53 protein-coding genes (1 of these 53 only partly in view) are annotated in these 56,445 nt (G+C 72.6%); 30 read left to right on the forward strand and 23 right to left on the reverse strand.

Features of this window, described 5'->3' with window-relative positions; all coding sequences use genetic code 11:
* Positions 1-286: 286 nt before the first annotated feature.
* On the reverse strand, positions 287-1,519 hold the full coding sequence (locus AC29IT_RS25240) for a D-alanyl-D-alanine carboxypeptidase family protein (RefSeq protein ID WP_488220334.1): 1,233 nt from the start codon (positions 1,517-1,519) through the stop codon (positions 287-289).
* A gap of 631 nt (positions 1,520-2,150) precedes the next feature.
* On the opposite strand from AC29IT_RS25240, the gene AC29IT_RS25245 reads away from it, so the two are divergent.
* The gene (locus tag AC29IT_RS25245; RefSeq protein ID WP_358439263.1) at positions 2,151-2,378 is read left to right on the forward strand and encodes an SCO4848 family membrane protein; all 228 of its coding nucleotides are present in this window, start codon (positions 2,151-2,153) and stop codon (positions 2,376-2,378) included.
* Between the two features lie 14 nt (positions 2,379-2,392).
* On the opposite strand, the gene AC29IT_RS25250 is transcribed toward AC29IT_RS25245, so the two are convergent.
* Together AC29IT_RS25250 and AC29IT_RS25255 are read right to left on the reverse strand one after the other, a co-directional pair.
* Entirely contained in the window at positions 2,393-2,617 is a 225-nt protein-coding gene (locus AC29IT_RS25250; RefSeq protein ID WP_488220335.1) for a tautomerase family protein, read from the reverse strand.
* Positions 2,618-2,650: 33 nt separating this feature from the next.
* Positions 2,651-3,421 carry an SDR family oxidoreductase gene (locus tag AC29IT_RS25255; protein ID WP_488220336.1) on the reverse strand — a complete coding sequence of 257 codons (771 nt, stop codon included), beginning with the start codon at positions 3,419-3,421 and terminating at the stop codon, positions 2,651-2,653.
* Positions 3,422-3,521: 100 nt separating this feature from the next.
* Between AC29IT_RS25255 and AC29IT_RS25260 the strand changes: the two genes are divergently transcribed.
* Positions 3,522-4,373 carry a helix-turn-helix transcriptional regulator gene (locus AC29IT_RS25260; RefSeq protein ID WP_488220337.1) on the forward strand — a complete coding sequence of 284 codons (852 nt, stop codon included), beginning with the start codon at positions 3,522-3,524 and terminating at the stop codon, positions 4,371-4,373.
* 24 nt (positions 4,374-4,397) lie between these two features.
* Here the strand turns inward: AC29IT_RS25260 and AC29IT_RS25265 are convergent, their stop codons facing one another.
* The 7 genes from AC29IT_RS25265 to sdhC form a co-directional block, all read right to left on the reverse strand.
* Complete coding sequence (locus AC29IT_RS25265; protein WP_488220338.1) at positions 4,398-5,864, reverse strand: hypothetical protein; 1,467 nt, start codon at positions 5,862-5,864, stop codon at positions 4,398-4,400.
* On the reverse strand, positions 5,861-7,171 hold the full coding sequence (locus AC29IT_RS25270; RefSeq protein WP_488220339.1) for a KGGVGR-motif variant AAA ATPase: 1,311 nt from the start codon (positions 7,169-7,171) through the stop codon (positions 5,861-5,863). Before AC29IT_RS25270 ends, AC29IT_RS25265 begins: the two co-directional genes overlap by 4 nt.
* Positions 7,168-7,614: a hypothetical protein gene (locus AC29IT_RS25275; protein WP_358439246.1), complete on the reverse strand. Its 447-nt coding sequence runs from the start codon at positions 7,612-7,614 to the stop codon at positions 7,168-7,170. Before AC29IT_RS25275 ends, AC29IT_RS25270 begins: the two co-directional genes overlap by 4 nt.
* A gap of 129 nt (positions 7,615-7,743) precedes the next feature.
* On the reverse strand, positions 7,744-8,532 hold the full coding sequence (locus AC29IT_RS25280; protein WP_224955938.1) for a succinate dehydrogenase iron-sulfur subunit: 789 nt from the start codon (positions 8,530-8,532) through the stop codon (positions 7,744-7,746).
* Positions 8,532-10,322: a succinate dehydrogenase flavoprotein subunit gene (gene sdhA / locus AC29IT_RS25285; RefSeq protein WP_358439243.1), complete on the reverse strand. Its 1,791-nt coding sequence runs from the start codon at positions 10,320-10,322 to the stop codon at positions 8,532-8,534. Before sdhA ends, AC29IT_RS25280 begins: the two co-directional genes overlap by 1 nt.
* A gap of 68 nt (positions 10,323-10,390) precedes the next feature.
* The gene (locus tag AC29IT_RS25290) at positions 10,391-10,810 is read right to left on the reverse strand and encodes a succinate dehydrogenase hydrophobic membrane anchor subunit (protein WP_224955936.1); all 420 of its coding nucleotides are present in this window, start codon (positions 10,808-10,810) and stop codon (positions 10,391-10,393) included.
* A gap of 3 nt (positions 10,811-10,813) precedes the next feature.
* Positions 10,814-11,251, reverse strand: coding sequence for a succinate dehydrogenase, cytochrome b556 subunit (sdhC, locus tag AC29IT_RS25295; protein WP_224955935.1), 438 nt, complete (start codon positions 11,249-11,251; stop codon positions 10,814-10,816).
* 417 nt (positions 11,252-11,668) lie between these two features.
* On the opposite strand from sdhC, the gene AC29IT_RS25300 reads away from it, so the two are divergent.
* From AC29IT_RS25300 to AC29IT_RS25325, 6 genes are all read left to right on the forward strand, one after another.
* Positions 11,669-12,835, forward strand: coding sequence for a BMP family lipoprotein (locus AC29IT_RS25300; protein WP_488220340.1), 1,167 nt, complete (start codon positions 11,669-11,671; stop codon positions 12,833-12,835).
* 225 nt (positions 12,836-13,060) lie between these two features.
* Positions 13,061-14,632: an ABC transporter ATP-binding protein gene (locus AC29IT_RS25305; RefSeq protein WP_488220341.1), complete on the forward strand. Its 1,572-nt coding sequence runs from the start codon at positions 13,061-13,063 to the stop codon at positions 14,630-14,632.
* On the forward strand, positions 14,632-15,693 hold the full coding sequence (locus tag AC29IT_RS25310) for an ABC transporter permease (RefSeq protein WP_488220342.1): 1,062 nt from the start codon (positions 14,632-14,634) through the stop codon (positions 15,691-15,693). The genes AC29IT_RS25305 and AC29IT_RS25310 overlap by 1 nt, the downstream gene beginning before the upstream one ends.
* Positions 15,690-16,946, forward strand: coding sequence for an ABC transporter permease (locus tag AC29IT_RS25315; RefSeq protein ID WP_358439230.1), 1,257 nt, complete (start codon positions 15,690-15,692; stop codon positions 16,944-16,946). The genes AC29IT_RS25310 and AC29IT_RS25315 overlap by 4 nt, the downstream gene beginning before the upstream one ends.
* 174 nt (positions 16,947-17,120) lie before the next feature.
* Positions 17,121-17,498, forward strand: a complete 378-nt coding sequence (locus AC29IT_RS25320; protein WP_358439227.1) for a cytidine deaminase — start codon at positions 17,121-17,123, stop codon at positions 17,496-17,498.
* 302 nt (positions 17,499-17,800) lie between these two features.
* Complete coding sequence (locus tag AC29IT_RS25325; protein WP_488220343.1) at positions 17,801-19,078, forward strand: thymidine phosphorylase; 1,278 nt, start codon at positions 17,801-17,803, stop codon at positions 19,076-19,078.
* Positions 19,079-19,214: 136 nt separating this feature from the next.
* Here the strand turns inward: AC29IT_RS25325 and AC29IT_RS25330 are convergent, their stop codons facing one another.
* On the reverse strand, positions 19,215-20,420 hold the full coding sequence (locus tag AC29IT_RS25330) for a hypothetical protein (RefSeq protein WP_358439221.1): 1,206 nt from the start codon (positions 20,418-20,420) through the stop codon (positions 19,215-19,217).
* A gap of 289 nt (positions 20,421-20,709) precedes the next feature.
* On the opposite strand from AC29IT_RS25330, the gene AC29IT_RS25335 reads away from it, so the two are divergent.
* Positions 20,710-21,798: an adenosine deaminase gene (locus tag AC29IT_RS25335; protein WP_358439219.1), complete on the forward strand. Its 1,089-nt coding sequence runs from the start codon at positions 20,710-20,712 to the stop codon at positions 21,796-21,798.
* Positions 21,799-21,980: 182 nt separating this feature from the next.
* Here AC29IT_RS25335 and AC29IT_RS25340 read toward each other — a convergent pair whose 3' ends face one another.
* Positions 21,981-23,213 carry a primosomal protein gene (locus AC29IT_RS25340; RefSeq protein ID WP_488220344.1) on the reverse strand — a complete coding sequence of 411 codons (1,233 nt, stop codon included), beginning with the start codon at positions 23,211-23,213 and terminating at the stop codon, positions 21,981-21,983.
* A 265-nt stretch (positions 23,214-23,478) separates the two neighbouring features.
* Here AC29IT_RS25340 and AC29IT_RS25345 point away from each other — a divergent pair, with 265 nt between their 5' ends.
* From AC29IT_RS25345 to AC29IT_RS25355, 3 genes are all read left to right on the forward strand, one after another.
* Positions 23,479-24,003 (forward strand): SMI1/KNR4 family protein, encoded by a 525-nt coding sequence (locus tag AC29IT_RS25345; protein ID WP_358439213.1) that lies wholly within the window; start codon positions 23,479-23,481, stop codon positions 24,001-24,003.
* 153 nt (positions 24,004-24,156) lie between these two features.
* On the forward strand, positions 24,157-24,510 hold the full coding sequence (locus tag AC29IT_RS25350; RefSeq protein WP_488220345.1) for a PadR family transcriptional regulator: 354 nt from the start codon (positions 24,157-24,159) through the stop codon (positions 24,508-24,510).
* Complete coding sequence (locus AC29IT_RS25355; protein WP_488220346.1) at positions 24,507-25,112, forward strand: HAAS signaling domain-containing protein; 606 nt, start codon at positions 24,507-24,509, stop codon at positions 25,110-25,112. Before AC29IT_RS25350 ends, AC29IT_RS25355 begins: the two co-directional genes overlap by 4 nt.
* 179 nt (positions 25,113-25,291) lie before the next feature.
* Here AC29IT_RS25355 and AC29IT_RS25360 read toward each other — a convergent pair whose 3' ends face one another.
* The 5 genes from AC29IT_RS25360 to AC29IT_RS25380 all read right to left on the reverse strand — a co-directional run bounded on the left by AC29IT_RS25360 (position 25,292) and on the right by AC29IT_RS25380 (position 32,981).
* Positions 25,292-26,176, reverse strand: a complete 885-nt coding sequence (locus tag AC29IT_RS25360; protein WP_358439205.1) for an aldehyde dehydrogenase family protein — start codon at positions 26,174-26,176, stop codon at positions 25,292-25,294.
* On the reverse strand, positions 26,166-27,599 hold the full coding sequence (locus AC29IT_RS25365) for an aldehyde dehydrogenase family protein (protein ID WP_488220347.1): 1,434 nt from the start codon (positions 27,597-27,599) through the stop codon (positions 26,166-26,168). Before AC29IT_RS25365 ends, AC29IT_RS25360 begins: the two co-directional genes overlap by 11 nt.
* Positions 27,596-28,573: a deoxyribose-phosphate aldolase gene (gene deoC / locus AC29IT_RS25370; protein ID WP_358439200.1), complete on the reverse strand. Its 978-nt coding sequence runs from the start codon at positions 28,571-28,573 to the stop codon at positions 27,596-27,598. Before deoC ends, AC29IT_RS25365 begins: the two co-directional genes overlap by 4 nt.
* A gap of 72 nt (positions 28,574-28,645) precedes the next feature.
* A complete protein-coding gene (locus AC29IT_RS25375; RefSeq protein WP_488220348.1) occupies positions 28,646-28,966 on the reverse strand; it encodes a CU044_2847 family protein in 321 nt (106 codons plus the stop codon).
* A gap of 79 nt (positions 28,967-29,045) precedes the next feature.
* Entirely contained in the window at positions 29,046-32,981 is a 3,936-nt protein-coding gene (locus AC29IT_RS25380; RefSeq protein ID WP_488220349.1) for an nSTAND1 domain-containing NTPase, read from the reverse strand.
* A 212-nt stretch (positions 32,982-33,193) separates the two neighbouring features.
* Between AC29IT_RS25380 and AC29IT_RS25385 the strand changes: the two genes are divergently transcribed.
* The 5 genes from AC29IT_RS25385 to AC29IT_RS25405 all read left to right on the forward strand — a co-directional run bounded on the left by AC29IT_RS25385 (position 33,194) and on the right by AC29IT_RS25405 (position 36,957).
* Positions 33,194-34,327 carry a glutathione-independent formaldehyde dehydrogenase gene (locus tag AC29IT_RS25385; protein WP_358439192.1) on the forward strand — a complete coding sequence of 378 codons (1,134 nt, stop codon included), beginning with the start codon at positions 33,194-33,196 and terminating at the stop codon, positions 34,325-34,327.
* Between the two features lie 107 nt (positions 34,328-34,434).
* The gene (gene upp / locus AC29IT_RS25390) at positions 34,435-35,058 is read left to right on the forward strand and encodes a uracil phosphoribosyltransferase (protein ID WP_358439190.1); all 624 of its coding nucleotides are present in this window, start codon (positions 34,435-34,437) and stop codon (positions 35,056-35,058) included.
* Positions 35,059-35,107: 49 nt separating this feature from the next.
* A complete protein-coding gene (locus AC29IT_RS25395) occupies positions 35,108-35,314 on the forward strand; it encodes a type II toxin-antitoxin system VapB family antitoxin (protein ID WP_488220350.1) in 207 nt (68 codons plus the stop codon).
* A gap of 14 nt (positions 35,315-35,328) precedes the next feature.
* The gene (locus AC29IT_RS25400) at positions 35,329-35,709 is read left to right on the forward strand and encodes a type II toxin-antitoxin system death-on-curing family toxin (protein WP_358439184.1); all 381 of its coding nucleotides are present in this window, start codon (positions 35,329-35,331) and stop codon (positions 35,707-35,709) included.
* Between the two features lie 78 nt (positions 35,710-35,787).
* Positions 35,788-36,957 carry a glycosyltransferase family 2 protein gene (locus tag AC29IT_RS25405; protein WP_488220351.1) on the forward strand — a complete coding sequence of 390 codons (1,170 nt, stop codon included), beginning with the start codon at positions 35,788-35,790 and terminating at the stop codon, positions 36,955-36,957.
* Between the two features lie 58 nt (positions 36,958-37,015).
* Here the strand turns inward: AC29IT_RS25405 and AC29IT_RS25410 are convergent, their stop codons facing one another.
* The 5 genes from AC29IT_RS25410 to AC29IT_RS25430 form a co-directional block, all read right to left on the reverse strand.
* The gene (locus AC29IT_RS25410) at positions 37,016-37,354 is read right to left on the reverse strand and encodes a hypothetical protein (RefSeq protein WP_358439178.1); all 339 of its coding nucleotides are present in this window, start codon (positions 37,352-37,354) and stop codon (positions 37,016-37,018) included.
* Between the two features lie 599 nt (positions 37,355-37,953).
* Positions 37,954-38,409: a flavodoxin family protein gene (locus AC29IT_RS25415; protein ID WP_488220352.1), complete on the reverse strand. Its 456-nt coding sequence runs from the start codon at positions 38,407-38,409 to the stop codon at positions 37,954-37,956.
* A 19-nt stretch (positions 38,410-38,428) separates the two neighbouring features.
* The gene (locus AC29IT_RS25420) at positions 38,429-40,099 is read right to left on the reverse strand and encodes a phospho-sugar mutase (protein WP_358439172.1); all 1,671 of its coding nucleotides are present in this window, start codon (positions 40,097-40,099) and stop codon (positions 38,429-38,431) included.
* Positions 40,100-40,400: 301 nt separating this feature from the next.
* Positions 40,401-41,210, reverse strand: a complete 810-nt coding sequence (locus tag AC29IT_RS25425) for a purine-nucleoside phosphorylase (RefSeq protein WP_358439169.1) — start codon at positions 41,208-41,210, stop codon at positions 40,401-40,403.
* A gap of 124 nt (positions 41,211-41,334) precedes the next feature.
* Positions 41,335-43,026, reverse strand: a complete 1,692-nt coding sequence (locus AC29IT_RS25430) for a serine/threonine-protein kinase (RefSeq protein WP_358439166.1) — start codon at positions 43,024-43,026, stop codon at positions 41,335-41,337.
* A 492-nt stretch (positions 43,027-43,518) separates the two neighbouring features.
* Between AC29IT_RS25430 and mbhE the strand changes: the two genes are divergently transcribed.
* The 13 genes from mbhE to AC29IT_RS25495 all read left to right on the forward strand — a co-directional run bounded on the left by mbhE (position 43,519) and on the right by AC29IT_RS25495 (position 55,715).
* Positions 43,519-45,924 carry a hydrogen gas-evolving membrane-bound hydrogenase subunit E gene (gene mbhE / locus AC29IT_RS25435; protein WP_358439163.1) on the forward strand — a complete coding sequence of 802 codons (2,406 nt, stop codon included), beginning with the start codon at positions 43,519-43,521 and terminating at the stop codon, positions 45,922-45,924.
* Positions 45,921-46,490 carry an MnhB domain-containing protein gene (locus AC29IT_RS25440; protein ID WP_358439160.1) on the forward strand — a complete coding sequence of 190 codons (570 nt, stop codon included), beginning with the start codon at positions 45,921-45,923 and terminating at the stop codon, positions 46,488-46,490. The genes mbhE and AC29IT_RS25440 overlap by 4 nt, the downstream gene beginning before the upstream one ends.
* Positions 46,487-46,921: a Na(+)/H(+) antiporter subunit C gene (locus AC29IT_RS25445; RefSeq protein WP_358439158.1), complete on the forward strand. Its 435-nt coding sequence runs from the start codon at positions 46,487-46,489 to the stop codon at positions 46,919-46,921. The genes AC29IT_RS25440 and AC29IT_RS25445 overlap by 4 nt, the downstream gene beginning before the upstream one ends.
* Positions 46,918-48,447: a Na+/H+ antiporter subunit D gene (locus tag AC29IT_RS25450; RefSeq protein WP_358439155.1), complete on the forward strand. Its 1,530-nt coding sequence runs from the start codon at positions 46,918-46,920 to the stop codon at positions 48,445-48,447. Before AC29IT_RS25445 ends, AC29IT_RS25450 begins: the two co-directional genes overlap by 4 nt.
* Complete coding sequence (locus AC29IT_RS25455) at positions 48,444-49,013, forward strand: Na+/H+ antiporter subunit E (protein ID WP_358439152.1); 570 nt, start codon at positions 48,444-48,446, stop codon at positions 49,011-49,013. The genes AC29IT_RS25450 and AC29IT_RS25455 overlap by 4 nt, the downstream gene beginning before the upstream one ends.
* Entirely contained in the window at positions 49,013-49,279 is a 267-nt protein-coding gene (locus AC29IT_RS25460; protein WP_358439149.1) for an MrpF/PhaF family protein, read from the forward strand. Before AC29IT_RS25455 ends, AC29IT_RS25460 begins: the two co-directional genes overlap by 1 nt.
* Complete coding sequence (gene mnhG, locus AC29IT_RS25465) at positions 49,276-49,623, forward strand: monovalent cation/H(+) antiporter subunit G (protein ID WP_358439146.1); 348 nt, start codon at positions 49,276-49,278, stop codon at positions 49,621-49,623. Before AC29IT_RS25460 ends, mnhG begins: the two co-directional genes overlap by 4 nt.
* A gap of 142 nt (positions 49,624-49,765) precedes the next feature.
* A complete protein-coding gene (locus AC29IT_RS25470) occupies positions 49,766-50,305 on the forward strand; it encodes a hypothetical protein (RefSeq protein WP_488220353.1) in 540 nt (179 codons plus the stop codon).
* A gap of 120 nt (positions 50,306-50,425) precedes the next feature.
* The gene (locus tag AC29IT_RS25475; protein ID WP_488220354.1) at positions 50,426-50,716 is read left to right on the forward strand and encodes a hypothetical protein; all 291 of its coding nucleotides are present in this window, start codon (positions 50,426-50,428) and stop codon (positions 50,714-50,716) included.
* A gap of 536 nt (positions 50,717-51,252) precedes the next feature.
* Positions 51,253-52,542: an amidohydrolase gene (locus tag AC29IT_RS25480; protein WP_488220355.1), complete on the forward strand. Its 1,290-nt coding sequence runs from the start codon at positions 51,253-51,255 to the stop codon at positions 52,540-52,542.
* Entirely contained in the window at positions 52,539-53,888 is a 1,350-nt protein-coding gene (locus AC29IT_RS25485; protein WP_488220356.1) for an amidohydrolase, read from the forward strand. Before AC29IT_RS25480 ends, AC29IT_RS25485 begins: the two co-directional genes overlap by 4 nt.
* A 78-nt stretch (positions 53,889-53,966) precedes the next feature.
* A complete protein-coding gene (locus AC29IT_RS25490; RefSeq protein ID WP_488220357.1) occupies positions 53,967-54,773 on the forward strand; it encodes a hypothetical protein in 807 nt (268 codons plus the stop codon).
* Positions 54,774-54,926: 153 nt separating this feature from the next.
* Positions 54,927-55,715: an HAD family hydrolase gene (locus AC29IT_RS25495; protein ID WP_488220358.1), complete on the forward strand. Its 789-nt coding sequence runs from the start codon at positions 54,927-54,929 to the stop codon at positions 55,713-55,715.
* 5 nt (positions 55,716-55,720) lie between these two features.
* Here AC29IT_RS25495 and AC29IT_RS25500 read toward each other — a convergent pair whose 3' ends face one another.
* A protein-coding gene (locus AC29IT_RS25500; protein WP_488220359.1) for a DeoR/GlpR family DNA-binding transcription regulator crosses the window boundary here: on the reverse strand, positions 55,721-56,445 show its 3' portion. Its footprint extends 61 nt past the window's final position; the window shows 725 of its 786 coding nt (coding positions 62-786); its start codon lies off the right edge, out of view; the stop codon is at positions 55,721-55,723.

The raw sequence follows: 56,445 nt of genomic DNA on the forward strand, positions 1-56,445 counted from the left end.
GCGGCCGCGCCGGCGGCCCCCGCGCCCCCCCGCCCACGGGGGGGGGGGGGGGCCCCCCCGGGCGGGGGGGGGGGGGGGGCGGGGGGCCCCGCGCCCCGTGCGGGGGCCACCGCACGGGGCCGGAGTCGGCGACCGGCTCGGGGCAGCACCGTCCGGGCGGTCCGAGCTGCGTCTTCCGGGACCACCCGCCGCTCGACTCCTACCAACGAGAATGCCGGGTTCCGCTTCTCGGCGAACCGGTGCGATTACCCGAGTACTACCTAGCCCATCCGAGTGATCAACTCGGTCAGGGGTGGTCCGGTCCGCGGTTCGCCGCGCGGCGGGCCGCGGCGCGGCGCCTGCGCAGCACCGCGAACACCCCGGCGGCGATGATCACCAGCACCGCCAGCGCCGTCAGCGGTACCCCGACGGTGCCGAACATCGGCGAGTTCGGCAGCTCCCCGTCGGTGGCGGCCTGCGCGGCGGGTGCCGAGTCCTCTTCGGACGGTTCCGGTTCGGTGACCAGCTCGCCGACGGACGTGCCCGGCGGCAGCGAGAAGCCGTGGTCGAGCAGCTGCATGGTGAACTTCGACTGCCGCACCGGCTTGTTCTCGCCGCGCATCAGCACCGCCACCAGCCGCCTGCCGTCGCGTTCGGCGGCGGCGATGAAGGTGTGCCGGGCGTCGTCGGTGAAACCGGTCTTGCCGCCGAGCGCGCCCGGGTAGTTCCACAGCACCGCGTTGTCGCTCTCCACCGGCAGCGGCGGGCCGCCGGGCTTGCCGGGCAGCGTGGTCTCGCGGACCGATTCGGCGTGCGAGAACTCGGGGTGCCGCATGGCCTCCCGGAAGATCAGCGCCAGGTCGTAGGCGGACGTCGCCATCCCGGGCCCGTCCAGGCCGGACGGGGTGGCGGCGCGGGTGTCGTGCGCGCCGAGCTCGTCGGCGAGCGCGTTCATCTTCCGCACCGTCTCGTCGATGCCGCCGAGCTTCCGGGCGAGCGCGTGCGCCGCGTCGTTGCCGGACTGCATGATCAGCCCGGCCAGCACCTGCTCGACGCGGTAGGTGGCACCGGGTTCGAGCCCGACCCGGCTGCCCTCCTGGTCGGCGTCGTCCTGGGTGACCACGATCGTGTCGGCCATGTCGAGCTCGCGGATCGCGACCAGCGCGGTCAGCACCTTGATGGTGGACGCGGGCCGGTGCCGGGCGTGCGGATCGCGGGCCGCGAGCACCTCCCCGGTGTCCAGGTCCGCCAGCACCCACGACTGGGAGGCGATCGGGTCCAGCGCGGCCGGCGGTGCGCCGGGCGCGTTGATCTCGCCGCACTCGCCGAGCCGTTCGCCGCCGACCGGCTCGTCCGGGACCGGCAGCGGTTCCGGAACGGGATCGCCCGGAGCGGGGACCTCGGAGGTGTCGACGGCGGGTGGTGGTGCGGCTCCGGCACACCCCGCCGGTTCCTGCGCGGCCGCGCTCAGCGGCGCCAGCCCGAGCAGCACGAGCGCCGCGCACCCGGCGGCGGCGAGCCTGCCCGCGGTGCGCCGCACGCCCGCGGCATTCGGTGCGAATGCCGGATTTCTCGGGGGAAACGGGTGGATCGTGCGGACCGGGGCGACCGGGTGGTGAGCTCTCGCGGGCACGGGCTCAGGCTAGCGAACCCGCTGCCGACCCCACCCCCGGTCCACCGGAAGTCCCGCGACGAGTGCCGCGCGCCGAGGTGGGGCGCGCCCGCATCGGCTCCACCGCCGACGGGCATCCACCTCACCCCGCCGCCCGAGATCGGTAATTCCCGCCGGGTGAATGGCCCCTTCGCCCCGTGGGAGTGGGCGAGCGGGCCGTTCACCTGGAGCCGCGGGGCCCGGAGCGGCGCGGAGCATCCGGGAGTCGGGTGCCCGGGACGGATGTTCAGCACCCGGGTGCCCGAGCGCCGGATCATCCGAGCGCCCGAGTCATCCGAGCGCCGGATCACGCGAGTGCCGGGTCATTCGAGCCCGGGTCATTCGAGCCCGGGTCATCCGAGCGCCGGGACATTCGAGCGCCGGGACATTCGAGCGCCGGGACATTCGAGCGCCGGACCACCCGAGCGCCAGCACACCCGAGCTCGGGCCGGCCGAGAGCTGGGCCACTTGCGAGGTGGGCGTCGGACCGGGCCGCCGGGCGCGGGGTGATACTGCCCCCGTGACGTTCTCCCGCCGTACCGCCCTGTTCCTGCTCGCCTTCGGCGTGTGGTCGTGGCTGCTGTGGCCCACGTTCTTCCGCAACATCTGGGTGAGCGAGAACTCCTGGCAGGCCGGTTCCCCGACGCCGTTCCTCTACGTGCACTTCGTGATCGCCGCGGTGTCGCTGGTGCTGGGCACCGCGATCGGCGTGCTCGGCTGGCGCGCGTTCCGCGCGACCCGCGGCTGAGCCTCCGGCGCGCCCTACCCGGCGTCCGGCGCGGTCCCGCCCTGCAGCGCGGCCAGCGTCAGCACGTTCCCGCCGATGCCCCAGCCGCCGTCGGCGACGTCCTCCACGAGCACGAGCGTGGTGGCTCGGGCCCCTTCGCCGAAGACTTCGGCGTACAGGTCGGTGACGCGGTGCACGAGCCGTTCCTTCTGCTCGGCGTCGAGGGTTCCGGCGGGCACTTTCAGGTTCGCGAACGGCATGTCTTCTCCTCCAGCAGGTCGTTCCGGTTCCGGTCAGGCCGCGTCGCCGTGCGGGTCGGCGGCGTCGAGGGCGGCCACCACTTGGTCGAACTCGCCGCGGACCTCGGAGTAGCGCAGGAACTTGACCCGCTCGACGAGGATCTCCCGCGCCTCGGGGTCGGCTTCCAGCAGCGCCATCACCTCGTCGATGAACTCGTCCAGCGGCATCGCGTGCGAGCTCTCCCGGTGCCCGGGCATCAGGTCGGTCTGCACCGCCGGCGGCGCCAGCTCCTGCAGCCGCACGCTGGTGCCCCTCAGCTGCAGCCGCAGCGATTCGGTGAGCATGTGGATCGCGGCCTTCGAGGCGTTGTAGCTGGGCGTCACGCGCAGCGGGGTGAACGCCAGCCCGGAGGTCACGGTGAGCACGGTCGCGTCCGGCTGCCGCTGCAGGTGCTCGATGAACTCGGCGATGAGCCGGATCGGCCCGAGCACGTTGGTGGCGATGACGTCCTTCGCCGATTCGAGGAACCCGGCGGGGTCCCGCCAGTTCTCGGCGCGCATGATGCCCGCCATCGGGACGAGCACGTTCAGATCGGGGTGGCGCTCCAGCACCGCGGCCGACGCGTCGCGGATGCTCGCCGGGTCGAGCGTGTCGATCCGCTGGGTGTCGATGCCGGGGTGCTCGGCGGCGATCTGCGCGAGGAGCTCCTCGCGCCTGCCGCCGACGATGACGGTGTTGCCCTTCTCGTGGAAGCGCAGGGCGAGGGCCAGGCCGATGCCGCTGGTGGCGCCGGGGATGAAGAGGGTGTTTCCGCTGATGTGCATGCCACGAGTCTGGGACGGTGCCCCCGCCACGTGCAGAGATCGGTTATCGGGGGATCGGCGGTCCCTGGTCGGTGCCCGCGGCCGGGTTCATGCTGGTGGCATGGACCGACCCGCACTCGCCACCTTCCTGTCCCGCCGCCGGGAGGCGCTGCGCCCCGCCGACGTGGGCCTGCCCCCGGGCGCCCGCAGGCGCACGCCCGGGCTGCGCCGGGAGGAGGTGGCGTCGCTGGCCGGCATGTCCACCGACTACTACACGCGGCTGGAGCAGCGCCGCGGCCCGCACCCGAGCGCGCAGCTGCTGACGGCGCTGGCCAGGGCGCTGCGGCTCAGCGACGACGAGCGGGACTACCTGTTCCAGGTGGCCGGGCACAACGCCCCGCGGCGGGTCCTGGCGTCGGCGCACGTGGCCCCGGCGCTGCTGCGGGTGCTGGACCGGCTGGACGACACGCCCGCGCTGATCCTGTCCGCGCTGGGGGAGACGCTGGTGCAGAACCGGATGGCCTGCGCCCTGCTCGGGGACCGCTCCGGTTACGTGGGGCTGGCCCGCAGCGAGGTCTACCGCTGGTTCACCGAACCGGAGCACGAACGCCGCATGTACCCGGAGGCCGACCGGGACCGGCAGAGCCGTGCGCAGGTCGCGAACCTGCGGGTCGCCTACGGGATGCTGGGCGACGCCTCCGCCGCCGGTGACGTGGTGCGGGCGCTGCTGCGCAAGAGCCCCGAGTTCGCCGAGCTGTGGCGGCGCCACGAGGTGGCCAAGCGCTTCGCGGACCACAAGACGCTGCTGCACCCCGAGGTCGGCGCCATCGAGGTGGACTGCCAGGTGCTGTTCACCGAGGACCACGCCCAGGCGCTGCTGGTGCTCACCGCGGCCCCCGGCAGCGACGGCCACGCCAAGCTGGAACTCCTCAACGTCGTCGGTCACGAACGCTTCACCAGCCCCCGCACCTGACCCGCGAACGCGGAAGCGCCCGGGTCAGTTCGACTTGATTCGAGGGACTCCTCCCTTGCGACCGAGGTCGAAGTTGATGCGGTAGATGTCCGGCACGTCGAGCATGCCGGTGGCACGTCGCTTCATCACGCCCAGCGCGATGAGCTCTTCGATCAGGCTCTCCGGTTGGTGATTCCGGGGTCCCGTGGACACCTGCTGCTTCGAGCCGTCCTTGCCCTGCTCCCCGGCGTGCGTTCGCTGGTGTTCGGCGAGGCGTTCCGAAAGGCCTACTTCGTTCCACCGCGAGATGACATCGGCTTGCGGTATGGGAACCTGCTTCCCCGCCAGCGGGGTGATGGTCACAGGCACCCACGAGATGTCCTCGGTCAACTCGCCCACCCGGGTCTCGGACGCCGACTGCACGCCCTTTTTGATCGCTTCCCAGTGCAGGGCGTGCTCGTAGCCGGCGTGTCGCGCCGCCGAACTCTCCCCGGCCCGGCGCAACGCGTCCAGGAAGCTGCGCGGGCTGATCTGGTCCGTGCCGTCGGCGAGGTGGTTGGGCAGCCAGGTGTAGGTATGCCCCTTCCGGTGGTTCTGCCCCATGTACGGCCCGGCGATCGCGATGAAGGTCTCGTTCTGCTTCGGCTCATCACCGATCAGCGCCTCGGGCGCCACGTAGCGGTGCTGCGCGTTCCGCCAACGTCCGGTGGCGGCGCGGAATGCCGCCGCGTGGTCGCTGTCGGCGTTCCCGAGTTGGTGGAAGAACAGCCCGTACAGGTTGCTCCGGTACCAGGTGAGTTCGGCGGCGTTCGAGATGAGCTTCGAGGAATCGGCGAAGCTGAGCGAGAGGTTGTTCAGCATGTCGGGGCGGATGAAGACCTTCGCCCGCAGATGCCGCGTCATCAGCCGCAGTTCCAACGCGACCTGGAGTATCGCGGTGGCGAGCCGATCTGCCGCGGAGCGCTTGTTGTGCGTGCGCTCCAGCGCGTCGAACATGATCAGTTCGGTCCGTCCCGCGCCTTCGGCGTGCTGGTCGGCCCGAGCGAGGGCGGCCGCGCGGTCCTCCGGGTTGTCCTTCACCCAGTCGACTCGTTGAGACCACTTCTCCAAGTCCTGCACTTCTCGCACTTCCAGCGCGTTCAGGACCACGGCGTACCAGAGGTCCCGCGGTTCGGCACCGTTGGCGAGCAAGGCCGCGATGGTGTCCGCGTCGGGATAGCTGGACGGGCGCAGCGCAGCGCCGTACCCGGCGTGCGGAACGAGTCGCCGCAACTGCGGGAGGCGGTACTCCTCGGCCGCCAGCTCGCGCAGTTCGTCCTTCTGCAGAGCCTGGAACCACACCGACTTGCCGACCCCGCGCCCACCCTTCACCACGGTCACGTCCGGGTCCAACGACAGCCGATGCCCCGGCGGGGTGAAGAGCGTCCGGGGGTCGATCGGGCTCGTGTCCGCATCCGCCGTGGACGGCATCGCCGCCAGCAGCTCGCGGTATTGGTGCGGGGTGAGGCTCATTCCTGCTCTTCCACGGCGAGAGCGCCTGCTTCGGGGAGGAACCGCTCGTAAGCGGCCTTGATGAACGGTTGGTCGTGCCAGTCCGGGGCGTCGGCGTGGTCGATGCCGACGAGGTCGTGGGAGAACAGGATCGGTAGCGGGAAGTGCGGCGCGTCCTCGTCGTCCGGACCGAAGTTGAACGCGTCTTCGTCCTCCGGGGAGGTGTCGTCGTACAGGGTGTCCGCGAAGCACTGCTGGGCGTGGTCCCGGAAGCGCTCCAACCGCTCGGGCGCCGATGCGGACGGCACCATCGCGGCGACCATCTTCAACCGCTGCCGGACGTCCCCGCGAAGTTCCGGCGGGAGCTGCCGCCATTGCTCGAACAGCATTCGGTACCCGGCCCAGGTGTGCGGGTTGTCGTTGGCGAACAGCAGGCTCAGGCTGCTGAGCCGCGTGATCGCGATCGCCGCGATGTCGTGGATCCCGGCCCTGCTGTCGAGCAGGACGACGTCCGGTTCCCGGCTGCGCTCGGCGACCTGCTGCTCCGCCGCGAGCAGCGCCGCCTCGATGCGGTCGGCCAGGGTGCGGGAGGCGCCGTTCCCGCCGTCCGGGAGCTCCGCGTAGATCCGGTTGAGCTTGGCCAGGTAGTCGCGTTTCGCCGGGTCACCCCCGTCGGCTGCCAGCAGCCACACCTCGCCGTTGCCGGGAGGCCGGACCACCTCGCTGCGGCTGACGAGGTCGAGGCCGTCCTCGTTGCCGACGGCGGCTTCGACGAGGTGATCGACGAGGCCGTGCGGCGCTCTGCCGTCCGGTCGCTGGAGCAGCTCGCCGACCCCGGGGGACTCCAGGTCGAGGTCCGCCACCAGCACGCACAGACCGCGGGCGGCCAAGTCCTTGGCGAGCATGAACGTCGCCGTGGAACGCCCGACCCCGCCCTTGAAGCCGTAGAGCGTGATCCGTCGGAGCGGAGGTTCGGCCCTGGGACGTGCCCAGTCGGCGCCGACGACGGTGCGTTCGAGGACGGCGAACCTCCCACGCCCCGCAGCGCGTTCGGTCCGGGCGATCAGGTCGGGGGCGTCGAGCACCGCCTCCGGCGCGAACAGCGCGGAGGCGAGCAGCACCGGTTGTCCGGAGGCGAAGGCGCCGGTCGCGTCGCGGAACCCGGCCTCCAGCCCGTCGGGGAGCGCCGCCTCGCCGGTGTCGTCGAGCACCAGCGTGATCCGGCCCGCGAGATCGCGGACCAGGACGACGTCCAGGCCGGTGCGGATGACGTCCTCCGCGACCCGGCCGGCGTTCCGCCATGCGTCGTCGAAGCGGATGGGCGTCACGGGAGCACTCCGTTGATCTGGGCCTGCTGGTGGAAGGAGAGTAACTTCCGCGCCTCCGCGAGATGGGCATCAGCGCGCGCGGCGTCGATGTGGGCGCCGTCCGAATAGCGCTCGAAGACGGTCCAGTGCTCGAACGGGTTGGCGGCGGAGATCGCCTGGTGGAAGGCGCCGCCGGTCCGGCCCGCGGGGAGCAGGCTCAATTCGTGCCACAACCCGGGCAAATGTCCGTAGGTCGCCTTCGGTTCTGCCGGATGCTTCGGGCGGTCGCCGTGGAGAACACCGCCGAGGTGGCCGATGAGGATCGCTTTCAGCGCGCATTCCGCAGCGATCCCTGCCAGGTGATCAGCGTTCGCGACCCGTTGCCTCCCAAGGAGCAGCTCGGCATCCCGGTAGTGGCGGACGGCCGCCTCCGCGAAGCGGGTGGTGTCGGGGACCTGGGACATGATCACAGAATACGCATGATCGTCACTCAGCGTGCCGGGTTCGGTGATCCGGCGTTGTCTGCCAGGTGGAACGCGGAAGCGCCCGCCCCCTGGGCCGGGGGCGGGCGCTTCGCGGTGTTCGTGCCGGGGTCAGCGGCGGCGGAACATCAAGGCCCGCTTGACCTCTTGGATCGCCTTGGTGACCTGGATGCCACGGGGGCAGGCGTCCGTGCAGTTGAACGTGGTGCGGCAGCGCCACACGCCGTCCACGTCGTTGAGGATGTCCAGGCGCTCCTCGGCGGCCTCGTCGCGGCTGTCGAAGATGAACCGGTGCGCGTTGACGATCGCGGCGGGCCCGAAGTAGGAGCCCTCCGACCAGTACACCGGGCAGGACGTGGTGCAGGCCGCGCACAGGATGCACTTGGTGGTGTCGTCGAAGCGCGCGCGCTCGGCGACGGACTGGGTGCGCTCGCGGGTCGGCTCGTTGCCCGAGGTGACCAGGTAGGGCTTGATCGCCCGGTAGGCCTCGAAGAACGGTTCCATGTCGACCAGCAGGTCCTTGTGCACCGGCAGGCCCTTGATCGGCTCGACGGTGATCGTCGTCTCGCCGTTCTTGGCCAGCAGGTCCTTCATCAGGACCTTGCAGGCCAGGCGGTTCACGCCGTTGATGCGCATCGCGTCCGAACCGCAGACGCCGTGCGCGCAGGAGCGGCGGAACGTCAGCGAGCCGTCCACGTACCACTTGATGTAGTGCAGCAGGTTCAGCACGCGGTCGCTGGGCAGCGCCGGGATCCGGAAGGACTCCCAGTGCAGGTCCTCGTCGACCTCCGGGTTGAACCGCTGGATCTTGACCGTGACCATCGTGGCGCCCTCGGGGATGGGCGGGGCGTCCGACGGCAGGTCGGTGGTCTGTTCGGTGTTCGTCACGGTTGCGGTCATCAGTACTTACGCTCCATCGGCTGGTACCGGGTCACGACGACGGGCTTGTAGTCCAACCGGATGTCGGACTGGAAGCCGGTCAGTCCCAGCGGCGCGTTCGGATCCTCGGCGTCGGGCAGCTGCTTGTACGACATGCTGTGGCGCATGAAGTTGGTGTCGTCGCGGGCGGTGTAGTCCTCGCGGGCGTGCCCGCCGCGGGACTCCTTGCGCGCCAGCGCCGCGTTCACCAGCGACTCGGCCAGGTCCAGCAGGAAGCCGAGCTCGATGGCCTCCAGCAGGTCCGAGTTGAACCGCTTGCCCTTGTCGTGCACCGCGATCCGGCCGTAGCGCTCCTTGAGCGACTGCACGTCCGACAGCGCCTGCTTCAGCGTCTCCTCGGTGCGGTACACCGAGGCGTTGGCATCCATCGTCTCCTGCAGCTCGGTGCGGATCGTGGCGACCCGCTCCCCGCCGTGCGCGGTGCGCAGGTGCTCGACCATGCCCTCGACGAGCTTGGTGGGCTCCTCCGGGATCTCCACGTGCTCGTGCGCGTTGGCGTACTCCGCGGCGGCGATGCCCGCGCGGCGGCCGAACACGTTGATGTCCAGCAGCGAGTTCGTGCCGAGCCGGTTCGAGCCGTGCACCGACACGCACGCGCACTCGCCCGCGGCGTAGAGGCCGGGCACGGTGTGCTCGTTGTCCCGCAGCACCTCACCGGTGATGTTGGTGGGGATGCCGCCCATCGCGTAGTGCGCGGTCGGGTACACCGGCACCGGCTCGGTGGTCGGCTCCACGCCCAGGTAGGTGCGGGAGAACTCGGTGATGTCCGGCAGCTTCTGCTCCAGCACGTCCGCGCCGAGGTGCGTGACGTCGAGCAGCACGTAGTCCTTGTTCGGGCCCGCGCCGCGGCCTTCCAGCACCTCCAGGGCCATGGAGCGGGCGACGATGTCGCGCGGCGCCAGGTCCTTGATCGTCGGGGCGTAGCGCTCCATGAACCGCTCGCCGTCGGCGTTGCGCAGGATGCCGCCCTCGCCGCGGACCGCCTCCGAGATGAGGATGCCCAGCCCGGCCAGGCCGGTCGGGTGGAACTGGTAGAACTCCATGTCCTCCAGCGGCAGGCCCTTGCGGTAGATGATGCCCATGCCGTCACCGGTGAGGGTGTGCGCGTTGGACGTCGTCTTGAAGACCTTGCCGAAACCGCCGGTGGCGAACACGACGGCCTTCGCCTCGAACACGTGGATCTCACCGGTGGCGAGCTCGTAGGCCACCGCGCCGGTGCAGACCTGCTCGCCGTCCTCGCCCTCGCTCATCGTGACGTCGAGGACGTAGAACTCGTTGAAGAACTCCACGCCGTGCTTGATGCAGTTCTGGTACAGCGTCTGCAGGATCATGTGGCCGGTGCGGTCCGCGGCGTAGCAGGCCCGGCGCACCGGGGACTTGCCGTGGTCGCGGGTGTGGCCGCCGAACCGGCGCTGGTCGATCTTGCCTTCGGGCGTCCGGTTGAACGGCAGCCCCATCTTCTCCAGGTCGAGCACCGAGTCGATGGCCTCCTTGGCCATGATCTCGGCGGCGTCCTGGTCGACGAGGTAGTCGCCGCCCTTGATGGTGTCGAAGGTGTGCCACTCCCAGTTGTCCTCCTCGACGTTGGCGAGGGCGGCGCACATGCCGCCCTGCGCCGCGCCGGTGTGGGAGCGGGTGGGGTAGAGCTTCGTCAGCACGGCGGTGCGGGCGCGCTGGCCCGACTCGATCGCCGCGCGCATCCCGGCGCCGCCTGCGCCGACGATGACCACGTCGTACTTGTGGTGTTGCATGGTCGCCTCCTAGGGCCGCTGGCGAGGCCGTCCGCTGCTCGCGGGGCCTCGAAGCCTGCGCTGTGTCGTCAGCCGATGTTCGGGTCGAAGGTGAAGAGCACGAAGGTGCCCAGACCGACCGTGAGCAGGACCGAGACGTACAGCAGCATCTTCAGCCAGAACCGGGTGGCGTCCTTGCGGGAGTAGTCGTTGATCACGGTGCGCAGCCCGTTGCCGCCGTGCAGGCCGGCCAGCCACAGCATCGTCAGGTCCCAGAACTGCCAGAACGGGGAGGCCCAGCGGCCCGCGACGAACGCGAAGTTGACCCGGTGCACCCCGCCGTCCAGGAACAGCATGATCAGCATGTGCCCGAGGACCAGGAACAGCAGCAGCACGCCCGACAGGCGCATGAACAGCCAGCTGTAGAGCTCGAAGTTGCTGCGGCGAGCGGCCGGGCGGTGCGGGGACCGCGGCTTGTCGACCGACAGCGGCGCGTCGATGGTGGTCATGGGTCAGTGCCCCCCGAACAGTTCCGTGACGGCGCGCGTGAGCATGCTGATGGCGGCGGGCACGATCAGCACCAGCCACACCACCAGAACGGTCCAGAGCATCGGCTTCTGGTATTTCGGCCCGTTCGACCAGAAGTCGACCAGCATGACGCGGATGCCGTTGAACGCGTGGAACAGCACCGCCGCGAGCAGACCCAGTTCGAACAGGATCATGATCGGGCTTTTGTAGGTTTCGATGACCGTGTCGTACGCCTCGGGCGATACCCGCACGAGAGCGGTGTCCAACACGTGCACGAACAAGAAGAAGAATGTGAGCACGCCCGTGATCCGGTGCGCTACCCACGACCACATGCCCAAGTCACCGCGGTAGAGGGATCCCTTGGCACGAGGGTTGCCCTCGCGCTGGGGGGCCTCCGCCGCGGAGGCGGTGGTGCTGGCCATGGTGGAAGGCCTCCAACGTCGCTGGTGGACTGACGGCCCGTTCGGGAACATGACGACCGGTCCGAGTCGTCGTCATTCGTACGCCCGTCACCGGCCACCTGAACAAGGCCTGGACGTCTCGGATGCTAGACCTGCACCATCCGTGCGGCCTACTCGCCTGTGCTCTGTGTGATCGACCAGACAAAGGCCGCTACCTGGTGGATCGATGTAGAAATCAACTCGTGACACCGGGGCAATACGCAAGCAGCAGGGTCAAGCCTTAATTTCGAGAGCCACGTCACCGGACGTGTGCTGCGTATCGGCCCGCATTCCCCGGAAGGGGAACGGGCCGCGGTCCGCGCCCCGCGATTCGCTCCGATCCGGAGCGGTCACCGGGGCGCGGAGCTGTGCGGCGGGGTTGTCGAAAGGGGAACGGCGATGCGGCTAACGGCCGGCTCGTCCAAGGGGTACGGGGCGGGGTGGCGGCGTTCCGGCGCCGCGCTGACCGCGGTGACGCTGGCGGGGGTGCTGGCGCTGTCGGGCTGCGCCAAGGACGCCCGCGGTGGCGGGGGCGCCGTCGAGGGACAGCCGTGCCGCACCGAGCAGCCACCGGCGGTGACGGCGCCGGTGAGCACGTCGGAGCGCGCCGACGCACCCGCGCCGGACGCGAGCCGGATGCAGGTCGGGCTGGCGTTCGACATCGGCGGCCGCGGCGACGCGTCGTTCAACGACGCCACCGTCGCCGGGCTGGAGCGCGCGAAGTCCGAGATGGGGCTCACCCGGACCAAGGAGCTCGACGCCGCCGCCGGTGAGCCGGAGGACGCGAAGCAGACCCGGCTGCGCCAGCTGGCGCGCGAGGGCTTCAACCCGGTCATCGCCGTCGGTTACGCCTACGCGGACTCGGTGAAGGTCGTCGCCCCCGAGTTCCCGGGCACGAAGTTCGCGCTGATCGACGAGAAGGTCGACGGCATCCCGAACGTCACCTCGCTGGTGTTCGCCGAGGAGCAGGGCTCGTTCCTGGTGGGCGTGCTCGCCGCGCACAAGTCCCGGAACTGCAGCATCGGGTTCGTCGGCGGGGTGGAGACGCCGCTGATCCAGAAGTTCCAGGCCGGGTTCGAGCAGGGCGCGAAGGCCGCCGCGCCGGACGTGCGGATCCAGACCGACTACCTCACCCCGGCCGGGGACTTCTCCGGCTTCCAGGACCCGAACAAGGGGTCCGAGGTGGCGCGGGGCCAGCTCGACGCCGGGGCCGACGTGATCTACCACGCGGCCGGTGCCTCCGGTAAGGGCGTGTTCGCGGCCGTGGCCGGGGCGGACGCGATGGCCGTCGGCGTGGACTCCGACCAGTACGTGCAGCCGACCGTGGCGCAGTACAAGGACGTGATCATCACCTCGATGCTGAAGCGGATCGACCTCGCCGTGTTCGACTACGTGGCGGCCGTCGCGCGCGGCGATCTGTCCGCGGTGCCGCCGAAGTTCGACCTGTCGATGGACGCGGTCACCTACTCCACCTCCGGCGGGAAGGTGGACGACCTCACCGCGGTCGCCGACGCCTACAAGGCCGCGATCGCCCGCGGCGACATCCAGGTCAGCCCCACCCCGTGACCCGGCGGCGGGCCGCCCCCACCGGCGGCCCGCACCGGTCCCGAACCCGTGCCCGCCGCATCCGCGGACCTGGCGCACCAGCCGCGCCGGCGCGGCACCGAGCCGCCGCGCACCGGCGCGGCCCGGAACGGCCGCCGCATCGGTGCGCCCCGAGAGACCGCCGCGCACCAGCGCGGCCCGGAGATCCCGCCGCGCGACGGTGCGCGGCCCCGGAGACGGAGTCAGATGAGCACCACCAGACCGGACGACCCCGGTCCGCCCCTCGCCGCGGCAGGCGTCCCCGATCAGGGACCGCCCGCCGTCGCGCTGCACGGCATCACCAAGTCGTTCCCCGGCGTCGTCGCCAACTCCGACGTGCACCTGACCGTGCGCGCCGGGGAGGTGCACGCGCTGTGCGGGGAGAACGGGGCGGGCAAGTCCACCCTGATGAAGATCCTCTACGGCATGCAGTCGCCGGACGAGGGCATCGTCGAGCTCGGCGGCGAGCAGGTGCGGCTGCGCACCCCGGCCGACGCGATCCGGCACGGCGTCGGCATGGTGCACCAGCACTTCATGCTCGCCGACAACCTCACCGTGCTGGAGAACGTGGTGCTCGGCGCCGAGCAGGAGCACGGCATCGGCGCCCGGGCGCGGCGCCGCATCGCGGAGCTCGCCGAGCAGGCCGGGTTCGCGGTGCGGCCGGACGAGCTGGTGGAGCGGCTCGGCGTCGCCGACCGGCAGCGGGTGGAGATCCTCAAGGTCCTCTACCGCGGCGCCCGCACGATCATCCTCGACGAGCCGACCGCGGTGCTGGTGCCGCAGGAGGTCGAGGAGCTGTTCACCACGCTGCGCGCCATGCGGGAGCGCGGCTTCACGTTCCTGTTCATCTCGCACAAGCTGGACGAGGTGCTGGCCATCGCCGACGCGGTGACCGTGCTGCGCCGCGGCACCACCGTCGGCACCGTGCGCGCGAGCGAGGTGACCACCCGCGAGCTGGCCGAGCTGATGGTCGGCAGCGAACTGCCCGACCCGTCCACCGGCGATTCCACCGTCACCGATCGCCCGGTGCTCACCATCACCGGACTGTCCGCAGTGGACGGTGAGCGGGCGGTGCTGGACGACGTCGACCTCGTGGTGCACGCGGGCGAGGTCGTCGGCATCGCGGGCGTCGAGGGCAACGGGCAGACCGAACTCGTCGAAGCCGTGCTCGGGATGCGGCCGATCAGCGCGGGCGGCATCCGGCTCGGCGACACCGACCTGACCCGGCTGTCCACGCTGCGCCGCCGCGCCGCGGGCATCGGCTACGTGCCGGAGGACCGGCACCGGCACGGCCTGCTGCTCGACGAATCCTTGTGGTTCAACCGGATCCTCGGTCACCAGACCCGCAGGCCCGCCGCGCGCGGGCCGTGGCTGGACCGGGCGGGCGCGCGCGCCGACACCGAGCGCATCGTCGCCGAGTTCGACGTACGCACCCCCGGCATCGACGTGGACGCGGTCGCGCTCTCCGGCGGCAACCAGCAGAAGCTGGTCGTCGGCCGGGAGCTCTCCGGCGATCCGGAGTTGCTCATCGCCGCGCACCCCACCCGGGGCGTGGACGTCGGCGCCCAGGCCGGGATCTGGGAGCACCTGCGCACCGCAAGGGCCGCCGGGCTCGCGGTGCTGCTGATCTCCGCGGACCTCGACGAGCTGATCGGGCTGTCCGACACGATCCGGGTGCTGTTCCGCGGCGCGCTCGTCGCCGAAGCCGATCCGCGCACCGTCACGCCGGAACGGCTCGGCGCGGCCATGACGGGAACTTCCGGGGGAGGTGCCGACTGATGGGGGCGAAGCGCTCGACCCTGCTGCCGCCGGTGCTGGCGATCGCGTTCGCCGTGGTGCTGTGCAGCCTGGTGCTGCTGCTGTCCGGGGCGAACCCGATCGCCGCGCTCGGCGAGATGATCACCCAGGTGGGCACCGGCACCACCGCCGTGGACATCGTCAACACCGCGGCCGCCTACTACCTGGTGGCGCTGGCCGCCGCCGTCGGGTTCCAGATGAACCTGCTCAACATCGGCGTCGAAGGCCAGTACCGGCTCGCCGCGTGCGTGGCGGCCATCGTCGGCGGCTCGCTGAGCCTGCCGTCCGGGGTGCACGCCCTCGTGGTGATCGTCGTCGGCGCGGCCACCGGTGCCGCGTGGGCGGGCATCGCCGCGCTGCTGAAGATCTACCGCGGCGTGTCCGAGGTCATCTCGACGATCATGCTGAACGTGCTGGCGGGCGGCGTGATCGCGTTCCTCGTCAAGCAGTTCGGCGAACTGCGCGGCAACACGCAGGGCACCGCGCTCATCGGCGAATCCGGGCAGGTGCCCGGAATTCCGCTCGGCTCCGCCGGAACCGTGTTCGGGCTGGTGCTGCTGGCCGCCGTCGTCGGCGCCGCCTACTGGGTGCTGCTCGGCCGCACCCGGTTCGGGTTCGAGCTGCGCGCCACCGGGCTGTCGCCGACCGCGGCGCTGGCCGGCGGGGTGAGCTCGAAGAAGATGGTGCTCGGCGCGATGCTGCTCTCCGGCGGCGTCGCGGGACTCGCCGGGCTGCCGGAGATCCTGGGCCGCGACCACACGTTCACCATCACCTTCCCCACCGGCTACGGCTTCGCCGGGCTGGCCATCGCGCTGCTCGGGCGCAACCACCCGGTGGGGATCGCGTTCGGCGCGCTGCTGTGGTCCTTCCTGGACAAGAGCTCGCTGACGCTGGACAACATCGGCGTACCGAAGGAGATCGTGATCATCTTGCAGGGCACGATCGTGCTGTCGGTCGTCGTCGCCTACGAACTGGTGCGGCGCCGCAGGCTCGACGCCGAACAGCGCCGCGTCGGCCAGGTCCTGTCCGGAGGTGCGGTATGACCGCCACGCTCACCCCCGGTCCCACCCGGCCCGCGACCCGTCGGCGCACCATGCCCGGCTGGGCGCGCGCCGCGCTGTGGGTCGCCGTCGCGGTCGTCGCCGTCTCCTACACCTCGTACGCGACGGGACTGCCCGAGCTGACCGCCTCCGGCACCGTGCAGTCCGCGGTGCGCCTAGGCGTGCCCATCCTGCTCGCCGGGCTCGGCGGGCTGTGGGCCGAACGCGCCGGTGTGATCAACATCGGGCTGGAGGGCATGATGGTCCTCGGCACCTGGGGCGGCGCCTGGGCCGGGTACCAGTGGGGACCCGTCGCCGGGCTCATCGCCGCGGCCGCGTTCGGCGCCCTCGGCGGGCTCGTGCACGCCGTCGCGACGGTGAGCTTCGGGGTGAACCACATCGTCTCCGGCGTCGCCGTCAACCTCCTCGGGCTCGGCGTCACCCAGTACCTGTCGAGCCTCGTGTTCGAGCCGATCTCGCAGAACCCGCGGGAATCGCCGCCGGTGCCGAAGTTCGACACCTACTCGGCCTACCCCTTCGGGGAATGGCTGCGTTCGCTGGAATCCCTGCAACGGGTGGGGATCTCCGACGCGGCGGGCATCATCGGCGGGCTCGTCACCGGGGTGTCGCCGCTGACGATGCTGGCGTACCTGCTGGTGCCGGTGAGCTACCTGGTGCTGTGGCGCTCGCCGTTCGGGCTGCGGCTGCGGTCCTGCGGGGAGAACCCCGTCGCCGCCGCCTCGCTCGGCGTGCCGGTGCAGCGGTACAAGTACCTCGCGGTGATCGTGTCCGGAGCGCTGGCCGGGCTCGGCGGCGCCGCGCTCATCCTCAACCCCGGGCAGGCCGGCTACCTGGAGAACCAGACCAACAACCGCGGCTACATCGCCCTCGCGGCGATGATCTTCGGGAACTGGCGGCCGGGCGGGCTGCTCGGCGGGGCGGCGCTGTTCGGCTACTCCGACGGGCTCCAGCTGCGCAGCGGCGAGACCACGGTGCACGCGCTGTTCTACGCGGCCACGCTGGTGCTGGTGGTCGTCTCCGCCGTGCAGGTGTACCGGCGCCGGTGGTTCGCCGCGGGCATCGCCGCCGTGAGCGCCGCGGTCGTGTACTCGGTGTACTGGTACACCGACCAACTGCCGGAGGAGCTGACCGCCTACACCCCGCACCTGGTCACCCTCGTGGTCCTCGCGGCCGCCGCGCAGCACCTGCGACCACCCGCCGCGGTCGGCGTCCCGTACCGGCGCGGCGAGGACTGACCCGGCGGCCGCGGACCGGTCCGGCATCAATCGACCGGCCCGGCATCAATCGACCGGCCCGGCATCGACCGACCGGCCCCGGGCACCGCGCCCGGGGCCGGTCCGCACGGCGGAAGCTTTCCCGCCGAGCGCGTGCGAAGGTCTTCCGGACACCGGAACGAGCTCGGGAGCGATGTGGACACCATCAACTGGGAGGCCCTGCGGGCCGCGGCGGTCGAAGTCGCGGCGAAGGCCTACTGCCCGTATTCGAAGCTCCAGGTCGGCGCGGCCGCGATCTGCGACGACGGGCGGCTCGTCGTCGGCTGCAACGTGGAGAACGTGTCCTACGGGCTGACGTTGTGCGCCGAGTGCACGATGGCCGGGCAGCTGCGGCTGACCGGTGGCGGCCGGTTCGTCGCCGTCGCCTGCCGCAGCGGGGAGGGCGAACTGCTGATGCCGTGCGGGCGGTGCCGCCAGCTGCTCCAGGAACTCGGCGGCCCGGACTGCCTGGTGGACACCCCTCGGGGAGTTCTCCCCATGCGACAAGTCCTCCCGGACGCTTTTGAGTTGTGAAAGGCCTCCGGGGGGCGTCTTGCGAGGTGGGGCGGGTGGCGGAACCTCAGCGCTCTCCTCGCTGCGGGATCGTTTTCACAGGTGGCTCCGCCACATGCGAAAACGCTGTCCTCGCGAGGAAAGCGCTGAGAACCCGCTGCGGTGCCGGTGGCTCTGGTGGTCGGCAGTTCAGCGACTGCGTCGCTGAGAGGAACGACCGGGCTGCCGGATGATCGGCGGCCTCGTCGGTGTCGTGGGGACTGCGGAAGTGATCTGATCGGGGTGGCGCTCGGCAGCGGGTCGGGCTCGGTGGAGGGAATGGCATGGCGCACTCGGTGATCGACGTGATCCGGGCGAAGCGGGACGGCGGGCGGCTCGCCGACGAGCAGATCGACTGGGTCGTGGACGCCTACACCCGCGGCGCGGTCGCCGACGAGCAGATGTCCGCCCTGGCCATGGCGATCCTGCTGCGCGGCATGGACCGCGCCGAGATCGCCCGCTGGACCGCGGCGATGATCGCCTCCGGGGAGCGGCTGGACCTCGGCGGCGTGCCCCGGCCCACGGTGGACAAGCACTCCACCGGCGGCGTCGGCGACAAGATCACGCTGCCGCTCACCCCGCTCGTCGCGGCCTGCGGCGCCGCGGTGCCGCAGCTGTCCGGGCGCGGCCTCGGGCACACCGGCGGCACGCTCGACAAGCTGGAATCCATCCCGGGCTGGCGGTCCGGGCTCACCGCGGCCCAGATCCGCGCGCAGCTCACCGAGCTCGGCGCCGTGGTGTGCGCGGCGACCGAGGGCATCGCGCCCGCCGACCGCAAGCTGTACGCGCTGCGCGACGTCACCGGCACCGTCGAATCCATCCCGCTGATCGCCAGCTCCATCATGAGCAAGAAGATCGCCGAAGGCGCCGGATCGCTGGTGCTGGACGTGAAGTGCGGTTCCGGCGCGTTCATGAAGGACCAGCGGCAGGCCCGCGCCCTCGCCGACGAGCTGGTGTCCATCGGCACCGCGCACGGGGTGCGCACCAGCGCGCTGCTCACCGACATGTCGGTGCCGCTGGGCGTCGCCGTCGGCAACGCGCTGGAGGTCGCGGAGTCCGTCGAGGTGCTGCAGGGCGGCGGCCCGGCCGACGTCGTCGAGCTCACGCTGGCGCTGGCGCGGGAGATGCTCGCGCACGCCGGACTGTCCGATGTGGACCCGGCGGAGGTGCTGGCGTCCGGGAAGGCGTACGACTCGTGGCGCGCCATGATCGGCGCCCAGGGCGGTGATCCGGAGGCACCGCTGCCGCGCGCCGCGCACGTGGAGACCGTCGCCGCGCCGGAGGACGGCGTGCTGTCCGCGCTGGACGCCTACGCGGTCGGCCTGGCCGCGTGGCGGCTCGGCGCGGGCCGGGCCCGCAAGGAGGACGCGGTGCAGCACGCCGCGGGAATCCGCTGCCTCGCCAAACCCGGCGACCGGGTCACCGCGGGCGCTCCGCTGCTGGAGCTGCACACCGACGACGCCGGCAAGATCCCCGCCGCCCACGAGGCGCTGACCGGCGCGATCGCCGTCGCCGCCGCGCACACCCCGGCCGACCTGATCATCGACACGATCCGCCCCTGACCTCCCGGGCGAACGGCCTGCCCGCCCGGCCGGATCGGGGCGGGCAGGCCACCCGGTGCGGGAACGCGGCAGGGCCGCGGCTCCCGGAGGAACCGCGGCCCTGTCGGTGCTGCGGAGATCAGCCGTGCTGCGGAGCTCAGGCGCTCTCGGCGGCGTAGCCCTCGTCGGACGAGTCGTCGGAGCCCAGCGCCTTCGCCTCGCCGTCGCGCTTGGCGCTCTTCGAGCGGCCGCGGTTGCGCTGCTGGCGGGGCAGCGTGGTGGGCGGCGGCGGGCTGGACGGGCCGCTGCCGCCGAGGATCAGCTCGGCGAACGTGGCCATGGCCTCGTCGAGCTGGCCCGCGTGCTTGCGCTCGGTCTCCTCGCTGGCCTCGCGCACCATCGAGTTCACCGCCTCGGAGTCCGGGCGGGACGCGAGGGTGCCGCTGATCTGCGACAGGTTCTGCGCCAGCGTGCCGCCGAGCTCGCCGAACCCGGTCTTGACGCCCTCTTCGACCGTGTCCAGCCGGGTGCTGACGCCCTGCTCCACCGCTTCGATGCGGGTGTGCACGTTGTCCTCGACGTTGTCCAGCCGCCCGGAGACGCGGTCCAGCCGCTCGGTGAGCTGCTCGAGGCGCTCGGCGAGCTTGTCCAGCTTGTCCGTCGGGTCCACCGCGGGGCGCTGCGCGAGGGCGTCGATGCCGGTCTGCAGCTGGTCGCGGCCACCGGTGACGGCTTCGGTGACGGCGTTCTGCACGCCGCTGCCGGTCTCGGTGACGGCGCGCTGCAGCGTTTCGCGGGTGCCGTCGAGGTGCTCGTGCACGCCCTCGTCGATCTCGGCGAACCGGCCGCGGAGGCTGGTCTCCAAGCCGTCGATGCGCTCGCGGACCGGGCCGGTGACCGAACCGGGCAGCGCCTCCAGGCGGGAGTCCTGCTTGTCCAGGTGGCCGCCGAGCTCGTCCAGGCGCTTGTGGATGTGCGCGAGCTTGTCCTCCAACCCGTCCATCCGGCCCGCGACGCCGTCGAAGCGGCCGGACACGCCGTCGAGGCGGCCGTCGAGCTGCGCGAACGGCTTGGCGAGCTTGTCGAACAGGCCCTCCACCGCGGCCTTGACGTCACCGATCACGCCGTCCTGGGCGTCGATCTTGGTGAGGGCTTCGTCGACGCGCTCGGTCAGCACGCCGAGCTCGGTGCGGTCGGGGAGTTCGGACAGCCGCTTGCGAACCGAGCCCAACGATTCCAGCGGGGACATCCGGGCGTGGATCTCGTCGAGTGCGTCGAAAATCTGCTGCTGCTCGCTCTCGCGGATTTCGGCCGCACGCGTGAGCATGTTCCGCATGCGGTCGAAGGACATGTTCTCGTTCACGGCTCGGACGTCCTTCGTCGAGGGGCAGGTTGAGGACTCAAGGAGCGTAGCTAGTCGTTTCCCGGGTTCCCAGCCGCCCCCGGATACATTGAGTGAGGTTCAGGTGAACCATCACTCCGAATGGTGGGCCTTCGCTGGGCTGTTCGGCCGAAGCTTTCGAGGTGCCGTTGGGCCTCCGGAGTCACCCTTGGTCTGTACGGGTGACTTCCCGGACGACGTGCATTCGGGTGGTCTTCGCAGCCGCCGCCGCGCGCACCGGACGACCGTGGCCGGGTTGTAACGTAGGGCCATGTCAACACCGGTGAGCTTGGACACGATCCGACTGGCCCCCAAAGTCCTGCTGCACGACCACCTCGACGGCGGTCTGCGCCCGCAGACGGTGATCGACCTGGCCACCGCGGCCGGGTACGACGGGCTGCCGCACCAGGACGCGGCCGAACTCGGCGCGTGGTTCCGGGAAGCGGCCGATTCCGGCTCGCTGGAGCGCTACCTCGAGACGTTCTCGCACACCGTCGCCGTCATGCAGACGGCGGATGCGCTGCGCCGGGTGGCCGCCGAATGTGTCGAGGACCTGGCCGCCGATGGGGTGGTCTACGCGGAAGTCCGCTACGCGCCGGAGTTGTTCCAGGAAGGCGGACTGAGCCTTTCCGAGGTCGTGGAATCCGTGCAGGACGGATTCCGCGAAGGTGAGCGTCGTGCGGAATCGCAAGGAAAGCTTGTCCGGATCGGAACATTGCTGTGCGCGATGCGGCAGAACGCCCGTTCCGCGGAAATCGCGGAGCTCGCGGTCCGCTACCGCGACGCCGAAGTCGTGGGCTTCGACATCGCGGGCCCGGAGGCCGGCTTCCCGCCCACCCGCAACCTGGACGCCTTCGAATACCTGCGCCAGCAGAACGCGCACTTCACCATCCACGCCGGTGAGGCGTTCGGGCTGCCGTCGATCTGGGAGGCCATCCAGCACTGCGGTGCGGAGCGGCTCGGGCACGGGGTGCGGATCGTCGACGACATCAAGGTCGACGAGGACGGCGAGGTGCACCTGGGCAGGCTGGCGTCCTACGTGCGGGACCGGCGCATCCCGCTGGAGATGTGCCCCTCGTCGAACCTGCAGACCGGTGCCGCGGCCTCGCTGGCCGAGCACCCGATCGGGCTGCTGAGCAGGCTGCGGTTCCGCGTCACGGTCAACACCGACAACCGGCTGATGAGCCACTGCTCGATGTCCAGCGAGTTCGCCGCGCTGCACGAGACCTTCGGCTACGGCTGGGCGGACATGCAGTGGTTCACGGTGAACGCGATGAAGTCGTCGTTCCTCGGCTTCGACGACCGGCTCGCGGTCATCAACGACGTGATCAAGCCGGGCTACGCCACGCTGATGGGGTGACGGAACGGCCCTGAACCCCGCCCGGCGGGTCTTGTCGGTTTCCCGTCAGCGGCGGAGCCGCTGAGCGGAGACCACCTGAGCAACGGGATCATCCGCTGAGGTTCCGCCACCCGAGCGCTCCGCAGAACGAGCTCAGCGAACGGCCCCCACCGCATCGGTGGGGGCCGTTCGGCTGCGCGGGGTCAGTGCTTGCGCAGGCGCTGGTCCTCGAACTGGGCCACGAGTTCCCGCCAGGCCGCGACCTCGTCGTCGAACGGCGGGCTCGGCGGCATCCGGTTCGGGTTGGGGCGCAGCACGAACGACACCAGCCAGCCGAGCAGCTCGGAGGGCTGCAGCGCCTCGTCCACGGTCTTGTCGTCGGCCCAGGCCGCCGCGTCCAGCAGCAGCTCCTCCGCCAGGTCCAGCTGGTTCGCGTCCACTTCGGACGGTCCGGCGGCGAGGTCCTCGTCCAGCCCGGTGAGCACGTAGCTGTTGTCCGCCTCGACCTCGATCTCCAGCTCACCGCCGGTCGCCTGCTGCGCCACCTGCGGCCAGGTCGCGACCCGGGTCAGGTCGTTGTCCTCCAGCGCGGCGTCCTCGGCGAGGAAGCGGGCCAGCGCGCGCGGCGAGCCGAACACGTCGATGCGCCCGTCGGAGCCGAGGAACACCGGGTCGTCGTCCAGGTAGCAGCGCAGCGAGTAGAACTCGCCCTGCGCGGTGGTGATGCGGATCGGGTCGATGCCGATCTCGCCCCAGAACCCGGGCTCGGACTCCTCGTCCACCGGGTCCACATCGGAGTCGTCGTCGGCCGCGGAGCTCTCCGCGCCGTCGTGCTCCATCGCCTCGGCCAGCTCGGTCTCGGCGGTGGCGACCGCGTCCGCGGGTACCTCGGGGGTGGCCACCACGCCGTCGAGGGCGTCGAGCAGGTCGTCCCAGCGTTCGGCGACCACGGCGCACAGCTCGGACCAGCGCTTCTGGCCGTCCTTGCCGGTGAACACCAGGGTTCCCTGGTCCAGCAGGCTGAAGCCGGTGGCGGCGTCGAGCACCTCGTGCACCGTGTCCAGCTCGCACACGTCGGCCAGCGAACGCGCGATCTCCACGATGTCGTGCAGCTCGTTGATCGTCCACACGTCGGGGGTGTCGGCGACCAGTTCGGGCACGCCCACCAGGTCGAACTGGTGGTCCTCGTCCGGGTTCAGCTCGACCGCGGACAGCGCGGGGACCACGTGCCAGGCCGGGTGGTCGTCGAGGTCGTGCTCCCGGGCGGTGCGCACGAACGCGGCCAGCCGGGCGGCATCGGGGAAGGCGTAGAGGTCCTCGTCGTGGCCCAGGAACGCCTCCCAGTCCTCGCCGTCCTCCCGCCAGCGCGGTGCCCACAGGGTCACCACGTCGCCTTGCGGCAGCCCCAGTTCGATGGGGACGATGTCCTGCGCCATCTTCCTACCTCCGGTCGCCGAACAGACGTCCGCGAAGCCTACGGGTTCCCCACCGCACGCCTGCCGTCCGGTCGGGCTGCCCACCGTATCGACCATGTCGAGCGGCCTCGCAACCGAACCGGCGGGACGGGTCGTCCGAGGTGAGCCGGGTGGGCATGATCACGGTTGGCGGTACCGGCGCCCGGTGGCCCCGTCGATCATGATGCGAATGGATGTCACGGAGCTGTGGACGAGAATCGTGCTTTGGTTGGGTGAGCACGCACCGGTGACCGCAGCGGCCCTGCTCCCGCCTTCCCCGCCGCCGGATTTCGCCGAGCTGGAGGCGGAATTCGAGATCCGGTTGCCTGCGGAGCTGCGCGAGTGGTGGTCGACCTGCGGTGGGACCGAGGGTGACGTCCTCGCCGACGTGCTGCCGCCGTTCTACACGCCCTACAGCGCGCAGCGCGCGTGGCAGGTGTGGGCCGGGCACCGCGAGATCTGGGCGGCGCAGTGGGAACGGCCCGCGTGCGACTACTACGCGGGTTCGCCGGGGTCGAGCTACCACCCGGCGTGGATCCCCATCGCCGGGGACGGGTTCGCCGACGAGCTGGTGGTGGACCTGCGGCCCGGGCCGATGCGGGGCTGCGTGCTGGAGTGGGAGCAGGAGGCGGGGCAGGTGCAGCGGCCGGAGTGGCGGGACATCTCCTCGATGCTCTCCGACGTGCACCGCTCGCTGACCGAAGGAGCCCCCGCCGGGTACAGCCACCCGACGGTCACCGAGGACGGCAGGTTGGACTGGCAGGTCCGCTGATCCCGCCGGTGGTCCGCGTCCCGGTCGGGGACGCGGACCGTTGCTCCGCACCGCCCACCCGGATCGCCCCGGGTGGGCGGTTTTTTCGGCCGCACCGCCCCTGGTTCGGCCTACTAGTTGGCGTTGCCTACTAGTTGGTGTTACCTTGGCGACGTGCCTGAGAAGAAGCCCGATGCGCGACAGACCCAATGGCTGCGCGGTGTCCTCGACCTCGCGGTCCTGGCGCTGCTCGCCGAGAGCGGGGAGGGCTACGGGTACCTGCTGCTGCAACGGCTCGCCGAGGCCGGACTGCCGGACATGAAAGCGGGAACGCTGTACCCGCTGCTCAACCGGCTGGCCGCCGACGGGTTGCTGAGCACCGAGTGGCGGGCGGGGGAGAGCGGCCCCGGCCGCAAGTTCTTCGCCCTCACCGAACGGGGGCGCGCGGTGCTCGCCGAACAGGGACCGAAGTGGACGGAGTTCGCGAAGAGCGCGAGCTCGGTGATCGAACGGGGGACGGGACGATGACGATCGAGGCTCAGAAGTACCGGGACGAGCTGCTGATCGCGCTGCGGGGGCACGAGATCTCCGGCGCCCGCGTCGGCGACGTGCTCGCGGAGGTGGAGGCGCACCTCGCCGAATCCGGTGAAGACCCGGTCGAGGCCTTCGGCGCTCCGCGCGAGTACGCCGCCCACGTCGCCGCGCAGCTGGAGGGCGATCCCGCGAAGCGGTCCCGGCCCGCCGTGCTCGGCAGCGCGCTCGGCACCGCCGCGCTCACCCTGTTCGGGCTGGAGTTCCTCGTCGACGGCGTCGGCGGGCCCGTGCCGTTCGCGCTCGCCGACGCGGTCGGCGCGGTGTGGATGCTGCTGCTGGTCGTGGTGGCCGTCGGGGCGGCGTTCCGCGCGGGGACCGCGCTGCGCGGCAGGCGCTGGTACGCCGCCGGTGCGGTGGTCGCGGGCCTGCTCGCCATCGCGGGCACGAACGTGGTGGATCGGTTGCTCGGCGACGGGCCGGTGCTGTTCGAGCTGCCCGGCTGGGTGGCGATCGTCCTCGGCGCGGTCCTGCTCGCGGGCGCGGTCCGGGTGCTGATCCTCGCGATCCGGCGCTGCCGGGTCGTTCCCCCGGCCTGAGCGGAGGACCCGGTGGCCGGGTGCGCGGAGCCGGTCGCGCCGCGCACCCGGGTGGGGACCGCGGCCGCGAGGTCGGTCCGGCGGTCCACCTGCTGAGCAGGTGGCGCCCGTCCGGAACGCGGCACCTGGCGGCCAACGCGTTCCGCCGTCGCAGTCCGCCGCCGCGCGGCGGCGAGCGGTCAGGTGCCGATCGGGTGCCAGGTGGTCTTGATCTCGGTGAACGCGCGCAGCCGCGCCAAGCCGGGGGCGGCGGCCCAGTCCGGTTCACCGCGTCCGGCGCGCAGCACCCGCTTCACGCTGCCCGCGGCGGCCCGCTCCAGCTCCGGGCGCAGTTCCGCGTCCGCGCCGGTGAGGTCGAGCGCATCGACCTCGCCGTGCGCGGCCAGCCACGGCCCGAGCTCCGCGGCCCGCCCGGTGAGCAGGTTCGCCGCGCCACCCGGTACGTCGGAGGTCGCGAGCACCTCGGCCAGCGTCACCGCGGGCAGCGGGCGTTCCGCGCTGGTCACCACGACCGCGGTGCAGCCCGTCGCCAGCACCGGCGCGAGCACGCTCACCAGTCCCAGCAACGAGGAGTCCTGCGGGGCGAGCACGCCGACGACGCCGCTCGGCTCCGGCACGCTGAACGAGAAGTACGGCCCCGCAACGGGATTCGCCGCCCCCAGCACGCCCGCGATCTTGTCCGTCCAACCGGCGAACCACACCACCCGGTCGATCGCCGCGTCCACCACGGCGGCGGCCGCGTCCGCACCGAGGCCCTCCGCGGCGCCGACGTCCGCGGTGAACTGGGCGCGGCGGCCCTCCATCACCTCGGCGATGCGGAACAGCACCTGGCCGCGGTTGTAGGCGGTGGCCCCGGACCAGCCGGGGAACGCCCCGCGCGCGGCCACCACCGCGTCCCGCAGGTCCTTGCGCGACGCGTGCGCCACGTTCGCCAGCGGTGCTCCCGCCGCGTCGCGCACCGGGTACACCCGGCCGGACTCGGAGCGGGGGAACTTCCCGCCGACGTAGAGCTTGCAGGTCTTGGCCACCGCGACCCGGGCGGGCTCGTGCTGCTCAGACGTCAAGGTATGCCTCCAGACCGGCGCGGCCGCCCTCGCGGCCGAACCCGGATTCCCGGTAGCCGCCGAACGGCGCGGTCGGATCGAACCGGTTGAACGTGTTGGCCCACACCACGCCGGCGCGCAGCCGCTGCGCCGCCCACAGCGCGCGGGAACCCTTCTCCGTCCACACGCCCGCGGACAGGCCGTACGGGGTGTTGTTCGCCTTGGCGATCGCCTCGTCCGGGGTGCGGAACGTCAGCACCGACAGCACCGGGCCGAAGATCTCCTCGCGCGCGATGCGCATCGACTGCTGCACCTCGCCGAACACGGTGGGGGAGAAGAAGAAACCGCGCTCCGGCAGCGGGCACGAGCTGCTCCACCGGGTCGCGCCCTCGGCCTCCCCGGCCGCGACGAGGTCGGTGATGCGGGCCAGCTGCTCGGCCGAGTTGATCGCGCCGACGTCGGTGTTCTTGTCCAGCGGGTCGCCGACCCGCAGCAGCTCCACCCGGGAGCGCAGCTTGCCGAGCAGCTCCTCGGCGATCGACTCCTGCACCAGCAGCCGCGATCCCGCGCAGCACACCTGGCCCTGGTTGAAGAAGATGCCGCCGACGACGCCCTCCACCGCCTGGTCCAGCGGCGCGTCGTCGAACACGATGTTCGCGGCCTTGCCGCCGAGCTCCAGGGTGAGCTTCTTCCCGCTCCCGGCGAGGGTCCGCTGGATCTCCTTGCCGACCGCGGTGGAACCGGTGAACGCGACCTTGTCCACGTCCGGGTGCGCGACCAGCTGCGCGCCCACGTCACCGGCGCCGGGCAGGACGTTCACCACACCGGGCGGCAACCCGGCCTCCTGGCACAGCTCGCCGAACACCAGCGCGGACAGCGGCGTGGTCTCGGCCGGTTTCAGCACCACGGTGTTGCCGCAGGCCAGCGCGGGGGCGATCTTCCACGCCAGCATCAGCAGCGGGAAGTTCCACGGGATCACCCCGGCGGCCACGCCCAGCGGCCGCGGCTCGGGGCCGTACCCGGCGTAGCCGAGCTTGTCCGCCCAGCCCGCGTGGTGGAAGAAGTGCGCCGCGGCGGTGGGGATGTCGGAGTCGCGGGACTCCTTGATCGGCTTGCCGTTGTCCAGCGTCTCCAGCACGGCCAGCTCCCGGCCGCGCTCCTGGATGAGCCGGGCGATGCGGAACAGGTACTTCGCGCGCTCCGCGCCCGGCATCGGGCCCCAGGTGGTCTCGAACGCGCGCCGCGCCGCCCGCACCGCGGTGTCCACATCGGACTGGCCGGCGGTGGCGACCTCGGCGAGCGGTTCGCCGGTGGCCGGGTTGATCGTGGTCAGCGGGGTGCCCGCGCCGTCGGTGAACTCGCCGTCCACGAACATCCGGTACCGGTCGCGCAGGTTCGCCACGGCCGCCGACTCCGGCGCGGGCGCGTACTCCCAGTCGCTCATGCGTCCACCGCCACGTGGTGCGCGGCCGCGTAGTGGCCGGTGCGTTGCGTTCGTCGTTGCATCAGCAGATCTCCCAGCAGGCTCGACGCGCCGAAGCGGAACAGCGCCGGGGTCAGCCACTCCGGCCCGGCGACCTCGCGGACCGCCACCAGGTAGCGCATCGCGTCCTTCGTGGTGCGGATGCCGCCCGCCGGCTTCACCCCGCGCGGCTCACCGGTGCGGTCCCGCCAGTCCCGCACGGCCTGCAGCATCAGCGTCGTCACCGGCAGCGTGGCCGCGGGGGAGACCTTGCCGGTGGAGGTCTTGATGAAATCGCCGCCCGCCAGCAGCGCCAGCCAGGACGCGCGGCGCACGTTGTCGTAGGTGGCGAGCTCGCCGGTCTCCAGGATCACCTTCAGGTGCGCGTCGCCGCAGGCCGCCTTCACCTGCTGGACCTCCTCGAAGACCTGGCCGTAGCGGCCGGACAGGAACGCGCCCCGGTCGATCACCATGTCCACTTCGGACGCTCCGGCGGACACCGCGAGCGCTACCTCGTCCAGCTTCACCTGCCGGGCCGACCGGCCGGACGGGAACGCCGTCGCCACCGAGGCCACGCCGACGCCGGAACCCGCCAGCGCCGCCACCGCCGTCGCCGCCAGGTCCGGGTACACGCACACGGCCGCGACCGGCGGGGTGTCCGGGTGCTCGGCGTCGGGGCGGCGGGCCTTCGCCGCCAGCGCGCGCACCTTGCCCTCGGTGTCGGCGCCCTCCAGCGTCGTCAGGTCCACCATGCCGATCGCGGCGTCGATCGCCCACGCCTTGGCGTCCTTCTTGATGCTGCGGGTGGCGAGTCCCGCGGCGCGCTGCTCCAGCCCCACCTGGTCCACGCCGGGCAGGCCGTGCAGGAATCGCCGCAGCGACCGCTCGTCCCGGGTGACCTCGGCGAGTTCCGGCGGCAGCGCGCCGGTGCGCGGACCGTCCAGTGGTTCGACCATGCCGCGCAGTCTAGGTCAGCACCGCCGCGGTGAACGGTCCGTTCGCCCGCCCGGCTCGGTCGAACGGGCCACTCACGAGCCCGTCGGCTCCCATTCCAGCGTGACCGTGAAGTTGGCCTCGCCGGAGGTCTTCGCCACCGCGAGGTTCGCCTCGCCGGTGAGCTTGACGCCGAACTGGACCTTGATCTTCGAGGGGGTGGTGTCCATCGCGCGGAACTCGTCGAGCACCGCCTCGGCGGCCGGGCGGACCTTGCCCAGCGATTCCTGCAGCGTCTCGGTGGCGCGCCGCACCACGTCGCCGCGGCCGACGCGCTGCGCGCCCGAGGCGTCCTCGGCGGCCTCGATGAGCACCTCGCCGCCGCCCGCCAGCGGCATGCTGACCACTTGACCCATGTTCCGCTCCCGTGCCGGTGAACCGATCCGAGATCAAGTTAGCGGCCCGGCGGGCCGCGGCGGGGCCGATCGGCGCGGATCACCGGTCGTCCAGCACCGAGCAGGGGCGGTCCGGGCGGGAGTCGGCGGGCAGCAGGGCGCGTTCCTCCGCGGTGAACTCGTGGTCGTCGATGCGGCACAGCTCGCCGACGAGCTCCCACGGGTCCAGCGGGACGCGCACCGGGTCCTGGTCCTGCCAGCTGACGACCAGCGACCGGCCGTCGGAGGTGGTGGTGGCGTCGGTGAACGCCGGCTGGGCGATCGTGCGGCGCTGCGGGGTGAACCACACCTGCGGCGCCGAACCGTCCTCCACCAGCAGCGGGGGGACGAAGGCGGCCACCGCGGAGAGCGTCTCCAGCTCGGACACCACCCGGCCGCCGTCCAGGTCCACGACCCGGGCCTGCGTCGAGCTGGAGACCACCAGCTGCGCCCCGTCCGGCGAGGCCGTGAGACCGGTCGCGTCCTCACCCGGGACCGGGATGGTGCGGATCGCGCGCGCCGGGCCGCCGGGGGAGTCCAGCCGCCAGAGCTGCACCGAGTCGCCCCGGGCGAGCACGAGTTCGCCGGGATGCCCGGGCCGGGCGAGGAGCGCACCCGGTTCCTGCGGCGGCACCGGCGTCGCGGGCAGCGGGTCGGCGGCGAGCCGCTGCCCGGTGCGCGGATCCAGCCGCAGCAGCGCATCCGCGGCGAGCACGGCGACCTCGCCGGGCCCGAGCTCGGCGATCGGCGGCGGATCCTCCTGCGGCGGCAGCGGAATCTCCCGTTCCACGTGCAGGTCGTCGGCGCGGTACACGACCAGCCGGTCCGGCCGCGTCTCGTACAGCAGGGAACCGTCCCCGCTGAACAGCACCTCGGTGTTCCCGCCCGCGGCCGGGCCGCGCGCGAGCACTTCGCTGCGGCCGCGGCCGAGCAGCAGCAGCGCCCCGTTCTCGTCGAAGGCGGCGGACTTCGTCCCGTCCGCGGAGGTCGCCTGCGGCTTCGACACCCCGCCCGGGTCGGGCAGGCCCAGCGCGGGCGGCAGGGTGGCGGCGAACAGCGCGTCCTGCTCCAGGAAGACGGCGGTGACGGTCCCGCCGGCGCCGGGGAACGCCGTGATCAGCCGCCCCTGGGACACCGGGCCGTTCACCAGGTCGAGCGCGTACCGCAGTCCCGTCTCCCCGTCCAGCAACGTCGAACCCCGCTCCACCAGGTAGCGGCCCACCCGGTCGGTGGTCAGCGGGCAGTCCGCGCCGGGCTGCCGCCGCGCGGTGGTGCGCGTCGCCACGTCCAGCACCACCGGTGGTTCGCCCCGGCCGCAGCGCAGCACCTGGGCGCCGTCGCCGAGCAGCCCGTTCGCCACCGCGTCCGAGCTGACGACGTCGAGGGCACCCCGAGTCGCGGTGAGCACGTCGCTGCCGGGCACCTGGACCACGACCACCGCCGGATCCCCGGTCGGGTACAAGGTCGAGATCGAGTCCAGCGGTACCCGCGGCGACGGCAGCGCCGCGCGCGTCGCCACGTCCCACAGCACCGGTCGCACCTCGGTGCCCGGAGCCGCCGCGCTCCGCGAGGGCAGGTACAGCAGGTGCCGTCCGTCCGCGCTGAAGTGCAGGACCGGTCCCGCCCCCGAGGTGTCCGGGGGCACCGACGGGGCCGGGCCGGGCAGCACCCCCAGCTCCCGCCCCGTCGCCGCATCCCACAGCGACACCGCGTTCCACCGGTCCGACACCGCCACGAGCGCGCCGTCCGGGCTGAGCTCCGCCGCGACCACGTCCCGGGTCGGCACGGTGCGCACCTGCGGCCGCGCCCGGTCCGTCCCGCGCACCACGTGCAGCGGGGTCGGACCGACGTGTCCCGAGGTCAGCGCCAGGACCGAGCGGCCGTCCGCCGACGCCGACGCGCCGCTCAGCTCCGCGGGCGGGATCGGCAGCGCGCTGCGCACCCCCTGCAACCGCGCCCGCTGCTCCAGCAGCAGCCCCCACGCCGACGGATCACCCGGCGACTCGTGCCAGGCCGCCAGCGCGAGTTGCAGCGCCAGGCGCGGCCGCGAGATCCGCTGCTCCCGCGCGGCCGCCACCAGCTGCCCCGCGTTGATCTGGTGGATCCGCTCGCTCAGCGACCGGTTCCCCCGGTACAGGCCCAGCGCCAGCAGCGAGGCGACCAGTGCCAGCACCACCGCCAGCGCGGTGATCGTCCACCACTGCCTGCTGCGGCGGCGCGCGTGCCGTTCGCCGTGCCGGATGAAGTCCTGCTGGTCCGGGGTCAGCCAGTCCGCGCGGTCGCGGAGGTGCTCGGCGGCGGTGACCAGCGCGGCCCCGCGCAGCAGCCGCTCGGGGTCGCGCCCGGAGTCCAGCCAGCGCCGCACGCCGCCGCGCAGCTCCTCCTGCCAGGCCACGAACTCGGCGTCGGCGCGCAGCCAGCCGTCCAGCCGGTCCCAGTGCGTGATCAGCGCCTGGTGCACCAGTTCCACCCGCGGTTCGGCGCCGTCCTCGATCACCAGCAACCGGCGGGCGGCCAGCTCGCGCACCAGGTCGTGCAGCCGCGGCGGGATCTCGCTCCACCGCACCGCGCTGCGCGCGAAACCACCGCCGTCCCGCCTGGTGAGCAGCACCAGCAGCCGCCGCGCCGCGTCCCGGTCCCGTTCGGGCAGCGCGGCGAACGCGGCGTCGGCGGTGCGGCGCAGCGCGCCCCGCACCTCGCCGGTGCGCTCGTAGGCGTCGTGGGTGAGGAAGCCGCCGACCCGGTGCTGCCACAGCAGGTCCAGCACCAGCGAGACCAGCGGCAGCGAACCGGGTTCGGGCGGCGCGTCGGCCAGGATGCGCTCCACCAGGCCAGCTTCGAAGGCCAGCCCGCCCGTCTCCGCCGCCGGTCCGGTCATCGCGGCCCGCAGCTGCGCGCGGGTCATCGGGCCGAGCAGGTGGGTGCACTCGTTGAGCCAGCTCGTGGTGCGGGCACCGGCCAGCTCCTCCAGCGAGCCGGGGCGCAGCGTCAGCACCGGTCGCGGGCCGCCCGCGGGCTGGTCGGCCAGCCGTTCCAGCAGGGCGCGGGCGGCGGTCGGGTCGGCGCTGGTGTACTCCTCGAACTGGTCCAGGAACAGCAGTTCCGCGTCGGCGGGCACCGCGGCCAGCACCGCCTCCGGCGTCGTCCCGGGCTCCGGGCGCAGCGCGTGGACCCGCGTGCCGCGGGCCCGCAGCCGCGGCAGCAGGCCCGCCCGCACCAGCGAGGACTTGCCCGCCCCGGACGCCCCGGCCAGCACCAGCCGCCCCTCCCGGTCCAGCACCGCCAGCACCGCGTCGACGTCCTCATCGCGGCCGTGGAAGAACGGCGCATCCCGCTCCTCGTAGGCGCGCAGCCCGCGGTACGGGTCGACCAAGCCCGCCTGCCAGGACTCGCCGAGCTCCGCCGTCGGCAGCAGGTGCGCGGTGGTGTCGCTGTCGGTCGCCGAGGTGACCACGATGCCGACGACGCAGCGCAGCGCCTCGTCCCACACCGGGGTGCCGCTGTAGCCGGGCCGGATCGTGGGCTGGTGCGGGTCGGCGCGCATCTGCCGCCAGCCGGTGCCCTGCGCGCCCAGCAGCTCGCCGGTCACCCAGAGCCCGTCGTCGTGGCCGCGGGGGAAGCCGAACACCCGGAACGGGTGCCGCCAGACCTCTCCGGTCACCCGGGCGGGCGCGGGTAACGCGCCCGCGGGGGCGGGGCCGGTGAGCCGGAGGATCGCCACGTCGCCGCGGCCGTCGGAGCGGATCGGGCGCCAGTCGGCGACCTCCGCGTCGACCGCGGGGGCGCCGGGCAGCAGCGGGAACTCCAGCCGGATGACGCCCGGCGGTGCGTCCGCGGCCTCCGCGTCGGCGCCGAGCGCGGTGGCCGCCACGTGCGCGCAGGTCGCCGCCCGGTCCGGGGCGAGCAGCACGCCCGCACCGACGACCTCGCCGTCCGCCCGCAACCGGACCAGTGCGGTGCTGAGCGGGTCCTGCTGGTGCTCGTCGTCCGGCCGCACGCGCCACCCCGGTTCTCGCGCCGTCGATCACGTCCGCCGGTGAACCTAACCAACGGGGTGCCGCGGGCGGTGCGGTTTCCCGGTTCCTCCCGGAATCGCAACCTCCCCACTCGAACGGGGGACGCTAGGTCGTGCGGTGCGGGGTAGTCCGGAAGCAGCGCGCATCGGCACGGGGCGCGCACCGGACACGGGTCCTCCGGAGGTGGTTCCCCATGAAGGCAGTCGTCTACCGAGAACCGTTCGCCGTCGCCGTCGACGAGGTCGACCGACCGGCCATCCAGCACCCCGGCGACGTGATCGTCCGCGTCACCTCCACCGCGATCTGCGGCTCCGACCTGCACATGTACGAAGGCCGCACCGCCGCCGAACCGGGCATCGTGTTCGGCCACGAGAACCTCGGCATCATCGACGAGGTCGGCGACGGGGTCGTGAGCCTCAACCGGGGCGACCGGGTCGTGATGCCGTTCAACGTCGCCTGCGGGTTCTGCACGAACTGCACGGCCGGGAACACCGCGTTCTGCCTCACCGTCAACCCCGGCTTCGCGGGCGGCGCCTACGGCTACGTCGCGATGGGTCCGTACACCGGCGGGCAGGCCGAATACCTGCGGGTGCCGTTCGCCGACTTCAACTGCCTGGTGCTGCCGCCGGACTCCAGCAAGGAGTCCGACTACGTGCTGCTGGCCGACATCTTCCCCACCGGCTACCACGGCTGCGAGCTCGCGCAGGTCGCACCGGGCGAGACCTGCGCGGTCTACGGCGCCGGGCCGGTCGGGCTGATGGCCGCCTACTCGGCGCTGCTGCGCGGCGCGTCCCGCGTGTTCTGCGTCGACCGCATCCCGGAACGGCTCGCGAAGGCCGAGGAGATCGGCGCCATCCCCGTCGACTTCAGCGCGGGCGACCCCGTCGAGCAGATCAAGGACCTGACGGAGGGCGTGGGCACCGACAAGGGCGTGGACGCCGTCGGCTACCAGGCGCACACCGCCGACGCGGGCACCGAGGAACCCGCCGTGGTGCTCAACTCGCTGATCCACACCGTGCGCCCCACCGGCAGGCTCGGCGTCCCCGGCCTGTACGTGCCCGCCGACCCCGGTGGCCCGGACGACAACGCCAAGCAGGGCATGCTGCTGGTCGCCATCGGGAAGATGTTCGAGAAGGGCCAGGTCGTCGGTACCGGGCAGTGCAACGTGAAGCGCTACAACCGGCAGCTCCGCGACCTGATCACCGCGGGCCGGGCGGCGCCGAGCTTCGTGGTCTCGCACGAGCTGTCGCTGGCCGAGGCGCCGGACGCCTACCGCAAGTTCGACCAGCGGATCGAGGGCTACACCAAGGTCGTCCTGCACCCGTGACGGCGGCCGCGCCGGCTCCCCGCCCCTCGGGGACCGGCGCGATCCGGCGCACATCCGCCGGTCTCCGCCGCCACCCGCGGCACACCCGGCCGTTAGTGTCCACGGCCATGGACGTTCGGGTCGTGGACCACCCGCTGGCGAAGTCGAGGCTCTCGACGATGCGCGACGCGCGCACCGAGAACGCGGCCTTCCGCGCAGCGCTGCAAGAACTCACCCTCATGCTGATCTACGAGGCGACCCGCGACGCCGAAGTCGCCGAGGCGCCGATCCACACCCCGGTGGCCCGCACCACCGGCTACCGGCTGGCGAACCCGCCGCTGCTGGTGCCGGTGCTGCGCGCCGGGCTCGGCATGGCCGACCAGGCGCACCGGCTCATCCCGGAGGCGCAGATGGGCTTCGTCGGGCTCGCCCGCGACGAGGAGACGCTGCAGCCGACGCCGTACCTGGAATCGCTGCCGAAGGACCTCTCCGGCCTCCCGGTGCTGGTGCTGGACCCGATGCTGGCCACCGGCGGTTCGATGCTGCACACCATCCGGCTGCTGGTGGAGCGCGGTGCCACCGACGTGACCGCCATCTGCACGCTCGCGGCGCCGGAGGGCGTCCAGCACCTGGCGGACTCCGGCCTGCCGCTGCGCGTCGTGACCGCCAGCGTCGACGAACGGCTCAACGAATCCGGCTACATCGTCCCCGGCCTGGGCGACGCGGGGGACCGCGAGTACGGCGCGGTGTGACCCGGACGCTGCTTGGACCGGGTGGTATCAGCGAGATACCATCCGGTCCATGGCCATGACGCTGCGGCTGACCGACGAGGAGAGCGCTCGGCTGGCGGAGCTCGCCGCCGTCGAAGGCCGCTCCAAGCAGGAGATCGTGCGCGCCGCGCTCGCCGAACGGTGGGCCCGGCAGCGCAAGGACCAGCAGCTCGGCGAGGTCGTGCAGCGGGTGCTGCCGCACTACCGGGGATTGCTGGACGAACTCGGACCCGCATGATCGATCATTGATCGGTGCTGGTCTACCTCGACGCTTCCGACCTGCTGCTGCTCGCCACCGCCGTCACCCGGGGTGACCTGGTGGTCCGGGACAGCGGCCTGCTCGACTCGGCCGCCTACCGGCCGCGGGCCGAAGTGCTCGGCGTTCCCGCCTACGAGACGTTGTGGCTGAAGGCGGCCGCGCTGCTGGACTCGCTGGTGCGCACCCGGCCGCTGGTCGAGGGCAACTGGCGGCTCGGCTGGGTCGCCGCGGTCGCGATGTGCGACGTCAACGGCTGGTGGATCGACGCGGACGAGGCCGAGGCGCTGCAGCTGGTCCGCGACGTGGGCCGGGACCACCGGGAGGTCGCCGAGATCGCCGACTTCCTGGAGCGCTCCGCCAAGCCCAAGGGCTGATCACGGCCGCGCGGTGTTCCTGGAGTGTTCGCCCGAGCGATCTCGGGTGTTTCGCCCGTTTCGTGGCACGCTGGACCGGTGGCTCACCGAAGATCCGCCGTCGCGACCGCGCTGCTGGGCGGAGCGGTCGCGGGGGTCTGCTACCGCAGCGTCCGCACCGTGCGCCAAGTCCGTTCGCTGGTCCCGCTGCACGAGGCGCCACCGGAACCGGGCGTGCTCCCGGCCGCGGTGACCGTCGTGGTGCCCGCCCGCGACGAGGCCGCCGTGATCGACGACTGCCTGCGCGGCATCCGCTCCCAGACCTATCCGGACCGGGATCCGGCCGCGCTGCGCGTGGTCGTCGTCGACGACGGCTCCTCGGACGGGACCGGCGAGCTCGCCCGCGCGCACGCCGCCGCCGACGAGCGGGTGCGGGTGGTGCGGGTGGCAGGCCCGCCGCCGGGCTGGGCGGGCAAGGTGCACGCGATGCACGTCGGCGTCGAGGCCGCCGGGCCGCCCAGCGCGGGGGAGTGGCTGCTGTTCGTGGACGCGGACACGGTGCTCGCCCCCGACCTGCTGAGCAGGCTGCTGGCCACCGCCGAAGCCGTGGACGCCGACCTGGTCTCCACCCCGGGCGGGCCGCCGCCGCGGCGCTCGGCGGCCTGGCCGCTGCTGATGCCGCCGGGGCTGCAGATGATCGGGGAGAACGCGGCGCCGGACGGGCGCGGGGCGAAGGCCTTCGCCATCGGGCACTGCATCCTGGTGCGCCGCTCGCACTACGAGAAGATCGGCGGCTGGGAGTCGATGGCCGCGCTGCGCAACGAGGACATCGCGCTCGCCACCTCGGTCCGCGACCACGGCGGGACCACGCGGATGGTGGACGGGCTGGACCACGTGAGGACCACCGGCATGGACCCGTTCGCGCAGGGCTGGGCGTCGTTCCGGAAGAGCTTCGTGGCGGGAACCCGGCAGTCGGTGCCGGTGCTGCTGGGCGGCGGGCTCGGCCAGGTCGCCCTGTCGCTGGCCGCACCGGCCGCGGTCGCGCTGGGCCTCCGGCACAGGCGGCCGCTGCTGGCCGCGGCCGGGGCCGTCGGCTGGGTGGCGCAGGGCGTCGCGCACGCGCACACCGCGCGCTACATGCGGGCCGGGCCGGAGTGGGCGCCGCTGGCGCCGTTCACCGGCGCGCTGTTCGGCGGGGTGCTGCTGGACGGGGCGGTCCGGGTGCTGCGCGGGACCGCGTCCTGGAAGGGGCGCCGCAGCGGGGGCTGACGCCCAGGTGTGGCCCGCTCCGCGGAACGGGCCACACGGTGGGGGATTCCGTCAGAGATCAGTCTTCGACGTGATCCGATTCGTGCTTACGGAGGGCGAGTGGCGCGCCGGCCAGGTCCTCTTCGTTGCAAAGCAACTTCAGTTCGTAGTACGGCGCACCTTTGCGGTCGTCGTAGTCCAGGTGGACTGCGATGACGTCCACGGCCTCGCCCAACCAGGACTGCGCTTCGCGCAGCCAGCGGGCGGACCGTTCCAATGCGGACGGCAGATCGTCGTCGCGGAACTCGACCGGCCGGTAGGGCACCCCGTGCACCTGGTCCCCGGGATGTTCGGGCTGGGGCAGATCAACGGAGACACCGGAGTCGTCGAGTTCGAGTTCGATCGTTTCCTCACTCACCGTGAAAGGGTAACGCGTGGCCGGTGACCTGGTCGAATGTCGGTGCGGTGAGCGGTCGGCCGACGTCAGGGCAGGCTCTGCCGCGGAGGCGGTGCGCTGGTCGGCCCGGTCACCGGGCGATGTGCGGGAGGGACGCCCCGAACTCGACTCGACAGTTGAGGGAAGGCGGGTCATCGCCCAGGGCGCCCCGTTCGCCGCACGGGTGCGCGTCCCGGCGACGCAGATCACCTTACCGGGTGATCCGCGATCAAGATCAACAGGGGGGTTTCCGGCCCTGCCAAAGGAAAATCTCCGCGCACCGGCCCACCCGGGTGCAGATCACCCGCACGCCCCACCCCCTCGCGCAAGATCCCAGCCCCCACCACACCGCGACGCGCCCCGCATCCGAACGAGCACACCGGGTCACCCGCGCCCGTCAGCGGCGAAGCCGATGAGCAGCGACCACGCACGCAGCCCGGCCACCTGCGGGTTCTCAGCTGCTTCCTCGCGAGGACAGCGTTTTCGCATGCGGAGCCACCTGCGAAAACGATCCCGCAGCGAGGAGGCCGCTGAGCGTTCCGCCACCCGCCCCGCCTCGCAGCACGGGAGGAGCAGGGAACTCAATCAGGCATCAACCCGGCGGCGAGGGTCGCTCCTAGTTCCCAGCACGCCGAGAGCCCTGCCGCGTCGGGCGTCCCGGACAGCACCACCGGCTCGGCGACCTGGTGCCACGACAGCCCCGAAGTGATCGTCGTGATGGCCCGCAGCGCGCCCTCGGTGCCTTCGTTCCCGTGCACCCAGCAGCCGAACGGGCGTCCCGCGGTCGAGTCCAGGCACGGGTAGTAGACGGTGTCGAAGAAGTGCTTCAACGCCCCGCTGATGTAGCCGAGGTTCGCCGGGGTCCCCAGCAGGAACCCGTCCGCGGCCAGCACGTCGGAGGCGGTCGCCGCCAGCGCGGCGGTGCGCACCACCTCGACGTCCTCGATCTCGTCGGTGGTCGCCCCGGCCACGACCTGCTCGAACATGGCCTGCATCCCGGGTGAGGGCGTGTGGTGCACGATCAGCAGTCTGGGCATCGTCGCCTCCGTTCTCGGGTCAGGGGTGGTCTTGGACGAGGGCGGTGACGGCGGCGTCGAGGCGGGCGAGGCGGTCGTCGGCTCGCCGCTTCGCCGCCGGGAGGTCGCCGTCCGCGGCTTCCACGACCTGGAAGTAGCACTTGAGCTTCGGTTCCGTGCCGGACGGGCGCACCACGAGCCGCAGCCCGCCCGAGCCGGTGATCACCAGCGCGTCGGTGTCCGGCAGCAGGTCCTGCACCCGCACCGCGGTGCCGAGCAGTTCGGCGGGCGGTTCGGCGCGCAACCGGCGCATGGTCGCGGCGATCACGTCGAGGTCGGTGACGCGCACCGAGACCTGGCCGGTGCGGTGCACGCCGTGCTCGGCGGAGAGCTCGTCGAGCAGGTCCGGCAGGTCGCGGCCCCGGTCCCGCAGCGTCGCGGCCAGGTCGCAGGCCAGCACGGCCGCCGAGATGCCGTCCTTGTCCCGCACCCGGTCCGGGTCCACGCAGTGCCCGAGCGCCTCCTCGTAGGCGTAGACGAGCCCGGTGCCGCTGCCGTCGCCGGAGCGCACCAGCCACTTGAACCCGGTGAGCGTCTCGTCGTAGCGCGCGCCGTGCTTGCGGGCGAGGGAGCGCAGCATGGTCGCCGAGACGATCGTGGTGGCCACCAGCGGATCGGGGTGGGCGTCCCGGTCGAGCCCGGCCAGGACGTGCTCGCCGAGCAGCACGCCGGTCTCGTCGCCGCGCAGCATCCGCCAGCCGTCCCGGTCGCGGACGCCCAGCGCGCAGCGGTCCGCGTCCGGGTCGAGGGCGATCGCGAGGTCCGCGGAGACGTCCGCGGCCAGCGCCAGCAGCAGGTCGGTCGCGCCGGGCTCCTCCGGGTTCGGGAAGCCGACGGTGGGGAAGTCCGGGTCCGGTTCGGCCTGCTCGGGGACCCAGTGCACGTCGGTGAACCCGGCGAGCTCCAGCGCCTCCTGCAGCGTCCGGGCGCCGACGCCGTGCAGCGCGGTCGCCGCCACCCGCAGCGCGCGCGCCGTGCCGTGCGGCAGCGCCGCCACCGGCGCGAGGTAGTCGGCCGAGGCCCGCTCGTGCACCGGGTGGCCCGGCCGGCGCGGCACCTCGTTCGCGGGCGGGCTGTCCGCGATGCACCGCTCGATCTCCGCGTCGGCGGGGCCGACGAGCTGCGTGCCGCCGGCGAGGTACAGCTTGTACCCGTTGTCCTGCGGCGGGTTGTGCGAGGCGGTGACCTGCACCCCGGCGACGGCGCCGAGCGAGCGGGCCGCGTGCGCGAGCACCGGGGTGGGCAGGGCACCGGGCAGCACCCGCACGTCGTACCCGGCGGCCGCGAACACGTCGGCGGTGTCCGCGGCGAACTCCGCGGACCCGTGCCGGGCGTCGCGGCCGACCACGACGGTCCCGCCACCGAGGCCCTGCTCGGTGAGCCAGCGGGCCACGCCCCAGCTGGTGCGCACGACCACGGCCCGGTTCATGCCGTTCGGCCCGGCCCGGACGGGGCCGCGCAGCCCGGCGGTGCCGAACGTCGGCATCCCGGACGTGCGCTGCGCCAGGTCGGCGGCCGCGGCCGGGTCCCCGCCGGTGGCGGCGTCGAGGACCGCGGTCAGCTCGGCGCGCGCCGACTCGTCGACGTCCGCGTCGATCCAGGCCCGAGCGGCTTCCGCGCACCGGGGGTCGAGGTGCTGTGTGGTGACCACGACGTCACTTCCTTCGCTGGTGGACCGGCCGCAACCGGCTCGGCGCGTGCCCCGGCACGCAGATGATCTCGAAACGGCACCGCCCGAACAAGCCGACCCGCGGCCGCCCGGGAGCGGCTGCGCACCTTCCTGCCCGGAAGCGGCGGAGCGGCGGCCCGGCACGCGACCGGCGCCGCCGCGGGTCCTCAGCGGCGTCCGCGGGCGGACGGCGTCGCCGGATCCACCCGCGAGAACGATCCCGCAGCGGCGGAGCGGCGCGGCTTCCGCCGGCCGCCCTCTCCGCACCAGGCCCCGAGCAGGATCAAGCGGACTCGACGAGGGAGCGGAGCAGCTTGCCCATCCGGCCCGCGGACGCCTTCCCGGCCTCCAGCACTTCTTGGTGGTTCAGCGGTTGCCCGGACAGCCCGGCGGCCAGGTTGGTCACCAGCGACAGCCCGAACACCTCGGCACCGGCGGCGCGGGCGGCGATGGCTTCGGCGACGGTGGACATGCCGACGAGGTCGACGCCGGAGCCGCGCAGCATCCGGATCTCGGCCGGGGTCTCGAAGTGCGGGCCGGGCAGCCCCGCGTACACGCCTTCTTCGAGCGAGTCGTCGATCTGCCGGGCGAGACCGCGCAGCCGCGGCGAGTACAGGTCGGTGAGGTCCACGAAGTGCGGTCCGACGAGCGGGGAGCGCGCGGTGAGGTTGATGTGGTCGCTGATCAGCACCGGCTGCCCGACCGACATGCCTTCGCGGAGCCCGCCCGCGGCGTTGGTGAGCACGACGGTCCCGCATCCGGCGGCGACCGCGGTGCGCACGCCGTGCACCACCGAGTCCATGCTCTTGCCCTCGTACAGGTGGGTGCGGCCGAGGAAGACCAGCACCTGCTTGCCCGCGACCGGCACGGACCAGATCCGGCCGCTGTGCCCGCTGGCGCTCGGCGGTTCGAAGCCGGGCAGGTCGGACATGGTCACTTCGGCGGCGGGGGTGCCGATCTCTTCGGCGGCGGGCCGCCAGCCGGAACCGAGCACGACGGCGAGGTCGTGGTGGGCGGCGCCGGTGCTCTCGGCGAGGGCCGCCGCGGCGGCGCTGGCGGTGGCGAACGGGTCGGAAGCAGCAGAGGAAGTCACGAGCGCTCAGCGTAGTCATCTCCGCCGCGCCGTCATCCCGCTTCCGCCGCCGCCGACCGCTCGGGTGAGCGGCCCGCGGCCCGACCTGCTCGTGCTCGGACGTGCGGGCCGCGCACCCGGTGGCTCAGGAAGTGAGCTTGAAGCCGTTGAGCGATTCGTCGAAGAGCCGCTGGTTCTGGTCGGCGTCGGCGACCGGCGTGGTCACCCGCAGCACCCACAGGTCGTTGCCGCGGGGCATCAGCTGCGAGGTGGTGACGCGTTCAGAGCCCTCGACGGCCGGGCCGATCACGCCGCCCTGGCTGGCGGTGTAGCGCAGGTGCCGGTCGGTCTCGCCGCTGGTGGGGTCGGTGGCGCCGGTGGGTTCGTCCTGCTGCACCCGGAAGGTCCCGTGCGCGCCCGCGGAGCGCTCCTGGAGCACGTCGACGTAGTCCTGCGCGGAGTGGCGGCCGTAGTAGCCCTCGAACCGCTCGACGGCGACCTCGGCGCTCCCGTCCGGGGAGATCAGGTAGACCACCATGCTCTCGCTGGGCTGGTTCCGGCTGCCGCGGAACACGTCCCAGCCCTCGGGGGCGGCGACTTCGAAGCCGCCGCCGCCGTTCTGGCTGCGCTTGGCCTCGTCGACGTAGCGGGCGAGCCGCGGGGAGGTGGGTTGCGGCGGCGCGGGGACGTCGAACTCGGGCAGCACCTCGCGTCCGGCGAGGGCGCGGGTCGCGGCGAACCCGCCCGCGGTGGAGGCGGCGAACAGCACCACGGCCGCGAGGCCCAGCGCGATGGCGCCCCAGGGGAACCGCCTGCGCGGCCGGGGCGGCGGCTCGCTGAGCATGAACGGCAGCGGGCCGGGGTCGGCGGCCAGCGGCGCGGGGCCGTCGTCGGCAGGGGCCTCGGCGGTGCCCGGCGAGGTGCTGGGGAGCTTGCGGACGCGCACGGTCGGCGCCTCCGGGTCGAGCAGCATCTCGAACGGCCGGGTGCCGGAGGGCGGCAGCAGCTGCTGCACGTGGCGGCGCACTTCTTGCGTGGTCATCCGCTGCGCCGGGTCCTTGACCATGAGCCCGGCGATGATCTCGCCGATCGGGCCGGGCCGGTGCGGGGCGGGGACCGGGCCGCGCACCACGGAGGTGATGGTGGCCAGCGGGTCGTCGTTCGCGCCGTACGGCGCGGCGCCCTCGGAGGCGGCGAACAGCGTCGCGCCCAGCCCCCACAGGTCGGCGGCGTCGGTGACCGCCTCGCCGGAGGCGATCTCGGGGGCGATGAACGCCGGGGTGCCGAGCATGATCCCGGTGCTGGTGATGGTGTGCTCGGAGACGTTGCGGGAGATGCCGAAGTCGCTGAGCTTGATCCGCCCGTCGTCGCCGATGAGCACGTTGCCCGGCTTCACGTCGCGGTGCACGATGCCCGCCCGGTGCGCGGCGTCGAGCGCGGCGGCCACGCCGTCGGCGACCAGCGCCAGCTGCGGGTCGGCGAGCGCGCCGTGCTCGGCGAGCACGGCCGCGAGGCTCTGCGAGGGCACCAGCTCCATGACGACGAACGGTTCGCCCTCGTGCCGGGCCACGTCGTACAGCGTCACCACGTTGGGATGGGTGACGAGGGCGATCGCGCGGGCCTCGCGCAGCGCGCGCTCCCGCAGTTCGGCGGCCTCGCCTTCGGGCATCCCCCTGGGCAGCAGCACTTCCTTGACCGCGACGGGCCTGCGCAGCAGTTCGTCGGTGCCCGCCCAGACGATGCCCATGGCGCCGCCACCGATGCGCTGTTCCAGCCGGTAGCGGTCGGCGATCAGCCGGTCGGCGCCTGCGGCGGCCTGTTCATCAGTCGTGGGCACCCGCTCATTCTCCATCCCGCGTCGTCGGGTCCGGTCGAAACCCGCTCGTTCAGCTGCCAACAGGGGAAATCACTCGGAGTGTTCAGGCGAGTCCGTTGGGCGGGACGGCGGTGTTACCGGTAGTGAAGTTTCCCACGTGGCCGGTGCCGGGCCGTGACCGCACCAGGTGCCCAAGATTATTTCGAGACAACGAAAAAACCGCTCCGACCGGCACCGTCGACCGCCACGGCGGTGCGGCGCGGAATTATGACCAGTCGGGGCGATTCGGATAAGTTGGGCGCGGCCGGGACCACCGCCAGCGGGAGCAAACCGTTCGGCGACCCCGTCACGCACCGCTCGTCATCCGCCCCTCGGGCGGGTCGGCGGGAGTGCCCGAAGGCCCCATCGGACCCCCGGTGGGGCCGCGCGATGGTGGGCGCAGCGTGAGTGACGAACAATTCCACGGGGTCGCCTGGTCCACGGTCTGATCACCGGCTCGCCGAGGAGGTGCCCTTGTCCGCGTTCGTCCTCGTCCACCTGCTGGTGGCTCTGGCGTTGCCGATCGTAGCCCGGCGCAACACCGGGATGGCCTTCGCGATCGCCGCCCTGCCGCCGGCGGCCGCGCTGACCTGGGTGCTCGCCCGGTCGGGTGCGGTGCTCAGCGGGGACGCCATCGTGGAGGAGGTCCCGTGGTCGCCGCTGCTGGGTCTCGAATTCACCTTCCGGCTGGACGCGCTCGCGGTGCTGATGACGCTGCTGGTGTCCGGCATCGGGGTGCTGGTGCTGGTCTACGCGATCGGCTACTTCCACGCGGGCAGCGGTGACGCCCGCCGTTCCGCGCCGCTGCTGCTGACGTTCGCGGGCACCATGTTCGGGCTGGTCCTGGCCGACGACCTGCTCACCGTCTACGTCTTCTGGGAGCTGACGACGGTCTGCTCCTTCCTGCTGGTCGGGCAGGCGGGCATCAGCCGCGAGTCGCGGCGGTCGGCGCTGCAGGCGCTGATGATCACGACGATGGGCGGGCTGGTGATGCTGCTCGGCTTCGTCGTGCTCGGCGAGGCCGCGGGCACCTACCGGATCTCGGAGATCATCGCCGAGCCGCCGGGCGGCACCCCCGCCGCCGTCGCCGCCTCGCTGATCCTCGTCGGCGCGCTCACCAAGTCGGCGCAGGTGCCGTTCCACAACTGGCTGCCGACCGCGATGGTCGCGCCCACCCCGATCAGCGCCTACCTGCACGCGGCCTCGATGGTGAAGGCCGGGGTGTTCCTGGTGGCCCGGCTCGGCCCGGTGTTCGTCGGAGTGCCGGAGTGGTGGGTGCCGACCGCGGTGTTCGGCCTGGTCACGATGGTCTTCGGCGGCTGGCGGGCGCTGCACGAGACGGACCTGAAGAAGCTGCTCGCCTACGGCACCGTCAGCCAGCTCGGCTTCCTGATGGTGCTGGTCGGGCAGGGCACCTACGCGGCCGCGCTGGCCGGGGCGGCGATGCTGCTGGCGCACGGCATGTTCAAGGCGACCCTGTTCCTCGTCGTCGGCATCGTCGACCACCAGACCGGCACCCGGGACGTGCGGGAGCTGTCCGGGCTGGGGCGGCGGATGCCCGCGCTGGCGACCATCGCGGCGCTGGCGGTGGCCTCGATGGCGGGCCTGCCGCCGATGCTCGGCTTCCTCGGGAAGGAAGCCGCGTTCGGCGCGTTCCTGGAGGAGGGCGGCGGCACCGGGCTGCTCATCGACCTCGTGCTGCTGCTCGGCTCGGTGTTCACCGTCGCCTACAGCGCGCGGATGCTGTGGGGCGCGTTCGCCCGCAAGCCGGGCGTGGCGCCCACCGCCGGGAAGCAGCCCGGCGCCGTGCTGCTGGTGCCCGCGGCGATCCCCGCGTTCGCCGGGGTGGTGCTCGGCATCGGCTACCCGCTGACCGACGAGCTCGCCGGGTCCTACGCGGCCGTGTTCGGCGTCGGTGCCGACGCGCCGCACCTGGTGCTCTGGCACGGCTTCGAGCTGCCGCTGCTGTTCTCGGTGATCGCGGTCGCCGCCGGGCTGTGGGTGCACTCGGTGCGCACCCCGCTCACCGCGCTGCGGGCCAGGCTGCCGAAGCCGCTGGACGCGCAGCGCGGCTACGAGCGGATCATGGCGCTGCTGGAGCGCACCGCCGTCGGCGTCACCGGCCGCACCCAGGTCGGTTCGCTGCCGACCTACCTGGCGATCATCCTGCTCACCGTGGTCGCCGTCCCCGGATCGGTGCTCGTCTACCACGCGCACGTGCCCGCGGACATGGCGCTGCACCACAACCTGCTGCAGATCCCGCCCGCGATCCTGGTGGTGATCGCGGCGATCGCGGTGGTGCGGGCGAAGCGGCGGCTCACCGCGGTGCTGCTGGTTGGCGTGATCGGCTACGGCATCGGCGGGCTGTTCATCGTGGACGGCGGGCCGGACGTGGCGCTGGCCCAGTTCCTGGTCGAGACGCTCACCATGGTCGCGTTCGTGTTCGTGCTGCGGCGGCTGCCCGCCCGGTTCACCAAGGGCGACGCGGCGCGGTCGCTGCGCTGGCCGAAGCTGGCGCTGTCGGTGGCGGGCGGCGTGGTCATCGCGCTCGGCGCGGTGCTGTTCAGCGCGGCGCGGCAGCGGCCGCCGGAGGCCAGCGCCGAGTTCATCGCGCAGTCCGAGTACGGCGCCGGGGCCACCAACATCGTCAACGCGATCCTCGTCGACTTCCGGGCGTTCGACACCGTCGGCGAGATCTCCGTGCTCGCCGTCGCCGCGACCGGCGTCGCCAGCCTCGTGCTGGCCTCCCGGTTCGACCGCAGGCGCCGCAGCTCCCGCGGCGCGCAGGCGTCGGCCCCCGCGGAACGCCCCCAGGTCGTGCTCAGCGGCAACGGGAACGGGAGCGGGAACGGGCGGAGCCAGGAGGAGGAACAGGCATGACCGACCCCAGGATCACCGCCCCCCGCAACGGGGAACGCCGCGGCGTGCCGTGGACCGGGTGGGACGCGCCGCGGGAGCGCTGGCTGCTGTCCGGCTTCCCCCGCGACGGCCGGGAACGGGCCGTGCTGCTCGAACTCGCGGCCCGCATCGTGTTCCCGACCGTGCTGGTGCTGTCGATCTACCTGCTGTTCGCCGGGCACGACCGGGCCGGCGGCGGGTTCAGCGGCGGCCTCGTCGCCGGGCAGGCGTTCGCGCTGCGCTACCTCGCAGGCGGCCGGATGGACGACAGCGCGATCATCTCGCTGCGGCCGCCGGTGCTGATCGGGCTCGGGCTCACCATCGCCACCCTCACCGGGTTCCTGCCGCTGCTGTTCGGGCACGAGCTGCTCGAGAGCGCCATCTTCAAGATCGCCGTCCCGCTGCTGGGCGAGATCAAGTTCGTCTCCAGCATCCTGCTCGACATCGGCGTCTACCTGCTGATCATCGGCGTGGTGCTGGACCTGCTGCGCACGCTCGGCTCCGGGGTGGAGACCGACGCGGTCGCGGCGGAGAGGGGACAGGCATGACCGCCAACCTCACCGTGAACCTCACCATGGCCGTGGTGCTGGCGACGCTGTACTCCGCGGGGTTCTACCTGCTCATGCAGCGCTCGCTGATGCGCATCCTGATCGGCACGGTGATCGTCGGGCACGGCGCCAACCTGCTGCTGCAGCTGGCGGGCGGACCGCCCGGGCGGGCCCCGATCCTCGGCGACGCGGCGCCGGAGCAGATGACCGACCCGCTGCCGCAGGCGATGGCGCTGACCGCGATCGTGATCACCTTCGCGCTCACCACCTTCCTGCTCGCGCTCGCGTACCGCTCGTGGGTGCTGCTCGGGCACGACGAGGTCCGCGACGACGTCGAGGACCGCCGGATCCGGCGGCTGGAGCGCAGGCTCGCCGAATCCGAGGACGACAAGGCGAACGAAGACGAACTCGAACGGGAGGCCACTCAGTGACGGTCCTCGTGGCCCTGCCCGTCCTGCTGCCGCTGGCGGCCGCCGGGATGTCCCTCGCCCTGGGCCGGTTCGCCGACTTCCAGCGCATCATCGGCCTGGTCGTGCTCGCCGCGATCATCGTCGACGCCGGGTTCCTGCTGTACCTCACCGACCGCACCGGTCCCGTCGTGCTGCAGCTCGGCGGCTGGGCGGCGCCCGCGGGCATCACGCTGATCGCGGACCGGCTGTCCGCGCTGCTGCTGGTGGTCTCGGCGGTGGTGACCTTCGCGGTGCTGATCTACTCGATCGGGCAGCGGCTCACCGACTACGGCCGGGAACGGGCCAGCACCACGTTCCACCCGATGTACCTGGTGCTGTGCGCCGGGGTGTCGCTGGCCTACCTCGCGGGCGACCTGTTCAACCTGTTCGTCGCGTTCGAGATCATGCTGTCCTCCTCGTACGTGCTGATCACGCGGCGCACCACGGCCAGCCGGGTGCGCGCGGGCATGACCTACGTGATCGTCAGCCTCACCTCGTCGCTGCTGTTCATCACCATGATCGGGCTGGTGTACGCGGCGACGGCCACGGTGAACCTCGCCGACCTCGGCGGGAAGGTGGCGCTGCTGCCCGAAGGCCTGCAGGTGGCGCTCGGGCTGATGATGGTGATCGTGTTCGGGGTGAAGGCGGCGATGGTGCCGCTGCACTTCTGGCTGCCGGACAGCTACCCGACCGCGCCCGCCCCGGTCACCGCCGTGTTCGCCGGGCTGCTCACCAAGGTCGGCATCTACGCGCTGATCCGCACCCAGACCCTGGTGTTCAGCCACGACCGCAGCTGGACGCTGATGCTGGTGATCGCGCTGGTCACCATGCTGGTCGGGGCGCTGGGCGCGCTCGCGCAGAACGACCTCAACCGGATGCTGTCGTTCCTGCTGGTCAGCCACATCGGCTACATGCTGTTCGGGCTCGGCGTCTACGACGTCATCGGGCTGACCGGCGTGATCCTCTACGTGGTGCACCACATCACCGTGCAGGCCACGCTGTTCCTGGTCAGCGGGTTGATCACCCGGCACACCGGCACCGTCGCGCTGAGCCGGATGGGCGGGCTGGCGAAGGCCGCGCCGATGATCGCGGTGCTGTTCGCGCTGCCCGCGCTGAGCCTCGCCGGGGTGCCGCCGTTCTCCGGGTTCGTCGCGAAGCTGGCGCTGCTGCAGGCGGGCATCGGCGCCGGGACCTGGTCGGCGTACGTGGTCACCGCGGGCACGATCCTCACCAGCCTGCTCACGCTGTACGCGATGGCGCGGGTGTGGACCAGGGCGTTCTGGGGGCAGGTCCGCGCGCCCGAAGCCGACCCCGACCCGGACGACGAGCTCGTCGTCGGCACCGGAAACTCCACCCGCCCGATGGTCGCCGCCACCGGGGTCCTGGTCACGGCCAGCGTGGTCATCGCGCTCGTCGCCGGGCCGCTGGCCGGGGTCAGCGAGCGGGCCGCCGACGACCTGATGCAGGGCACGACCTACCGCGAAGCGGTGCTGGGAGGTGCGCGATGACCACGCCGGCCCGACGAGCGCTGCGCAGGCTGCCGCTGGTGCTGTGGCTGACGGTCGTGTGGATCCTGCTGTGGGGCACCCTCGACCTGGGCACCCTGGTGTTCGGCCTGCTGGTGGCGCTGCTGGTGACGACCGTGTTCCCGCTGCCGCCGGTCACCACGCACATGGTGGTGCGGCCGCTGTCGATGCTGCGGCTGGTCTGCTACCTGGCGGTGGACCTGGTGGTGTCCACGGTGCGGGTGTCCTGGCAGGCGATCCGGTACGGGCCGCGGACCAGCGCGGGCATCGTGCAGGTGACGCTGCTGACCGATTCGGACCACCTCACCGCGATGGTCGCCAACGCGGTGTCGCTGGCGCCCGGCAAGTTCGTCATGCAGATCGATCGGGCGCACCGCATCTGCTACGTGTACGCGCTCGGGATGCGCGCCGGCGGCGAGGACCTGGTGCGGCGCGAGGTGCTGGCGCTGGAGCGGCGCATCGTCCGGGCCGTCGGCTCCGCCGCGGAGCTGGAGCTCGTCGGCCGCATCGAGCGGTCCACCGAGGTCGAGGGGAAGGAGGACGCCTGATGGACGTCGTGTTCGTCGTGACCTTCGCGCTGCTGTGCCTGGCGGCGCTGCTCGCGCTGATCCGGATGATCCTGGGCGCGTCGACGCTGGACCGCATCGTGGCGCTGGACGTCATCGTCACGCTGATCGTGGCCGCCACCTGCGTGAGCATGGGCTGGCTGCGGGACGGCTCGAACATCGCGCTGCTGACCACGTTCGCGCTGCTGGCCTTCATCGGTTCGACCAGCGCGGCCCGCCTCGTCGAGAAGAAGGAGCCGTACCGGTGAGCGTGCTCGACGTGATCTCCGCCTGCTGCCTGGTGCTCGGCGCGCTGTCCTGCCTGCTCGGCTCGATCGGGCTGCTGACGTTCCCGGACGTCACCGCCCGGCTGCAGGCCGCGACGAAACCGCAGACGCTCGGGCTGATCCTGGTGCTGATCGGCACCGCGCTGCAGCTGGACTTCCACTACTCGCTGGCGCTGGGGCTGGTCGCGTTGTTCCAGGTGCTCACCGCGCCGGTGCTGGCGCAGCTGGTGGGGCGCGCGGCGTACCGGACCGACAGCATCCGCCAGGAGAACCTGGTCGTCGACGAGATGGGCGAGCGCATCGGCCGCGAATCCGACCGGCCTTGATCCGCCCGCGTGCGCTGCGGGTACCGTTCCGCCCGGAGAGGTTGTGCGCCCGCGCAGTGTTCTCCCCCACACCCGATCAACCCGGGTGATCGGCCCCGCGTCCCACGGACGACGAGGCGGCACAGGCAACGAGGGAGCACTCATGCGCGTCGGACCGGTGGCCGGAGCGGTGATCGCGGGGCTCTGCCTCGCCGGGTGCGGGGGCGCCCCCGAGGCCGCCCCCGGCCAGGAACCCCCGGCCGTGGTCACGCTGCCCAAGCCCATCTCGCCGCCGGCCGCGGGCGCGCCCACCAGCGCGACCCCGCCCGATCCCGCGGTGAGCACCACCGCGACCACCGGCCGCACCACGCAGAACACCAGCACGCCGGACGACGAACCGACCTCCGCCGCCGACGAGACGAGCACCGAACCCGACCGCGGGGACGTCGCCTGCGGCACCATCACCAACAAGGCGGGCACCAGCTACCAGCTGTTCGCCGGGCGCAACGACGCCGGTGCGGTGCTCAGCTGCGGGGAGGCCGATCGGGTGATGACCAAGTACCTCTCGCTGCCCCGCGACGAGTACCAGGGCAGCGGCAGGTTCGCGAACTTCGAGGACTACGGCTGCGCCAGCACCCCGACGGACCGGACGAAGTCGCAGTGCGCCACGTCCGACGGCAAGTCGTCCTACATCACCGACTGACACCATGTTGCGACGATCCGGGCATCCTGCCGCGCGCAGCGGCGAGCACCCCCGGCTCTGTGATCAAATGACCTGGTGCGGCGGCCGTCGCCGCGAAGCGCGGAAAGGTGTGGAGTGCTGATGGCACGCATGGGGCGACTGCTCGCGGTCCTGACGCTCGGCGGGGTTCTGCTGTTCTCGCCCGCGGCCGGTGGCGCCGCCCCAGCGGAGGCCGCCGCGGCTCCCGTCGCGCCCGCCGCGGTCCTCGCGCAGGCGCCGCCCGGGCCCGATCTGAACGGTGACCGCCAGAGCGCGGCCGAGGACAAGCAGCGGCTCATGACCGGTATCGCCGGGATGGTGCTCATCGCCGCGGTGCTGCTCTCGCGGAAGGCGCGCAAGCGACCGATCTTCAGCTTCAAGTGGAAGCGATAGGGATTTCCCTCGCCGAACCGACCGGGAAAAAGGGCAACGCGGTCGGTTTTCGGCATTCTTTTCGAAGATTTCGCGCTATGGCCTAGACCTGGCGGGCTAACCTGTGGGATTTTCACAACTGCACGGGTTGTGCGCGCCGCTCCGGGCGTGCCGCGCGCTCCCGGCAGGACGGTTCGACACTTGGGGTTCGCGCCCCTCGCAGACGTGGGCCGGCACCGGGAAGCCCCCCGACCGGTGCCGGCCCACACCCTACTTCCGGGTGATCACCCGCAGTACCGTCCGACCGGGTGGAATATCCACTGCGGAATCCCCGTCGCGGATGTTCCCGCTGGGCACGGCCCGCGGAATTGCGGAACGGGTTTTCGTCGCCGGAGCGGCCCGGCGCTCACTTGGAATTCGCGGAAGAAGTTGACGGTGAAACTTCTACTCCTCGGCTGAACACGCGATGCCGCTGAGCGCAATCCGCCGACCGGCTGGCGGTTCGGGACGTCGACTCCGGGTTCCCGGCCCGTCCGGTCGTGCAGGATGGTCGGCACATGAACCAGGACTCCGCCGCCGACACCGCGCTCCGCTCCGAAACCCGCGCCACCTGCCGGGAGATCGTCCGACGCCACGAGCGCGCACTCGTCGAGCTCGCCCGCGGGCTGCACGCCGAGCCCGAGACCGCCTTCGCCGAGCACCGCAGCGCCGCGAAGGTGCGCGAGCTGCTCGCGGCGCACGGGTTCGAGGTGACCGCGCCCGTCGCGGGGCTCGACACCGCCTTCACCGCCGACCGCGGCACCGGTGACCTGGTCATCGGCATCTGCGCCGAGTACGACGCGCTGCCCGAGATCGGCCACGCCTGCGGGCACAACATCATCGCCGCGGCCGCGGTGGGCGCCGCCCTCGCCCTCGCGGAGGTCGCCGACGCGCTCGGCATCACGGTCCGCGTCATCGGCACCCCCGCCGAGGAGCTCGGCGGCGGCAAGGTGCTCATGCTGGAACGCGGCGCGTTCGACGGGCTCGCGATGGCGATGATGGTGCACCCCGGTCCGGACGAGATCTGCGCGCCGCGCTCGCTGGCCATCAACGACCTCGAGGTGCGCTACACCGGCCGCGCCGCGCACGCGGCGGCCGCGCCGGAGCTCGGCGTCAATGCCGCCGACGCGCTCACCGTCGCGCAGGTCGCCATCGGGCTGCTGCGCCAGCACCTCGAATCCGGGCAGATGGTGCACGGTATCGTCACCTCGGGCGGTGCCGCGCCGAACGTCGTTCCCGCCCGTACCGCGGCGATGTACAACCTGCGCGCCGCCGAATCGGCCTCCTTGGAGCGCCTGGAGAACCGCATCCGGGCCTGCTTCGAGGCGGGAGCGACCGCGACCGGCTGCACCAGCGAGGTCGTGCAGATCTCACCGGTGTACGCCGAACTGTCCTGCGACGACGAGCTCTCCGAGGCCTACCGCGCGGCGATCACCGAGCTCGGCAGGGAACCGGTGCCGCGCGCCGAGCAGGCCGACCGGGTCATCGGCAGCACCGACATGGGCAACGTGTCGCAGCTGCTGCCCGCGATCCACCCGATGATCGCGCTGGACTGCGGCGACGCGGTGACCCACCAGGCCGAGTTCGCCGCCGCCTGCGCTTCGCCCTCGGCGGACCGAGCGGTGCTCGACGGTGCGGTGGCGATGGCCTGGACGGCGGTAGCGGCGGCCACCGACCCCGGCCTGAGATCGCGGCTCGCGAACTCGGCCGAAGACCGCCCGGGGCGGACCGGGAAGCACAACTCGGCCGGGCAGGGGGACGCCCCCGGCCCGGTGCGACGGCAACACACGTCGGGAGGCGTGGCGTGACGGTACTGGATTCACGCGGCCCCGAGCCGCGCAAGACACCGAACGACGGCGGATCGGGCATCGCAGCGGACGCCCGGCAGGCCGAACTGGGCGCCGGCCCGTCCGGCGAGCCGATCGGCGACGGCGGCGACACCATGTCCGGCGTGGAGGACCTCGGCGCCGGACGCGGCCCGGCCTGGCTCGACTCCTGGCTCGACGCCAACGCGGGGCAGGTGGTCGCCTGGCGGCGGCACATCCACGCGAACCCGGAGCTCTCCCGCGCCGAGCACGAGACCACCGCGTTCCTGTTCGACCGGCTCACCGGAGCCGGGCTGAGCCCGCGGGTGCTGCCCGGCGGGACCGGACTGCTCTGCGACATCGGCCCGGAGACCGGCCAGCCGCGGCGCACCGTCGCGCTGCGCGCGGACATCGACGCGCTGCCGCTGACCGAGGCGACCGGGCTGCCGTTCTCCTCGGGCACCGACGGGGTCGCGCACGCCTGCGGGCATGACGCGCACACCACGGTCCTGCTGGGCGCGGCGCTGGCGCTGGCGACCGCCCGGTCCGAACTGCCCGGACGCGTTCGGTTGATCTTCCAGCACGCGGAGGAGGTCATGCCGGGCGGTGCGCTGGACGTGCTGGCCGCGGGCGGGCTCGACGGGGTGGAGCAGATCTTCGGGCTGCACTGCGATCCGCGGTTGCCGGTCGGCCGGATCGGCGTGAAGTCCGGGGCGATCACCTCCGCCAGCGATCTGCTGGAGCTGCGGCTGAACTCGCCGGGCGGGCACACCTCGCGGCCGCACCTGACCGCGGACCTGGTGCACGCGCTCGGCACGGTGATCACCGGGCTGCCGACGCTGCTGTCCCGCCGCGTCGACCCGCGCACCGGCACCGTGCTGACCTGGGGCGCGGTGCACGCGGGGGAGGCGCCGAACGCGATCCCGCAGACCGGCGTGCTCACCGGCACGCTGCGCACCGGCGACCGCGGCACCTGGGCGGAGCTGGAACCGCTGACCAGGGAACTCGTCGCCGGACTGCTGGCGCCGCTGGGCGTGGGCTTCGACTTGCAGCACCGCCGCGGCGTGCCGCCGGTGGTCAACGACGCCGCGAGCACCGAGCTGATGTCCGCGGCGATCCAGGAGGCGCTCGGCGAGCACGCGGTGACCGGGACCCCGCAGTCCTCCGGTGGGGAGGACTTCGGTTGGTACCTGGAGCACGTGCCGGGGGCGTTCGTGCGGCTCGGGGTGCGCTCCGGGCAGGCGCGGGCGCGGGACCTGCACCAGCCGACGTTCGACCTGGACGAGCGGGCGCTGCTGGTCGGCATCCGGGTGATGGTGGGGACGGCGCTGGCGGCGCTGGCGCGCTGACGTGCGGGAACGGCTCCGCCATCGGGTCTTCACCCGATCGAGGTGTATCTGTGCGGGGGTGCACGGCCTCTTCAGGGCATGACCGCGAACCTGCGCACCGCCACCCGTGGCGGATCCGCCGCCCCCGCCGCCACTGAGCGCCCCACCGAGCGCCCCGACCCGGTCGGCCCGCGCGCCGCTCCGGCCCAGCGCCACCGGGGTCGCTTCGCACCGAGCTGCGGACGACGACCAGGCGCCTCGCGGCACGGCGCGCTCACCCGTCCCGTCGCCGAGGAACTCCTCGGCGCGGACGGGCTGAGCGCCGAACTGGACGCGGGCCGCTGGGTCGAACCCTGGGGCGGCGTGGTGCTGCCCGCCCGGCGCGCCCGGGACTCCCTCGCGCGGGCCGAAGCCGCGCTGCTGCGCGCCGGTCCGGACGCCGTGCTCACCGGGCCGACCGCCGCCGCGATGCACGGCTGCACCGAGGCGTTCGACGACGCGGCCGTGCACCTCGCCGTGCCCTACCACCGCCAGCCCCGCTCGGTCCGCGGCCTGTCGATCAAGCAGATGTGCCTGCGCGAGTCCGAGGTGCTGGAACTCGACGGGCTGCGGGTGCACGCGCTCGAGATCGCGCTGGTCGAGATGCTCTGCACCGGGGAACGGCGCACCGCGCTGGCCTGCCTCGAACAGGCGCTGGCCGCACTGGGCCCGGCCGCCGCGCGGTTCCACGCCGTGGTGGCCGAACAGGTCGACCGCAGGCGGGACCGCCGCGGCACCCGGCGCGCCTGCGAACTGCTCGACCTCGCGCGGCTCGGCCCGTCCGGCGCGATCCCGGTCATCGCCCGCATCGAAGCCGCCGCCCCGCCCGCGACCGCGCTCGCCGGGCGGCCCGGAGGTGCGTCGTGAACGAGCTCCGCACCATCACACGAACGGCTGTGATGACCGCATCAGAATGCGTTATGTTCAGCGAGGAACCCGGTATTCCGGCCCGATCCGGCAGGTGCTCCCGCCGCGCCGATGCGCGGATTCGCCGGGGCCGCGGGACGAGGAGGACGCGAAGTGGCACGCAACGACGAGCGGTTCCCGGACCCGGCGCGGAGCTCGGCCCCCGTCCTGCCCGGCGGGACCGCGACCACCGGCACGGCGGAATCCCGCGCGGCGCTCGGCGAACCCGTCGAGCTGGTGCTGCTGGACGTGGGCGGGCCGGTCTACGACGACTCCTGGTACCGGGAAGCGCTGCTGCGGGCGACCTGCGAACTGGTCGCGGAGAACGGCGGGATGCTGCTCGAAGCGGAGTTCCAGCGCGTCTACGACGCGCGCAGGCAGTCCCAGGAGGGCTCGCTGCGGACCGCGATGGCCGAGCACTTCCTCCGCGACGGCGACCGGGAACGGCTGTCCGACCGCGCCGAGAGCTACTGGTTCTACCCGCCCGCCGCGCTGCACCCCGATGTGCTGCCCGCGCTGCGGGTGCTCTCCGAGCGCTGCTCGATCGCCGTGGTGGCCAACCAGCGGGCGCTGGTCGTGGACGCGCTGCGCCGCGACGGGGTGGCCCCGTTCATCGATCACTGGGCGATCTCGGAGCTGGTGGGGGTGGCCAAACCGGACCCGGAGATCTTCTGGCACGCGCTGAACCGGGCCGAGGTGCTGCCGCGGAACGCGGTGCACGTGGGCAACCGGCTCGACTCCGACGTGCGCGGCGCGCAACGACTGGGGATGCGCACCATCTGGGTGGTGCGCGGCGAAGCACCGCCCGACCCGACCCCGGAACAGCTGGCCGAACCGGACATCGCGGTGTTCTCGCTGGCCGACGTGCCCGCCGCGCTGGAACGCCTGCAGCGGCCCCGGTAACCGGGTCAGGCCTCGGCGACCTCCACCGCGATCCCGCGCTCGCGCAGCTCCGCCAGCACGGGACGCGGGGTGGCGGCGTCCACCACGACCAGGTCGAACTCGGTCAGCGGAGCCAGCTCGTGCACCGCTCGCCGCTCGAACTTGGAGTGGTCGGCGAGCAGGACGCGGGTGGCGGCGGTGCGCATCAGCGCCCGCTTCACCTGCACGGACTCCTGCGACCGGTGCAGGCAGTGCCCGTCCACCACGGCCGTCGCCGACAGCAGCAGCACGTCCGAGCGCAAGGTGCCCGCCATGTCCGCGGTGTGCAGGCCGAAGAACGCGTCGTAGTCCGGGTGGTAGTCGCCGCCGAGCCCGATCACGTGCACGTCGTCCTCCTCCCGCAACCGGTTGATCACCGGGAGGAAGTGGGTGACGACGGTCAGCGGGGCCAGCCCGCCGAGCAGCTCGGCGACCGCGAGCCCGCTCGTGCTGTCGTCGAGCGCGACGACCTGGCCGGGGGAGAGGTGGCGCAGCGCGTGCCGGGCGATCGAGGACTTGGCCGCCGCCGCGTCGGACCGGCGGGCGCCGATCGACCTGGGCAGCAGCGAGCCCGGGGTGGAGGTGGCGCCACCGCGCACCTTGCGCAGCCAGCCCTGGCGTTCGAGCACGTCCAGGTCCCGGTGGATGGTCATGCCGCTGACGCCGTACGCCTCGACGAGCCGTTCGATGCGCACGGTGCCGTCGGCGAGCA

Source organism: Saccharopolyspora sp. MMCC62 (assembly GCF_057736575.1).

Excerpts from the sequence above, each read along its gene's own strand:
- AC29IT_RS25340 (WP_488220344.1), bottom strand. The coding sequence starts at position 23,213 with ATGGCGCAGGACATCGTCCCCATCGAACTGGGGCTGCCGCAAGGCGAC.
- AC29IT_RS25475 (WP_488220354.1), top strand. The coding sequence starts at position 50,426 with ATGGCACGCATGGGGCGACTGCTCGCGGTCCTGACGCTCGGCGGGGTT.
- AC29IT_RS25300 (WP_488220340.1), top strand. The coding sequence starts at position 11,669 with ATGCGGCTAACGGCCGGCTCGTCCAAGGGGTACGGGGCGGGGTGGCGG.
- AC29IT_RS25385 (WP_358439192.1), top strand. The coding sequence starts at position 33,194 with ATGAAGGCAGTCGTCTACCGAGAACCGTTCGCCGTCGCCGTCGACGAG.
- AC29IT_RS25470 (WP_488220353.1), top strand. The coding sequence starts at position 49,766 with ATGCGCGTCGGACCGGTGGCCGGAGCGGTGATCGCGGGGCTCTGCCTC.
- AC29IT_RS25260 (WP_488220337.1), top strand. The coding sequence starts at position 3,522 with ATGGACCGACCCGCACTCGCCACCTTCCTGTCCCGCCGCCGGGAGGCG.
- AC29IT_RS25290 (WP_224955936.1), bottom strand. The coding sequence starts at position 10,810 with ATGACCACCATCGACGCGCCGCTGTCGGTCGACAAGCCGCGGTCCCCG.
- AC29IT_RS25280 (WP_224955938.1), bottom strand. The coding sequence starts at position 8,532 with ATGACCGCAACCGTGACGAACACCGAACAGACCACCGACCTGCCGTCG.
- AC29IT_RS25460 (WP_358439149.1), top strand. The coding sequence starts at position 49,013 with ATGGACGTCGTGTTCGTCGTGACCTTCGCGCTGCTGTGCCTGGCGGCG.
- AC29IT_RS25365 (WP_488220347.1), bottom strand. The coding sequence starts at position 27,599 with ATGAGCGACTGGGAGTACGCGCCCGCGCCGGAGTCGGCGGCCGTGGCG.
- AC29IT_RS25490 (WP_488220357.1), top strand. The coding sequence starts at position 53,967 with ATGACCGCGAACCTGCGCACCGCCACCCGTGGCGGATCCGCCGCCCCC.
- AC29IT_RS25305 (WP_488220341.1), top strand. The coding sequence starts at position 13,061 with ATGAGCACCACCAGACCGGACGACCCCGGTCCGCCCCTCGCCGCGGCA.
- AC29IT_RS25310 (WP_488220342.1), top strand. The coding sequence starts at position 14,632 with ATGGGGGCGAAGCGCTCGACCCTGCTGCCGCCGGTGCTGGCGATCGCG.
- AC29IT_RS25335 (WP_358439219.1), top strand. The coding sequence starts at position 20,710 with ATGTCAACACCGGTGAGCTTGGACACGATCCGACTGGCCCCCAAAGTC.
- AC29IT_RS25445 (WP_358439158.1), top strand. The coding sequence starts at position 46,487 with ATGACCGCCAACCTCACCGTGAACCTCACCATGGCCGTGGTGCTGGCG.
- AC29IT_RS25375 (WP_488220348.1), bottom strand. The coding sequence starts at position 28,966 with ATGGGTCAAGTGGTCAGCATGCCGCTGGCGGGCGGCGGCGAGGTGCTC.
- AC29IT_RS25315 (WP_358439230.1), top strand. The coding sequence starts at position 15,690 with ATGACCGCCACGCTCACCCCCGGTCCCACCCGGCCCGCGACCCGTCGG.
- upp (WP_358439190.1), top strand. The coding sequence starts at position 34,435 with ATGGACGTTCGGGTCGTGGACCACCCGCTGGCGAAGTCGAGGCTCTCG.
- AC29IT_RS25415 (WP_488220352.1), bottom strand. The coding sequence starts at position 38,409 with ATGCCCAGACTGCTGATCGTGCACCACACGCCCTCACCCGGGATGCAG.
- AC29IT_RS25265 (WP_488220338.1), bottom strand. The coding sequence starts at position 5,864 with ATGAGCCTCACCCCGCACCAATACCGCGAGCTGCTGGCGGCGATGCCG.
- deoC (WP_358439200.1), bottom strand. The coding sequence starts at position 28,573 with ATGGTCGAACCACTGGACGGTCCGCGCACCGGCGCGCTGCCGCCGGAA.
- AC29IT_RS25395 (WP_488220350.1), top strand. The coding sequence starts at position 35,108 with ATGGCCATGACGCTGCGGCTGACCGACGAGGAGAGCGCTCGGCTGGCG.
- AC29IT_RS25455 (WP_358439152.1), top strand. The coding sequence starts at position 48,444 with ATGACCACGCCGGCCCGACGAGCGCTGCGCAGGCTGCCGCTGGTGCTG.
- AC29IT_RS25440 (WP_358439160.1), top strand. The coding sequence starts at position 45,921 with ATGACCGACCCCAGGATCACCGCCCCCCGCAACGGGGAACGCCGCGGC.
- AC29IT_RS25355 (WP_488220346.1), top strand. The coding sequence starts at position 24,507 with ATGACGATCGAGGCTCAGAAGTACCGGGACGAGCTGCTGATCGCGCTG.
- sdhA (WP_358439243.1), bottom strand. The coding sequence starts at position 10,322 with ATGCAACACCACAAGTACGACGTGGTCATCGTCGGCGCAGGCGGCGCC.
- AC29IT_RS25250 (WP_488220335.1), bottom strand. The coding sequence starts at position 2,617 with ATGCCGTTCGCGAACCTGAAAGTGCCCGCCGGAACCCTCGACGCCGAG.
- AC29IT_RS25275 (WP_358439246.1), bottom strand. The coding sequence starts at position 7,614 with ATGTCCCAGGTCCCCGACACCACCCGCTTCGCGGAGGCGGCCGTCCGC.
- AC29IT_RS25325 (WP_488220343.1), top strand. The coding sequence starts at position 17,801 with ATGGCGCACTCGGTGATCGACGTGATCCGGGCGAAGCGGGACGGCGGG.
- sdhC (WP_224955935.1), bottom strand. The coding sequence starts at position 11,251 with ATGGCCAGCACCACCGCCTCCGCGGCGGAGGCCCCCCAGCGCGAGGGC.
- AC29IT_RS25255 (WP_488220336.1), bottom strand. The coding sequence starts at position 3,421 with ATGCACATCAGCGGAAACACCCTCTTCATCCCCGGCGCCACCAGCGGC.
- AC29IT_RS25480 (WP_488220355.1), top strand. The coding sequence starts at position 51,253 with ATGAACCAGGACTCCGCCGCCGACACCGCGCTCCGCTCCGAAACCCGC.